Genomic DNA, 57,671 nt, shown 5'->3' with positions numbered 1-57,671 from the left:
GAGATCGTTGACGGCAAAGGTAATGCGCCTCCCCTCTTTGAGGAGCAGCATCCGGTAAGGGCCGGCTGCATCCATCACGCCTGGAATCGGGTCGGCCCCTTGCGCGACCAGATGAAAGCCGTAGCTTTTGCGCAAATTGCATGTCTGAAACTTTCGCTCCTCCGTCCATTTCCTCCGGAAGTAAGACACGTGAAAGGCGTTCATATCGCCATGATGATACTGATCGTATTCTCCCGTTCGCGGCTTGAACGAAGGGTCGAACAAATCCACGCCATCCCTGCCGCTTGCGCTAAAAAACATGATCGCGAGACCCGGCTCGCGCACCGGCCAAAAATCCCAGGACACGGCGGCCTCCGCCGGAAAATCCTCCGGGCACCACAGCACAAAATTGGCGCGCTGCCCCTCAGCCTCGTCCAGAACGCTTTCGAGCCGCATCCGGCCCAAAGGAAACGTGACGGCCGCTTCACCCTCCATTCGAAACCCGGCTGCATGCTCCGGCTTCGCGAGCGGATTGTTGTAAATGCTGGCCCACCCTACAGGAATAAGCGGGCTGCGGGTGTCCTGTGTGTTCCCGCCCCCGGTCGATGAATCTGTCTGCATCGAATATGCTTACCTCCTTCCCAGGGAGGCCGGAATGGCCTCCTCATCGAGCGTCATACCTGCGCTTTCTGTCCGGCCGATACCGCCTCCTCCGGCAGGGCGTCCGGGATCAGCGCCAGGCTGATGATCGTATTCAGCGACCACTGCGACGCCTCGTTCGTGTTCATCCATTCAAACTCGCGCAGCTCGTTAACGTAAGTGACGGCCGCGGCGTCTTTTTCAAGGTCCGTACAGGCAAACCGGTGCCCAAGCAGTGTCGACCAGGCAAAATCGGCCGTCCGTTGATCCTTCCGGTACCATGCCCCATACGCAACGAGCGCCAGCGTCAGCACCGGATGCTCAAACCGCTCCGTGCTGATAGTGCCGCCTGTGATCTGGTCCTTTTCTTCCTGTGAGAGGTTATAGAAAATGCCGAAATCGGCCATCATTTCATTCCACTCTTCATCCTTCAGCATGGCGGACAGCTCGAACCACACCTGCGGTGCTCCCATGCAGAGGGCCAAATGGCGGCCCCAGTTGTCGTCGCCCATCGGCGTCAGCACGCCGGTTTGCGGATCGTAGCCGTAGGTTGGGCCGGAAATCAGGCCATAATTCGCCTGCTTGATGCATGCAATGCCGGTCAGCAGCTTATCGCGGTAGAATGAATCCTCCTGCCGCTCCCAGCGGGTCATCCAGTTTGAACTGAAGGCGGCCCAGTCCGGGCCGACCCGGATATGCGTCTTGTGCTCGTCTTTCGGAAAATAGGCCCGCATCGGGTCGATGTGAACGGTCGTATAATCGGCGTCCCTCGCCTCGTCCATCATGTCTCCGATCCGTTCGTCCCCCGTCAAATAGTAGTAGTACCGGTGAAGGCCGGCCATACCGATCCGGGCTTCCTTGCAGCCGCATCCCCAATGGACGACGTTGTGCCGGGAGCCGAGCCCGGCGTATTCGCCGAAATGGTATACGTCGACCTCGCTCGTATGCCGCGTCATCGCTTCCGCCATCCGGAAAATATCTTCGCGTCCCGAGCGTAAAAACATCAGCCACAGCCACATGTTCGGAACCAGCTCCGTATTCTGCCACGCGCAGCCGCCCAGGTCGTAGTTCCAGACGTGGCGGGCCGGATCGTAGCTGTGCATGAAATCGCCGTAATCCCAGAACCCGTACCAGCGCCGCTGTTCCACTTCCCTTTGGTAGAAAGCGATGATGCCGTCCAGCCTCTCTTCAAGACGTGCTTTGACCGGTGTCCCCCGGTCCGGAAGGCTCCAGATGCCGAATGCGCCCTGGCTGTGCAGGTAGTCGGGGTCGCACGCAAGCTGTGGAGGTGATTCGTTATACGCTGCGTAAGCCTCCAGCTCCGCCGGCGAAGGAGTCGATTCGCGGCACCAGATCGTCAGCTCACTCGTGTTCGCGACGCCGTAAGGGGTCGCCCTCATCTCCTCCGCGCCTTCGTACGACGATTCGACATGCGTCTTCGTATCGTAATGGCGCATGTCCATGGCGGGAGCTTCCGGCGACCAGAACCAGGCAGTCAGCTGCGCCTCGTCTCCCGTCAGCCCGTGAGCTTCCAAGCCGGCGGGGTGCTTTTGCCAAAAATGGCGCATGGCCAGCGCCAGCCCCCCGCCTGGACCGCCGACGTAGGCGACGCCGCGCGCTCTGCGGCCTTCGGCGGCTTTGACCCAGCTGCAGCCGGGCTGCGTCCGCTTGGCCATCCGGTAATGATCGGCCGAGAGCTGTGCCAGCTTAAAGCCGTCCCAGCAAGCCGATTCGTCCAGCAGGTTCATAAAATAATCGTCGTTCATTTGTTCGCCGGTCAGCGAATGGCCACCCAGCTGACGCATGAACATCTCCATATATTTGCCTTTCGTCCGGCGCGTATACAGCGTCTTCGGCGATTCGCTCAAAAAGCCGGTATCACCGGCGAACCGGACGTGACGGTTATAGAGCTTCTCCCGCATCGGCAGCGCAAAACGGATCCCGAGTCCCTTCACGAAGTCTTCGTTCGGATTGCCGTCGTAAAAAAACGTGTGCACGATCCGGATGGACTCCAGCCCCGCGTAAGCGTATAGCCGCAACGAAAACGGCAGCCACTCCCCGGTCCCGTTCACAGCGCGGTGCCGGCCCGTCAGCTTGACGACCGCTCTCACCGGACCAGCCTGCTCCACCTTCGCTGAATAAATCCGGGATTGATACCGCTCCTCCCGGATCGTGCGAACGCCGGTCAGCTCGCTCACGCTTTCCTTGATGGCGACCAGTTCGCCGCCGGAGCAGACGAGAATTCCGCCCCGGTGTATGCTGCCTATAATCCGGCTGCCGCTCTTCGGAATATGAAAAGAAAAAACCCCCGTGTCCACATGGATGCCTTCATCCGTCTCGCTAACGGACAACGAAGGCGCTGATGCCGCTTGTCCGGCTTCCCCTTTCTCGACGGCATACCTAGAGGGTACTTCCGCAGGAAAAACCGCAGCATGCGCCGTCCATTTAACACTGCCGTCCGGCCAATACGCGGCCGGCCAGCTCTGCAGGGCGGGAGCTTCACCACCCTCTTGAGCCTGCAGCGCCAGCGGCTCATCTCTCTGCAGCTGTCCTTCCTTCCACGGCATCCCCCAGGTCACCCCGGCCGGAACCGTCGGGGCGTCCTTCAGCCAACGTACGTTTACTCCGGTTTCGTTCATGGACTCATCTCCTTTTGGCAATTCGTTTGCTTCCGCTTTTGTCATCACGCCTTCAGTGTAGAGAACGGCCGTTTTCCCGGCAATGACACTTTCTTGTCGAGGCCGATGCGGCAGCATTGCACGATTTCACCAGGCTTGCACATTCTTGCAGTTGGCGGTCATCCAAGGTATGCGTCCTGAAAAGTACGCTTGGCGGGGCACTTCGAAGTGGGATCAGCAGCATAAAAAGCCGGCAGCGGTTTCCTGTTGAACCGCTGCCGGCTTCTTCCGTAAATGTATCACTGACGCCTATTCCGCCCGGCTCAGCTCACGGTAGCGGGTTGGCGTCATCCCCTCAAGCTTTTTAAAGATCCGGTTAAAATAGCTGTGCTGGTAGCCGACCTGCTCGGCGACGGTGTTGATCTTCAGCTCCGATTCCCGCAGCAGCTCCTTCGCTTTTTCCAGGCGCAGCTCGGTCAGATAATCGATAAAGTTTTTGCCGGTAACCCGCTTAAACGACTTGCTCAGAAAAAAAGGATTCGTGCCGATATGGTCGGCGCAGTTATCGAGCGAAATATCGAGCATGTAGTTCTGCTGCATATAGATCATCGCTTGCTCCATCAGCTGTTTGACCTGGCAGTCCGACCGGTTCGTCAGCTCCTGCATGAACGGAGCGATGACCTTCGCCTCGAACCAGTCCCGGAAGGCGGCCGGCTCTTTCATCTGCGAGAGCTGCTCATACAAATTGGCGCCTTTGAACAGCCGGTTCGGCTGGATGCCGGATACAAGGATCGCGTGCTGTACGGATCCGAGCAGATGGAGCATTCCCTGCTGGACATCGATCGCCTTCGCTCCTTGTACGGACAGCGCCTCCTGAAAGTCGGCGAGCAGAGCCCGGGCATCCGCTTCTTGTCCGGTGCGCAGCGCCTGCAGGAACTCCCGCTCCAGCGTAAACGGATACGGGGGCTCGGCCCCGTCTTCGTAGTTTAGCTGTTCCATCTCGATGATCTGATTGTCATGCTCGAAGTTGCGGAAGCTTGCGGCATGCTTCACCCCTTCAAAGGCGAGCGGAATGTCGCTGATACGGTTCATAGTCCGGCTGACGGCGATGGTGACGCGCATGTTGAGCAGCCGGTTAACCGCTTGCGTCAGCTCCTCGCTGAAAACCTTGATCGGCTCTGTACACAGTTCGCCTTCCGGCAGGATCAGCAGCACGCCCGATCCGAGATCGTGGAAATTTATCGTACTGCTCTGCTCGAAATGGGCGGCTGCCAGCTCTTCAATCATGTTGACTGATGCAAAAGTGACCAGTCCCTCGTCACCGAACTTGAATTTCCCCTCCATGGCAGCAATGCCCGTCAAATGAACGTACAGCACGACGAACTGCTTGCCGTGCACCTGCCATCTGTATCGTTCCATGCGCGAGCGCAGATCCTCTTCCGAATAGGCGTACAAATATCCCTGCAGCAGCTGATGGAGAAAGCTCTCCTTCACATGGGGCAGCTGCTCCAGCAGCTTGGCGTTCAGCTCCCGGCTCTCCCGGCTTAAGTGCTGCCACTGCCGCTCGATGATGGCAAATTCGTCGACGCTGCCCATTCCCGCTAAGGAAGCGTGCGGCTGCAAATTCGCCATCAGCCGTTTGACCGGCGAATACATCCGCTTCGAGGCGAGCCACGCCAGCAGCACCGCCAACAGGAGGGCACTTGCGCTGACGGCCAGAATGACTTTGGATATCAGCACGACCGGGGCCGTAATGTTCGTAATCGGCGAAGCCGACACGTACAGCCAGTTGTCCATGATGCGTGCGAAATAACCGTACGTGACCGCATAGGTTTTGCCGTTCCATTCAAAGAGAAAGGACCCTCGGGCCTTCCCATCGGATTCCACATCACCGCGGACCGCCTTGACAAAAGGCGAATTCATCCGGTTGCCGTTAGCGGAAACGTAGAGGCCGCCGCCCGCTTCCATCAGAAAGTTCTCCCCGTCAGCATAAGGAGTCAACGTCCTCAGCACCTCCGCGACTTGATCGTTGTCCAGCCTGACGATCAAAGCCCCGAGCGGATTTGAGCTGCCCCCAGGGATGAGATGCACAAACGTCAATTCCGTCTTCCCCTGCTGATCAGGGTCAAGCGCCTGCTGTGTCCAATACGTCGTCTTCCCTGCGTCCATCAGACGTTCGTACCGGGAGATGAGCTGCCGGTCATTCAAGGCGGAGTATTCCGGATAAAACAATATCGGCTGGTCTCCGCGCAAATAAAGGCTGACGTTATGGATCATCGTATTGGAGCCCTGCATCACCATCAGCGTGTTCGTGATGTCGCGCGTTTTTTCAAAGTCGCGTACGAAGTCGTGGCCCCTCAGCGATTCATCAAAGCGCGAGTCGAACGCCCAGTGCGCCAGCATCATTTCCAGGTTGGACAGCTGCTTATCCATGTTCAGCGACCGCTGTTCGATCTGGTCATTATGGAGCTTCAGCAGTTCTTTCTCCAGCCTCCCGCCAGCCATGGAGTACACAAGAATCCCCGTGATGATTCCGGGGATGCCAGCCACAAACAAGAACATAATCAGGCTTTTTCTGTAAAAGCTGCCCGATCCGCCGCCAGATAAGCGGGCCATTAGCGACTTCCATCCATTCATCGTCAGCTCACCAACCATATCCAAAATTTGTCTTCCCCGCCTTTATGGTGGTTTTATGCCCTCCAAACATGTAAGCGCATACAATTAACCATAAATAAAAAACCACCCTTTAGAAAACTGTACCCTCCGCCCCCCGGATATGTCCAGCATGAAATCCGAGAAAATCGTTCAAATAACCGGGGATACGGAAATAACCCCACGACGTGGGGCTTTCTGCTTGTTGCTGTGAAATCAGGTGTTTTACGGTACCCCGAATATAAAAATGATGTTCGGAAAAAAGAGGCCGAAGCCTCTCCAATCCGTTCACGGCCCCCGGCTAAAGGGTCCAGCTCCAACCCTCCGCCGGCCACTGCTCGACCTATGTATCCCAGGCGGCCGTCTCTTGGGACAAACGCACTGGTCTCTTACGCTGGGGCCGGTCAGGACTTCGAGGCGGCGTACAGCTCGTTGATTTCTTTCACATAATCGTCGCCGCCCGATTTTTTCCACAGCTCGATCGCATCGCGCCAGCCCTTCTCGTCGATCTGGCCGACGATAAATTTGATTCGGGCATCGTTAATGATGTTGCCAAGCTGCTGCCCTTTTTGCGCGTACACTTCAGAAATGAACGGCTCCGCCGGATTGGCGACGATCGTGTCCCGGTTTTTCAATTGAACCTCCGTCTGCTTCAAGCGAAGCGGCGTTTGGGCCACCTGGAGCCCTTTACCTTCCGGAATGTACGGCACCATCTGATTCAGCCCTTCGACTTCCGACTCGAGCAGCACTGAGTCCGAGCTTCTCTCCAGCGTCTTGTCGTCGATCTTCTTGTAATGTTTGCCTTCAAGCCCGAAGCTGGTCAAAGTCTGCAGGTCCGGTTCGTTCAGCTGGTCGAGAAACTTCAGGATGCGGTCGACCTCTTCTTCGCCCTTTACGCTCGATTTCGGTATGGCCAGCAGGCCGGCAAAACCGGAAGTCGGCAGCGTATGAATTTGTCCGTCCGGACCGGTGACGGCCCCGAACACGTCCACGTACTGCTCCCTGGAATCTTCTTTGCCCGCGTCCTTAAATGCGGCATGAATTTTGTCGTCGGCGCGGGCCGCTCCGTCCACGACGTCGATAATGACACCGGCTTGGCCATTCACCAGCGGATCCGTCCACTTGGCCGAATCCATCACGGCGAAATCCTGATTGACGAGCTTCTCGTCGTACAGCTTCTTCATAAACTTGAGCGCTTCGAAATATTCGTCGTATTCGAATTCCGGCACTAGCTTGCCGTCCTTTTCGCCCCACACGTTTGGCGCGCCGAACCACAGCTTGATCTGGTCGAAACCGGCTCCCCAGCCTGCCGTCCATTTGACCATCACCAGACCGTACGTGTCGTCCTTGCCGTTGCCGTCCGGATCCTTCTCCTTAAACGCCTTCAGCATGTTATAGAAATCGTCGATCGTTTTCGGCTGCTGCAGGCCCACCTTCTCCAGCCAATCCTGGCGGTAATATACGCCGTTGCGGCCAAGCTCGCGCCCGCGGTAAATACCGTACGTTTTGCCGTTAATCGAGGAGTTGTTCAGAATGACTTCATTGGCCTGGCTGAGGTTCGGATAATTTTTCAGCTTGTCGGTCAGGTCCCAAAAAGCCCCTGATTTTACGGCGCTCACGAAGCTGGGACCCTTCGAATCCGGCACGTAAATGATTTTCGGTAGATTTCCGGAAGCTAGCGTAATGTTGAATTTATCGCCGTATGAAGCGTTCGGCACCCATTCGAAATGGATGTCCGTGTTCGTCAGCTTCTCGAGCTCGGCGGCGACGGGGCTGTCATCCTTCGGATAGTTCGTTTTAAAAATCGGGAGCATCATGTTCAGCTTAAGCGGCTTCTCCGCCTCCGCGGAAGCGTTTGCAGAAGGAGCTGCGGACGAGCCACCCGAGGCGCCCTCGCTGCTGCTGCCGCTGCCGGATGAGCAGCCTGCGAGCGCTGCGGCGCAAACCGTGCTTAAAATGAGAAATGTGGACACGCGTTTCGCTTGCTTTTTCTTTTTCTTCACGAAAATAGCCTCCCTTTAACGTTAGATCATATTGCAAAACCGCCAGGGCTCCAAGCGAAAAATCAGTGTTGATGTGTATAAATTCCGGAGCATTTCGGCGGGATCACACGGTGAATAGCCTGACTTTTACTTTTAACCTTTGACCGAGCCCAGCAGAACCCCTTTGGCGAAGTGCTTTTGCAGAAACGGATACACGCACAGAATCGGAATCGTGCCGACGACGATGACGGCCATTTTGATCGATTGGTCCGGCGGTTTCACAAAATTCGGATCCATCGAGTTCAAATCGCCTGCGGCCGCCTGTGACAGCAGGACGATCTGGCGCAGCATGACCTGCAGCGGCCATTTTTCAGGATCGTTAATATACAGCAAAGCTGCAAAGAAATCGTTCCAATGCCCCACGGCGTAAAACAGGGTGAAGGTAGCGAGAACGGGCATCGAGAGCGGCAGCACGATCCGCCATAACAGGCCCAGCTCGGAGCAGCCGTCGATGCGGCCCGCTTCCTCAATTTCCTTAGGAATCTCCTGAAAAAAGTTTTTGACGATAATCAGGTTAAACGCACTGATTGCACCCGGCAGCATGAGCGCCCACAGTGAATCGAGCAGGTGCAGCTCCTTGACGACCAGGTATGTCGGAATCATCCCTCCGCCGAACAGCATGGAGAAGATGACGAGATTCAGCACCAGATTGCGGCCGTAAAGTCCTCTCTTGGCCAAGGAATAGGCCATCGTGACCGTAAAAAACAGATTGACGAGCGTTCCGATGACGGTAACGTAAATGGATACGCCGATACTCTTGACGATTGTCCCCGTCGAAAAAATAAACTCATAAGCCGCTAAGGTAAAGGTTTTCGGGATAAAAAACACCGCCCTCTGCGTCAGCTCCGCGTCCGAGGCGAAGGAACCCGCGATCACATAAACGAAAGGAAGCACGGCGGCCAGCCCGAACAGCGTTAGGACGATATAGTTAGCCACGTCGAACGTGACGCCGGCCGCGGTCCTGTATTGCTTGGCCATGGATGGATTTCCCCTTTCTGAATGGGTTAGTACAGTCCGGATTCGCCGAATTTTTTTGCCAGCCAGTTCGTGCCGAGTACGAGCGTGACGCCGACGATCGATTTGAACAGCCCGACGGCCGTGCTGTAGCTGAATGCGCCCTGCGTAATGCCCATCGCGTACACGTAAGTGTCGAACACTTCGCCCACCGTCCGGTTGAGCGGATTCAGCATCAAATAGATTTGCTCAAAGCCGTTATCCAGCACGCTGCCCATCCGCAGGATCAGCAGGATCACGATCGTGCTGCGGATCGCCGGCAGCGTCACATGCCAAATTTGCCGCCAGCGGTTCGCTCCGTCGATCGTCGCGGCCTCATACTGCTCCACGTCGACGGCCGCCAGTGCCGCCAGGAAAATAATCGTTCCCCAGCCGCATTCCTTCCAGATCGTTTGCAGGATGATCATCGGCCTGAACCATGACGGATCGGACAGAAACTGGATTTTGTTGCCCGTATATTGGAAGAGCAGCTCATTGACGGTGCCGCCCTCCGTCGTCAGAAACACGTAAGTCAAGCTCGCCACGATAACCATCGAAATAAAATGCGGAACGTAGATCATCGTTTGAATGGTCCGCTTGAAGAACGCGAGCCTGACTTCGTTCAGCAGGAGCGCCAATATAATCGGAGCCGGGAAGAAGAAAACCAGATTGTAGAACGACAGCAGCAGCGTATTGCGCAGCAGCATAAAAAACTCGGGGTTTTCAAAGAACAGGCGGAAATGCTCGAAGCCCACCCATTCGCTTTTCCAGAACCCGGTGAATGGCTGATAGTTTTGAAAGGCCAGCAGCACGCCCCACATGGGCACATATTTGAAAATCAAAAAATAAAGCAAGCCGGGGAGCATTAACAGGTATAGCCATTTGTCCCTGCGCAGCCTGGCCGCGATGCTCGTGCGGTAGACCGCCGGCTTGGACGCTTGTGGAAGATTCCCTTGAACCGTCGCCTGCTCCATCGCTTTCCACCTCCATATGTGTTCACCGCCTCGCGAGCGTTGTGGCCTAATTATGAGTCGGCACTTTCTTTTCCGGCAATGAGACATTTTTGAAGACTCCTGTGATGCGGGTTTACGGCATGTTTTAAAAAAGTGCAAAGCCGGCAAAAGAGTGTTATATCGCCATATTCGCGCTGCAAAAATATCCGATTGCCTTCACCGCGGCCCCCTTCTATGTGGAGCTCCGTATATGCGCCAGCGGAGGCGAAAAGCGTCGGCACGCTCATCGGCGGTCCATCGCCGGGCTTGTCCTTCCTGACGGAAATGAAGCGGGGGCAAGGCAGAATTGTGCTGCTCGGCTCGCTGCCGGCAGGAGACGAGGGCAGCGAGATGCTGGAGCGGATGCTGATCCATTACGGGAAAGAAGCGAACGTAAAGCGGATGACGGAAGTGACGACCGGCACGATCGTGGCGCCGCGCGAATCGGAGACGGAGGAGTTATGGGTCATCGTCAACATGAACGGGGAAGGCGGGAGCGTAACGCTGCCTCGCGAAGGATTCGGCAAGCTGAGCGGCGAGCGTGTCGCCGCAGGCCGGATGGAGGTCGGCCGCTATGAATACCGCATGATCGCCTTCCCCTCCGGCTCCTCCAAGAAGTGACTTGAATGGCCCTATGCCTTGCAGCCTTCAAATAGAAAAAGCCGCATTCGCTTGGTTTAGCGGATGCGGCCGGTTCAGCATCATTATGAAGTGGTGGAAGTGTTATGTTCCCGCTCCGCTTCATATACATATTCAATGTCATCGTAAGCTGCCAAATAATTGACGACCAGATCGTATCCTTGCAGGTACCAGGTGTCCTGTTCCTCTATAAAAAAGGCGACGCCCTCAAGCTCTTCCTTCAGCACCGGATGCTCCGGGTTCTCCACGGAAATGCCGAGCGAAAATCCGGGATGCAGTCCGCCGCCCGAGCTGTAGCGGGGAAAAAAGCGAAGCGCCGCGCCCTCTGCCAAATTCAATTCTCGTTTGTACCAGCGTGCAGCGTCTGGGCTGATCCGCAGTTCCATCTGGTTTCACTCCCTCTCTCTAATTCTGTATGTTCATAAGTACATCATAACATTTTTTTATGGATTCCTGAAAATATAAATTGACAGCGCTCTTGACGCGATGATAAAATTTTCTGCATACGAGATCCGTTTTCAATTTATTCCCAAATGAACCCGGCAAGGTCGTGTCCTTGTTACGCAAGTGCTCCCTGTTCGGGCTCAAGACCAACATCAACAAGAAAGGGTGAGTTCTGTGTTCAATATGATAAATTTTCATCCACGCAACCATCATCAAGATCTTTATCAATTGAATACTGGAGCAGCCCTGCTGGTGAGGCCTTCTTAAGGAGCGCGATGAAGTCGTGCCTCTTGGAGCCATTGAATGTTAACCTTCCGCGGTACGGCTGCTCACACTCAACCGTACGCATGATAAATGTAGGATTGCAAGGCATATCGTCCGTATACGGATGGTATGCCTTTTTTAATTTTCCATGAACTCCGCAAGCAAGAACTGCCGGCATTTTAGACATGAGAGGAAGTGAAAGTTTTGTTTTCCGTACTTAAAAACCTGGGCTGGTTTTTCCGCCAGGAAAAGAAGCGTTACTTGATCGGTTTGATCATGCTGATCCTCTGCGGAATCGGCGAGCTGTTTCCACCGCGTTTTCTCGGAAACGCCATCGACGAAATCGTCCGCGGCTCGATTACCTGGACTTCGCTGACACGGTATATTGTGCTGATTCTCGGTACGCTCACCGTGATTTACATCATCACCTACATATGGATGCACAAGCTGTTCGGCGGCGCTAACCTCGTGGAGCGCATCCTGCGTTCCCGCTACATGAACCAGCTGCTGCGCATGGTCCCTCCGTTCTTCGAACGGAACCGGACGGGTGATTTGATGGCAAGAGCCACCAACGACCTGCGTTCCGTCGCTAACACGGCGGGCTTCGGCATGCTTGTGATGACAGACTCGACGGTGTACCTCAGCGTCGTGCTGCTGGCGATGGGCTTTCTCATCAGCTGGAAGCTGACGCTCGCCGCCATCCTGCCGCTGCCGTTTATCGCCTTGGCCATGAAAATTTACGGCAAGGTCATCCACGAGCGGTATACGGCCGCTCAGGACGCGTTCGGCGACATGAACGACCAGGTGCTGGAGTCGGTCGCCGGGGTGCGCGTCATCCGGGCGTACGTTCAGGAGCGTGAGGATCAGCGCCGGTTCAAGGAAATTACGGACGATGTGTACCGCAAAAACATGCGGGTCGCCAAGCTGGACGCCCTGTTCGAGCCGACCATCCGCTTATGCGTAGGCGCAAGTTACGTGATCGGCCTGGCTTTCGGCATTTATCTCGTTTTTAAAAATCAAATTACCCTGGGGGATCTCGTATCGTTCAATATGTACCTCGGGATGATGATCTGGCCGATGTTTGCGATCGGTGAGCTGATCAATGTCATGCAGCGGGGCAGCGCCTCCCTCGACCGGGTCAATGAGACGTTATCGGTCGTGCCGGATGTTCAGGATGCGCCCGATCCGGTTCGGGTGGAGCGTCCCGACACGATTGAGCTGCGGGATGTTACGTTCCGGTATCCGACCTCATCGGTCGACAATCTGAAGCACATTAACCTGACCTTGCATAAGGGCCAGACGCTCGGCGTCGTGGGACGCACCGGCAGCGGTAAGTCGACGCTCTTGAAGCAGCTGCTGCACGAGTATCCGACGGGAACAGGCGATATTCTGATCTCGGAAGTTCCGATCGAGCGCATTACCCAAAACCAGCTTCACAGCTGGATCGGCTATGTTCCGCAGGAACAAATCCTGTTCTCTAAATCGGTCCGGCAAAATATCCAGTTCGGCAAATTCCAGGCCGAAGACGACATCATTATGGAAGCAATCGCGACAGCTGCGTTTGACAACGACCTGCACACGCTCACAGCCGGACTTGACACCCTCGTCGGCGAGAAAGGCGTATCCCTTTCCGGCGGCCAGAAGCAGCGCGTATCGCTGGCCAGAGCGTTCATCTCCGATCCGGAGATCCTGATTCTCGATGACGCCCTCTCCGCGGTCGACGCCCGGACTGAGGCGCGGATCATCGAAAATATCCGCAAGCAGCGCTCCGGCAAAACGACGCTGATCTCCACACACCGCCTGTCCGCCATCGAACATGCGGACTGGATCGTGGTGCTTGATGAAGGAGCGATCGTCGAACAAGGAACCCACGCGCAGCTGCTCTCCAAAGGCGGCTGGTACCGCGAGCAGTTTGAGCGGCAGCAGGTCGAAAACAATTTGTCCACTTAAAAATGAGGTGTAAACCTATGAATTCTAAAGCTAGCGTAGGCAAGCGGCTGTTCCAGTACGCCCTATGCGCCAAAGGCATCTTTATCGCGGCCATCATCGCCCTTGCGATCGGCGTCGGCGCCGAGCTTGCCGGGCCCGTTCATCGCCAAGACGATGATCGACGATCATATGCTGGGTATTGAAAAGCCGTATTTTGAAACGACATCATCTGAAAACGCCGTATCCTACAACGGCCATTATTACAAGCGCGGCGACCGCTTCGGTGAAGGAGAAGCCAAAGGCCAGGAAGTCCGGCTGCTGCAAACCGGACGGGACTTTTATTTTGTCAACCAGCCCGTAGCCAATCCGGACGGAGAGCGCAAATTCGAGAACGGACAGCTGACGATCAGCCGCGGCGGCGCTGTGGAAACCTATCCGGCCGCCAAGCTGTCCGCGAGTGACCTGTATTCCTTCTACAAGCTGGAAATTCCGGGTATTTTGAAGCTCGTCGGACTGTACTGCATTTTCCTGGTGATCAGCATCTTTACGGAATTCGGCAAAACGTACTGGCTGCAGTCTTCCGCCAACAAAGTCATCCAGAAGCTCCGGACTGACATCTATGCGCATATGCAGCGGCTTCCGGTGTATTTCTTCGATACGCTGCCTGCCGGCAAGGTGGTCTCCCGCATCACCAATGACACCGAAGCGGTCAAGGACCTGTTCGTTGCGGTGCTGTCGAACTTCAGCTCGGGGATCATCTACATTACCGGGGTGTATACCGCCCTGTTCCTGCTGGACGTCCGGCTCGGCCTCGTCTGCTTGTTCGTCGTCCCGCTGCTGATCGTATGGATCGTGCTCTACCGGAAATTCGCGACCAAGTACAACACGATCATCCGGTCGCGCTTAAGCGAAATTAACGCCATCATCAATGAGTCCATTCAAGGGATGTCCATTATCCGTATATTCCGCCGGCAGAAGCAGACGTCCGAAGAGTTTGAAGCCTTGAACGACGACTATATGAAGCATCAGAACAAAATGCTCAATTTGAACGCATTAACGACGCACAATCTGGTCAACGTGCTGCGCAGCTTTTCCTTTGCCGTGATCCTCTGGTACTTCGGCTTTGGCACGCTGACCGGAGGCAGCGCCGTGTCGCTCGGCGTGCTGTACGCCTTCGTCGACGTGCTGGGGCGCCTGTTCCAGCCGATCACCGGGATGGTCAATCAGCTCGCCGCCCTGGACTCTTCCATGGTCTCGGCCGGCCGCGTATTTACGCTGATGGATGAGCCGGGCGAAGACGTGACGGACGGAAGTATGCCGCGGTACAAAGGCAACGTCGAGTTCAAAAACGTCTCCTTTGCCTACAAGGAAGACCATTACGTCTTGAAAAACATCAATTTTGAAGCGAAGCAGGGGCAGACGGTCGCTTTGGTCGGCCATACCGGTTCCGGCAAAAGCTCGATTATCAACCTGCTGTTTCGGTTCTATGACCCGCAAAAAGGGACGATCACCATCGACGGCCAGGATGTGACCGCACTGCCGAAGCAATGGTTGCGCCATCATATGGGCATCGTCCTCCAGGATCCGTACCTTTTCACAGGTACGATCGCCTCGAACGTCAGCCTGGGCGACGCCAAAATTTCGCGCGAGCAAATTGAAAAGGCGCTGCGCGATGTTGGCGCCGAGCGGATCCTGGCGCATCTGCCGCAGGGCTTCGATGAGCCTGTCGTCGAGAAGGGCAGCACACTCTCGGCGGGGCAGCGCCAGCTGATCTCGTTTGCGCGCGCGCTCGCCTTCGATCCGGCGATCCTCATTCTCGACGAGGCCACGGCCAACATCGATACCGAAACGGAGAGCCTGATCCAATCCGCGCTGGAGGTGCTGAAGAAGGGCCGTACGACGTTCATCATCGCCCACCGTCTCTCGACGATCCGCAGTGCCGATCAGATTCTGGTGCTGCACCGGGGCGAGATTGTCGAGAAGGGCAGCCATGACGAGCTGATGAAGCTCGGCGGCAGATACTATCAAATGTATCAGCTTCAGCAGGGCTCTAGTGCAGCGGCACCTGCCCCTGACAGCGGGATCAAGGCACAGCCGCCGGTTCAGGCGCCTTCACCGGTGTAATTCTCTGGGAAACGCCATGCAGAGTGCATTCTGCTACTCTCAACCTGTGGTCATCCTACCGCCATGTGACCAGCATGGGGTTGCCGTGAAAAGAACGTAAACGAAAAACACTAAAAGGGAGCGAATCCGTGATCGGATCGCTCCCTTTTTAATGCCATGAGCCTACACTAAGTAACCAGTCTATTACGACTTCCTGTTCGGCGGATTATGGACGCATATGATGTTGCAGCCCCACTCCCCCTGCTCGGTCGTTTCGGCGCTGCGCTTATCTGGCTCCGCCATCATCCCCGACGGCTTACGGCTGCTATGCAAGACTGTTACAGCTTCGGTTTCCTCAGCTGCATCTCCCGTTTTTCTTCTGCTCATCCGGTCCTCCCGATATGGGCGTGACCGTTCTGCCGTTGTTCGCCCCGGCTGCGCGGCTGCACCGGAATCCGGATCGTCACGCAGGTTCCGATCCCCGGCCGGCTGTACAGGGAGACGCCGTAATCGCTGCCGAAATACAGCTTGATCCGGTCGTTTACGTTCCGGATGCCATAACCCTTGCGCTGCTGCGGGTTTCCTGACCCGGCCGCACCCGCACCCGAGCCTGATCCTGAGCCGGACAGCTCCTCCACCCGCTCCCGCGTCATCCCGCTGCCGTCATCGATGATCTGGAAGACGATCGAGCCGGTCCCGGCGTCCATCCGCCCGACAACCCGGATATAAATCCGGTCCCCGCGCCAGGCATGCTGCAGCGCGTTCTCGATGAACGGCTGAAGAATCAGCTTTACCGTCATAAACTTGACGATCTGCGGGTCGATGTCAAAATGAACCTCCATCCGTTCACCGTACTTGACCTGCTGGATATCAATGTATGCCTGCGCCTGCTCGATTTCATGATAAATCGAAATGACGGTCTGCCCTTCATTCAGCGACAGCCGGTAAAACTTCGCCAGGTTCATCACCATCTGGTGCTGCTTATCCACTTGCCCGAACTTGGCCAGCCGGCTGATCGATGAGAGCGTATTGTACAGGAAGTGCGGGTTGATCTGGGCCTGCAGCGTCTCCAGCTCCGCTTCCTTTTTCTTCAGATTCGTGACGTACACTTCCTGGATCAAATGCTCCGTCTGCTCGCCCAGCTTGTTCAGCGAGCCGGCGATGATCGTAAATTCGTCGTTCCCCCGGTAATGGATCCGCTTGTGGAAATCCCCCTGTTGAAAACGCTGCAGCACCGATACGACCTTGGACACCCGCCTTGAAAAGAAGCGGGACACCCCGTAGGCGACGATCGAGATCAGGCCTACACTGAACAGACAAATGATCAGCGTAAGCAGGTTCACCTTGCGCGTGTCCTGCTCTACCACGCTGTTCGGCACGTAGGCAGCCAAGTTCCAGCCGAGCTCCGGCAGCGTTTCCTCCAGCATCGTATAGCGGCCCGGATCGATCTCCACCTTACTCCCGGGTTCGGAGGCCAGCAGCAGACCGCTTTCTCCGGAAGCGTACATTCGCCGGCCGCCCTCCCCGCTGACCGACAGCATGCTGCCGCTGCCGATTTTGCCCGCATCGACGCTTCGGAAAATTTCGGACAAATAAACGCTGATCCGGATAAACCCGATCGTCTCCAGCTTCATTGGATCGCGGGTATCGACCAGCCGCCGCAGCAGCGAGATCCGCCCAAACATGCCGTCGTCTTCCACCTGACGCCATACGACGGTTTTTCCGTATTCCTCTGGAGGAAAGTCAGCGTACCACGGTTTGTTCTGAATCCGGTTCAAATGGTACAAATCCCAATGATTACCCCTGGTCAATGGGTCCGTCCCCTGCGGGTCGGCGTTATAGATTTCGGGCAGCGTTTCGTTTTTTAAATAAATGCTCATCCAGATCCGCAGGTTGCTCGAATCCGTGACCTGGCGGAACTTTGGAATCAGGAGCTTTTTTGTCGTCTGGTAGCTGACCCAGCCCTCCTCGTATCGCATCAGCTCCAAGGGCATGCTTTCGTCAAAGTACAGCAAGTCCGACAGCCGCTGCGTGTCCTCCATTTTATAGGCGATGTTGTCGCGGATCTGCTTCAGCGTCCCGGTCAAATTCGTGTTCATTTGCTCGCGGTAGGAGTTGACGAGGATCGTATTGGCGATATAACCGAACATAAAAATCGGCACGATGATCAGCACCAAATAGGAGATAAACAGTTTGACGCCAAAGGGCAGGAACAGCTTCCCGCCTGGCGGCCTCATTGCCGCGCCCCTCATTATACGTTTCTCCTGAACTGGCCCGGCGTCATGCCGAACACTTCTTTAAATTGCCGGCTGAAATAGGGCATATACCGGTACCCGACCCGATCGGCCACTTCGTAGACCTTCACTCTGGGATCCCGGAGGAGTTCGCCCGCTTTCTCCATCCGCAGGTGAATGACGTATTCGCTGAAATTCGTGCCCATCACTTCCTTGAAGAGCGTTCCCAAATAGTTTGGGGAAAAGCACAGGTGGTCGGCGACCTCCTTCAGCGTCACATTTTCGTGCAGCTGCTCTTTCACGTACCGGATCATTTCGTCAACGAGCTTCGAGCTTTTCTTCTGCTTACGGCGCTGAATAACCTCTGCGGCGGCAAAGAGCCGTTTTCGCAGCCAGGAACGGATATCGTCGATCGTTTCGAGCTGCAGCATCACATCCGGACTGCCTCCCGTTTCCTCTTGGAGGGCGTTCGCAAGGCTCTCGTTGATCGCCCGGAGGTGATGCTCGAGCCCAAGCAGGATGTGCATGACGAAATATTGGATTTTCAGCTTCGACCTCATCCCTGCCGCAGCGGCAAACAGCCGATCGATTTCGTCGCTGACCGTGACGAGATCGAAGTTCACTACAGCGGTATACAGCGGCTCCGGCGGCAGAGCGGTTTGGGAAGGCTGCTCGAGGGCATCGTCCCACTTCAGTTCCCCATGGCGGATGACCCGGCCCTTGCCGGCGATCAGCTTGCACGACAGCGCCTCCAGGGCCTCACCGTAAGAACGGCGCAGCCCGGTCAGATTTACCGCTTCTTCTCCTACACCGACCGTGACGGAGAAGGGATGCAGCTCTTGAATCCGATCCGCCAGAGCCGACAGCGCTTGTAAGTCTACCCCGTCCTCGATCAGCACGAAAATCCGCCGTCGCGAAGTTTTGCACACATGCCGGATCCGGGCCTCGGTGAGCAGCGGAACCAGCGAATCGTAAAATCGGTTGAACCATTCCTGCTGGCGGTGTTCCGGCATCGGGTCGAGCTTCCAGCTGAGGTCGTCCAGCTCGACGGCGGCCGCACGCACCGGCCATCCTAAACGGTCAAACCCGTAGCTTTCCTGCAGCACCCCGGCAGCCTCTTCGGCTTCCGCGCCTTCGAGAAGCTTCAATAGATAGTCGTTTTTGGCGATTTCCCGGTAAGCCTGTTCGTTCTGCTGCCGCCGTTTCTCCTGATCAAGCTGCTGCACGACGGTGCGCAGCGCATCGGTCAGCTCCTTATCGTCCATTGGCTTCAGCACGTAGCTCAACGCATTCAGGGCAATCGCCTCTTTGACATAGTGAAAATCCTGGTAACCGCTCACGAAAATAACCCGAAGCCGGCCCGCGAACTCCCGTGCCTTTCTGGCCAGCTCCAAGCCTGTCATGCTAGGCATATGTACGTCTGTTACTAAAATATCGACCGGCTGGCGTTCCAGCAGTGCCAAGGCGTCAAACCCATTGTTCACCGCGCCTGTCACTTCCAGCCCCAGTTCTGCCCAAGGAATAAAAGAGCGCATACCCTCCAGATCAAGAATCTCGTCATCCACGATCAACACCTTGTACATGAGCTCATCTCCTGATCATTAAAATGAATTCGATGGACTAATCCCGGCTAACAACCGTTCATCCGTCCCACGCGATCATGCCATGCCATCTACCCTGAATACGCCCCGGACGCTGGAGAAGCGAGCAGCCGCCCCGGGTCGGGACGGCATCCTCGCGAATAGAAGAATTAGTATCATTATACTAGAACATACTAGATTTAGATTATTGACCGCCGATTTTTTTCAGGTTCTCCTGCCATTTCTGCGTCTTGTATTCGAGCAGTTTGTCGTATCCGACCGCCAATGCGTCCTTCTGTGCCTGGTCCAGAATCGCCAGCACCTCGTCGTCGCTCTTCGCATACAGCGCTTTGGCCCGGGATTCGGAGAAGATTTCGTCCACGCTCTGCTGAATGATACCTTCTTCGGTATCCGGCATCGGGCTCAGGTTGACGAAGGCGGTGGCGTTATACTGCGTTTTCCACGTAATTTCGGATTGGTAGCGGCTCTCCCAATTCTGTTTTTCCGGCGGGAGCGTCTTCTCGAATTTCATCTTCGACTTGTCGATATAGACGGTATTGCCGTTCCACTGGAGATTCACCGTCGCATCCATAATATCGCTGCGCTTTTGGATGTCGTTAGTATATGTGTCGGTAAAGACCGGATATCCTTCTTCATCCGTTCCCTGCCACAGCGTTCCTTCAGGTCCCCACATGATGACCCGGCTTCCTTCTTCTCCGGTCAGCCAGTCAAGGAACGCAAAGATCTTCTCAGGATCCTTGGCGGACTTCGTAATGACGGCCACGTTCCAGCCCAGCTGATTGTAGGTTCCCGTCCATATCTTGTTTTTGTCCAGCCCATCCTTATGCACAGGCCAGATCATTTCGTAGCCGGAGGTCGGGTCCTTTTTCTTGAGCTCCACGTCGCCTTTGCTGCCGTATTCCGTCGGGCTCGCTCCTGCTGCGATGGCAAAACGGCCGTTGTACGCTTTTTCAAGAATCTGGTCTTTCGTTTGGGTTAATGCGTCCTGGGCCATCAGCTTTTCGCGGAACAGCTTGGAGGCAAACTGCATGGACTCGCGGTAGACTGGATCCTGGAAAATAGACGTCAGCTTATTGTCGACCGGCACGGCTCTCTCTTTCAAATACACCGGCGGATGGTCTTCCCCGAACGCCCCGTACAAAATATCAAGCCCCTGCCCGTCCTTGGCCAAATCCGGCTCGAACGGCACCATGTTCGGATACTTGGCCTTCACGCTCTTCAGGTAGTTATACAGATCGTCAGTTGTCTCCAGCTTTGGCGAGCCAAGCTCTTTGTACACCTTGCTGTTCATCAGGTATCCGGCATTGCCCGCAGGCTGCGAGGTATACCAGTTCGGGAATTGGTACAGCTTGCCGTCACTTGAGCGGAGCATGTTGAGCGTCGAGTCACCGGCCCATTTTTTCAAATTCGGATATTTATCCAGATAGTCGTCATAAGGCACCAGCATGCCTGCCGCACGCAGCCGCTCCACATCGGCGCCGCGCTCCATCCAGATCACGTCAGGCAGCTCTTTGGACGCGATCATCGTGTTGAGCTTTTGGGCCGCATTGCCGCCGGAGTTGATAGCCGTGACATTGACCTTTTTATTATCCTGAATCCATTTGCTCGCAACGTCCCCGCCCCAGGTCGGCATCGTATACCAGTCATAGTGGCCGTAGAACGTAAAGTCGACTGGTGCGCTGCCGAGCTGGAAGGGCTCCGAGGCGCTGCCGCTTCCTTCTTTCGTTTCGGCTTTACTCTCTGGCTTCGGTGCGGCTCCGTCGGTCGTCTTCTCCCCGCCGCCTCCAGAACAGCCCGCCAGCGCCGTGGCTGTCGTGCACAGGAACACCAAGGCCACGAGCAGCGATCTTCTCCAACTTTTCATGCGTGATAACCCCTTTTCCCTATTGTCAAATTTATGTTCAAAGCAGCAATCGCTCCAAACCCTACTCCTTCAACGATCCCACCATGACGCCCTTCACGAAATACTTCTGCACAAACGGGTACACGGCGATAATCGGCAGCGTCGCCACCATCATCGTCGCCATTGAAAGCGACTTGGTCGTCACGCTTTTCATCGTTTCGAGCCTGCTCTGGGCAGCCGAGTCCAGCTTGGACATCTGCTCGGTCATAATATTCGTGCTCAGTATCTGCTGAAGCATAGATTGGATCGGCAGCAGCTTCTCGTTGGTGATGTAAATGCTGGGCAGAAACCACTCATTCCAATGAGCGACCGCGGTGAACAGCCCGAGCGTGGCGATGACCGGTCCCGACAGCGGCAGGATGATCCGGAAAAAAGTGGCCCAGTTGCCGCAGCCGTCGATTTTGGCCGATTCCTCCAGTCCTCCGGGAAGCCCCATGAAAAACGTCCGGAAGATGATCATGTTCCATACACTGATCAGACCCGGGATGATAAACACCCAGAACGAATTCATCAAGCCCAGACCGCGGACGACGAGAAACGTCGGAATGAGCCCGCCGCCGAAATACATCGTCACGACGCACGTCAGCATGTAAAACTTTCGGCCGATCAGCTCTTTCTTCGTCATGCCGTAGGCGAAGATGGCGGTGCACAGCACCGACAGAATGGTGCCGACGACCGTCCGGAGCACGCTGATCAAAAACGCGTTAGCAATCCGGTCATCCTGAAAGACGACCCGGTAATTTTCCAGCGACCATACCCGCGGCCAGAACGTGATCCCGCCGAGTGCCGTGTCCATGCCGTTGTTCAGCGAAATGACCAGTCCGTTCCAGAACGGGTAGAATGTGCTGAATCCCAGTAAAATTAGCAGCAAATAAATGAAGACCATCATGATCCGGTCACCGGTACTTGTATATTTCACTATACTGCAGCCTCCCTGTTTCCTGCGGTGTCTCCGCGCTTACCACAAGCTGTTTCCCGACCTGCGGGCAAAGTAGTTGGCAAAGGTCAGCAGGCCGACGCTGATCACAGCCTTGAACAAGCCAACCGCCGTGGCGTACGAGTAGCGCTGGTTGGTGATGCCCACCCGGTACACATAGGTATCGATGACGCTGGCCACATCTCGCAGCACCGGATTTGCCCCGAGCAGGAGAATGTCTTCAAAGCCGGCGCTCAGCAGATTGCCAATCGCCAGGATCATAAAGATAACGACCACCGGCATAATGGACGGGATTGTAATCATAAACACCTGCTTGACCCTACCCGCTCCGTCGATCGACGCCGCCTCATACAGGCTGGGGTTGATCCCTGCGATCGCCGCCAGATACACGATCGAATTGAATCCGATCTCCTTCCAAACGCTGGTCGAGACGATAATGCCCCAGAAATATTCCGCCCGTCCCAAAAAGCCGATCGGCTCCTTAATCAAATGCAGCTTCTGCAGCAGGATGTTCAGGCTGCCGTTATCTGTGGACAGGATCGACATGGCAAACCCGGCTACGATCACCCAGGACAGAAAGTGCGGCAGGTAGCTGATCGTCTGAACGACCCTTTTGAAGAACATTTGCCTGACTTCGTTCAGCATCAGGGCCAGAATGATCGGCGCGGGAAACCCGATACCAAACTTCAGCAGGCTGATGATGATCGTATTGCGCAGAATCGTCCAAAACTCGGGTGCATGAAAAAACATGCTGAAATGCTTGAATCCCACCCACGGACTGTTCCAAAACCCGTTAAAAATGTTATAGTCCTGAAAAGCCATCAGTACGCCGTACATCGGTATGTATGAAAAAATAAAAATCAAAATGAGCGCCGGTATGACCATCAGCTGAATATCCCACTGCCTGAGCATCCGGTAAGCCAATCCCCGCTTTTTCCTCCTCTCGGTGATGGGCACGCTGTTCGCAAGCTGCGACATCCTCTTCCCCCCTTGCCAACATTGTAAACGGGATGGGTGCCGCGATACTATTTGCCTCGTCAACGAAAAATGATACTTTTAACCGGAATATTCCTATTCTTGATCCAGCCGCAAAAAAATCCCCCTGTCTCCGGTATTCCGGAAAGCAGGGGGATCCAGTATCACCGCGATGTGCGGACGATACGATTCATTGTTTATTGGGTAACGGAAGGCATCTCTTCGAGTGATCCCTTCAGAGAAATGCCCGTACCGAGGCCGCCGCCGGTTTGCTTGACGCTGACCTGAATTTTGCTGTCCATGTAAAAGGAAGCCTTCGCCGTGGAAATGACCTGCGGATACATCATGCCGGGGGCGGGTTTCGTGACGGTATAAAAGGCGACCGCCTTCCCTTCCGAGACGAATTCGATCCGGTCGATCTTGAGGCCGTATCCCGGATTCGGCATGTCCTCTTTGGTAAGGACGATCCGGTTCACCTGGTCGTTCACCTTCTCTACACTGACAGCGACCTGGTCATCGTTCTCCGGCTGATTTACCGGCTGATGCGAAGCAACGAAATTCATGGCGTGATAGACCATCTCCGCCGCCTCCATCCGGGTGATGTTGTCCCTTGGATGGAATTTCTGCTGCGCATCTAGTTCGGCTATGTGGGTAAGGAGCAGAAACTGGACGGCTTCCCGCGATCCGGAAGCCATGTCGTTCTCATCCTGAACCGTGACGTACATTTTGATCAGCGGGTAGTCGCCGGTAGCGGTGACGGCTTTGTAGAGCATCTGCGCAAACTCTTCCTTCGTGACTTTGTCGTTCCAGCTGCCGATGGTCGATGCCACAAGCCCGTGATCCAGCGCCGTTTCGGCTGCTTGAGCATACCAGGCTGTGGATGGAACCGCCAGCGTCCCGGCGTTCGCTGCACCTGCATCCGGCTGAAGCTTCATGGCTTTCACCAGCATCTGCACGCTTTGGGCTGCCGTCAACGGCTCGGCCGGACCGAACCGGTCGGCGGAAATACCGTGAATGACCCCTTGCGTTTGCAGCGCTTCGGCGATACCCTCCTGCTGCTTATTCGGCAGATCCGAGAACGCATACGCGGAAGACGCCGACACCAGACAGCCTGCCGCCACCATGAACGCAGCCCATTTCTTTGTGATTTTCATCCAAATCACCTCCTCAGCCTCTCTGACGGGGAACCTCCCGCAAATGTTTCAATATGCCCGTAGGCCGGAATGCCTATTTTATGACGAGTCAGTGCGGATTGGAAACTCCCGGCTGATCATTCTCCAGCCCCAGCTTGACGTATAATTCATTCGTATACCCCTGCAGCTTCTGCTCGAGCTCCTGGGCTTGATCCCGAAAAGCGGTCAGCTCGCGGATCATCCGTGCGCGACCGTCCGGCGTGAACGTCTCCTTGATCCGTTCCTTGAAATAATCGTGAACGATATAATTCCGCTGCTTCCATACCTCTTTTAATAGAAGTGTCTCTTCTTCCGTAAAAGGAAAGTGATGCCGGATTTCGTTGACGAGCTGGCCCAGGGAACTGCTGAGCTTGCGGCGGTACAGCTCGGTCAGCTCCTCTTCGGAGGGAACCTCCCCCTTCGACAGCTTCATCAGCATCAGCAGATTGGTCAGCTGCTGCTCCAATGCCTGCGAATAGTATACGGCCAAGCCGAAATACGCGAACAGTTCCTTCGATTGCTGCTCGATACCTTGTAGACCGACTGATTTCATGCTTTTCCTCCTGACTCCTGCTGCCGAGGTTCAACCTCTTATGTAAAAATTCCTGATCGGACAGACCTATCTCCATGTTACCGTGCTTACGGTCCAATCACAACCCGAAATCAGCAGTGCGTTAAGGCCGGAGGATGATCTCCGCCGGCGTGTTCCGCCGGCCGCTTCCTTGCTCCTGTACAGCCAACCAACTCTCCTCCCCGTTCAACAAATGGCGTCACATCCGCTGCGGCGTTTTTAATCCGAGCAGATGCATCGTTCTCGCTAATGAAGCGCCCGTCAACTCCGTCAGCTTCAGTCTCGCTTCCCTCAGGCTGCTGTCCTCGGTGACAATCCGTTCCTTGTTGTAAAAATGGTTGAACGCTTGAGCCACATCCAGCGCATACCGCGCCATCACCGACGGCTCGTTGTTCTGGATTCCGCGCTTCAGCTGGTCCGGGAAGCGGGTCAGCAGCTTCAGCAGCTCCCATCCGGAATCTCCGAGCTGGCCGTTTACCGCTTGGTCAGGCCCGGCCGTTCCACTCTCCGGTCCCCCGGCCGCGCGTCCTTTGGACAGCACGCTTTGGGTACGCGCATACGTGTACTGAAGATACGGCCCTGTCTCCCCGTCGAAATTCAGCGCTTCCTCCAGTGAAAAATCCACTTCGTTCTGGCGGTTGTTTTTCAAGTCCCCGAAAATAATCGCCCCGATGCCGACCGCCTCCGCGACCGCCTCCTTATGTTCGAGGCTGCTGTTTTTCTCTTCGATGATTTGCAATGCCCGGGCAACCGCCTCATCCAGCACTTCCTCAAGATAGACGATCTTGCCGCGGCGGGTGGACATTTTCTTTCCTTCAAAGCGCATCAAGCCGAACGGCACATGCTCGCATTGATCCACCCAGTCTGCTCCCATGCGGCGCAGCACGGCAAATACCTGCTGAAAGTGCAGCCTCTGCTCGCCGCCCACGACGTACAGCAGCTTGTCGCCTTTCAAGACATCGTGCCGGTAAAGAGCGGTTGCCAGGTCACGCGTCGGGTAGATGGTCGTTCCGTCCGTTTTGATGATCAGGCAAGGCGGCATCCCCTCCTCATCCAGGCGCACGACCAGCGCGCCCTCGCTCTCTTCGAGCAGATGCTGGTCGCGCAGCTGATCCACGACGGCCTCCATCTTGTCGTTGTAAAAGCTTTCCCCGAGCGTATAGTCGAAGCTGACGCCCAAGCGGTCGTACATCCGCTGAAACTCCTTCAAGCTGACGTCCACGAAATATTTCCAGAGCCGGTAAGCTTCCTCATCCCCGGATTCCAGCTTCCGGAACCAGTCCCTTGCCTCCGGCTCCAGCGTCTCATCATGGGGTGCTTCCTCATGAAACTGAACGTAGAGCTTCAGCGATTCTTTGATCGGATTGGCCGCAATGGCTTCATCGTTCCCCCAGCGTTTGTATGCGGCGATTTGCTTGCCGAACTGCGTGCCCCAGTCTCCCAGATGGTTGATGCTGGCCACGTCGTACCCCGACAGTTTGTACATGTTGTACAGGGCGGCACCGATCATGGTGGAGCGCAGATGCCCGATGCCCATCGGCTTCGCGATGTTCGGCGAGGACATGTCGATGAGCACTTTTTCTCCTTTTCCCAGGTTCGGCCTATGATCCGTCGCCGTCAACTCGTCCATGATTTGCTGCTCGTAGCGCTTCCGGTCCAGTCTGAAGTTGACATAAGGGCCGGCGGCCTCCGCCTGTATTCCGTTTCGCCCGTCAAATTGGGCAGCCAGCTCTTTGGCGATGTCCGAAGGCGATTTTTTAAACGTTTTGGCCAGCGTAAAGCATGGGAAAGCGACATCCCCCATCTGCGGCTGCGGCGGGATTTCCAGCAGGTCCACCATTTGCTGCTTCGTCCACGGCACGTGCGGCTCGAGCGCCGACGCGATCCATTCCTGTAACATTACAATCATCCTTTCCATATCATAACGACTATCAAAAATTAAAAAAGCCCCCGTCTCCATAATAGAGACGAGAGCTGAATTCCCGCGGTACCACTCTAAGTAAACGGCCCATGCGCCAGCATGGCATCCGTTTCCCTTGAAGCCTGTAACGGCGGCTAACCGGACCTCTCTACTCCGCACCCATCTTGCGGTTTTATTTCAAAAGGCCGTCTCCCGGGTGCGCTTCATGAAGGCGCGGCATGCCGGCTCCCACCATCCCCGGCTCGCTTGATGCCCTTACGCTTCACTACTCTCCCGTTCCATGACGTTCAATTTTCCAATAGTATACACGGGGGACAGCAAAGAATGCAACACCCCAATTTCCTGCTGCAGGATTGCCTTTTATGTTACCTCTTATGCATCCTGTGCCCGTTGGCAGGAATCACCGTGACGGCATACCGCCAAATCGTTCATTTCCAGCAGCTCGATAAACTTGGCCAGCCTTGGCAGCAGCGGTTCCGCCTGCTCGCCGAACCGGGCATGGAGCTTGCCTGCGATATCCGCCACTGAGTGGGAACCGTCGCAGCAGGCGGCCACTTCACTGCCCAGCGCATCCAGCCGGATTTGGACGACCGCCGGCTGTTTCAGCCATTTGACCGACTGGCGGGCCAGCCATCCCTCCCGCGGCACGGACAACGTCACGATCCCTTCGGTCTTCTCCCACTTCACCTTCGAATGCAGCACCGGAACCAAGTCCAGCAAGTTGATCGGTATTTCCGCGGCGTCCTTCCGCTTTTTCCGGTAGATCAGCATGTTGCTACACCTCCCGCTTCGTCACGACGGACTCTTTCTTTTGCCGGAGAGAGATCCAGGCCAGCATCACGACGACAAGCAGGAAAACGATCAGCGGAAGCACATTGCTGGAGACCAGAACGTCTCCCGGAATTGGAACGCCGAGCCAGATCAGGATCGCAATGATCACCCCGATCAGCGATTCGCCGGCGATCAGGCCCGAAGCCAGCAGCGTCCCCGTTTCCACCCTGGCTTTGAGCAATCCGGCGTCCTTCCGTGATCGCCATTCCACAAACCAGCGAACGATACCGCCGACCATGATCGGGGTGCTGACATGAATCGGCAGGTAGATGCCGACCGCTACGGTCAGCGAGTTGAGACCCAAGAACTCGAACACAACCGCCGAAGCCGCGCCGATAAAAATCAGCTCCCACGGCAAATTGTTCGACATGATCCCCTCCACGATCAGCCGCATCAATACGGCCTTCGGCGCAGGGAGCTGCTCGGATCCGAGTCCGTAGCTTTCGTTCAGTACCGACAGGATGAAGCCGATCACCAGACCGGATACGAGTACCCCGATCATCATGGCCACCTGCTGCTTCCAAGGCGTCCCGCCCACCAGGTAACCTGTTTTCAAATCCTGGGAAATGTCCCCGGCCACAGCCAACGCGACGCAGACGATCGCTCCAACCGTCAGTGCGGCGATCATTCCGCCCATACCTGATAACCCGGTCATTTTAAAAATAAACGTTACGATGAGCAGCGTCGCAATCGTCATGCCGGACACGGGTGAAGAGGAGCTCCCCACCAGGCCAACAATCCGGGAAGCGACCGTTACGAACAAAAAGCCGAAAATGGCGATGGCGATCGCGCCAATGATCCCCACGTCGGTCAGCGGGGCAAACGCGATGATAATGACAAGAAGCGCAATCATGATCGTCACCCAAAAGCCGGGAATATCAAACTGGGTCCGGTCCAGCGTCACCTTCTGCTCGTCTCGTTTGCTCAAGCCGGACAAAGTCGCCGCCAGCGAACTGAACAGCATGGGCAGGGTTTTGACCAGCGTGATCAATCCACCTGCCGCCACTGCGCCCGCGCCAATGTAGCGGATGTAGCCTTCCCAGATGCCCCAGGCGTCCAGCTGCGGGATCGGCGCTTCGGCCGGTGACAGCACAGCCTGTGCGCCTCCGCCGAAAAAGCCGATCATCGGAATCATCACGAGCCAGGCCATGATCCCGCCGGCAAGCATCTGCCCCGAAATCGCCGGGCCAATAATGTAGCCTACGCCGAGCAGCGCAGGGTATGTATCCATGCCGATGACCGCGTTTTTAAACCGGTAAATGCCGGTTTCGATCTCGGTCTTGAACCACTTGAAGCCATCACCCAGCGCTTTCACCAGCCCGCCGGCGATAAATCCGTACAGCACCATTTTTGCGCTCTTGCCGCCGGTTTCTCCCGATATGAGTACTTCCGCGCAGGCGGTGCCTTCCGGGTAAGGCAGCGTCTGATGCTCGTTGACAATCAGCAGACGGCGCAGCGGAATCATCATCGCGACGCCCAAAAATCCCCCGACGAGCACGATGAAGCTGACGGTTCCGATGCCCGGGACTTGATTCCACATATACAGGGCGGGCAGGGTAAAGATCGCCCCGGCTGCCACCGCCTCGCCCGCTGTCGTCATCGTTTGCACGATATTGTTTTCCAGAATCGATTTTCGTTTAAACAATCCTCGCAGGACACCGAGCGATATGACGGCGGCTGGAATGGATGCGCTGACCGTCAGCCCGATTTTAAGTCCCAGGTAGGCGTTGGCAGCTGCAAATACAACCGCCAGGATGATGCCCAGAATGACGGCCAGCAACGTAAGTTCCGGCAGTGTTCTGGATGCAGGTATGTAGGGGATGAAACTTGAAGATTCCTTGGGCTTTTGCTTGTCCATGTTGTTCTCCCTTCTGCCGATTCAGGTTGTAGTAACCATCCATATGTTACCCGGATCCATGGAAAAACAATCGCATAGACGGATGTGTAACCCTGAAACGAAAAAAGCCTGACCGCCGGGTCATCCCTCGGCAATCAGGCAGTCGTTCAATGCTGTATAATGATCGGTCAGGCCGCGACGAGCATTTGCCGGCAGGCCTCGGCGCAGCGGCGGCAGGCCTCGGCGCATGCTTGGCAGTGATCGTGCTCGTGCTTGCTGCATTCTTCGGCGCACGCTTCGCAGGCCGTGATGCACAGCTCGCAGATCTGCGTCACAAACGGGCTGTGGCGAAGCATCGACTGCGCCGCCAAATCGCAAATATCCGCGCATTCCCGGTCAAGACGGATGCATTCTCGCAGCATGGCGAGCTCATATTCCTTCAGACTGGACACATAACACACATTACAAGCATTCATGCACTGCAAACAGGCTTCGATACAATCCTTGTACTGTTGTTCCTGGTTCATCATGATCGATCTACCTCCCGTGATTGATTGCTCTGCACATCTATTAACCGTTTGGGAGGCGTTATAACCAGGAAAATTCAGTCTGTCTCCCGCAGCCCGCCTTGTTCCAGGCTGAGCAGAGCCTGTTCGAGATCACTCCGCGAAAAGTGCTCGCCGATGAAAACCGCAACATCCGGAACATTTCCCTGCGGGGTGATTTTCATAAAATCGGACTCCCGGAAGGCATATTGGAATAGGAAGCGGCTGGCCGTATCGCTGAAGGTCAGCACACCTTTGGCCCGGTACACGTCCCGCGGAAGATTGGCGATCAACCGTTCAAAGGCCATGCTCTCAACGGGACCTTTAAAATGATGGGTGTAAACCATAACATGATCATGCGATTCATGGGCATGTGATTCATGGTTGTGCGATTTATGGGCTTGATGCGGGTGATGCAAAGGTTGCGATTCCCCGCCTTGATCCGAAGCCGATTCAGCGTGCGGTTCGGCGTTCTGCTCCCGGCCATTTTGCGGTACAAGCTCTCCCAAAGCCTGCTTGCTCTCATTGTCCGCCGCGCGAGTCCAATCTGCCTTGACTCCTCCCAGAGCATCAAGCAGCGCCGGGATGTCCACCCGGCACCGGACCGCCTTCCACACCCCAGCGTATCCGTTCCACCGTTCAACAATGCTTTGCAGCAGGTCTTCCTCCTCTTCTTTGACCCTGTCCATTTTGTTCAGGATCAATGCCGATGCACAGCGGATCTGTTCCTGCATGAGCCGGTAGGTTTTGCCCTTCTGAACGTTGTAAAGCTCCAGCAAGTGAGCGGAGTCCACGACCGTCATGATGCCCCTCAGGTCGATCGGCAAATAGAGAGCTGCCTCGGACACCCCCTCCAAAATTTCCATCGGATTGGCGATGCCCGTCGCTTCGACCACGATGACATCCGGTGTCTCGCGCTGGATCAGACCGGCGATTTCCCCGCTCAAGTCCCCGCGGATCGAGCAGCAGATGCAGCCGCTCAGCATTTCCGTCATCGGGACCTGCTCCTGCACCTGCAGCCCGTCGAGGTTCACGTCACCGACCTCGTTCATGATGACGGCAGGCAGCAATCCCTCTCCTTGCCAATGGTCTATCAGCTGCTGCAGTAATGTCGTTTTTCCGCTACCGAGAAATCCGGACAGTATGTAAATTGGCGTCGTTTGGCTCATATGATATCTCCTCCGTTATCCTTCCTTGCATGACTAGCACAGTGTACTACAGCACCCAGCACTGCCGCAAGGCACTCCGTTTCCCCTCACCTGCCTCCCTCTGCAGCTTTCCACTGCTCAGTCACTGCCGTTGTCACCTTCAGCTTGCAAGGCATTCTGGAAAAGACTATCCTAGTGAAATAGCCAGAAAAGATCGTAGGAGTTGATAACGTATGAACATGAAGTCAGTGGACGAGCATCGAAGCCAGGCACCCGAGACCGTGTCCTGCATGGTCGTGACCGTCTCGGATACCCGGACCAAAGAAACCGATACCGGCGGACAGCTGATGATCTCCCTGCTGGAGAAAGCGGGCTACCGGATTGCCGATTATACCATCGTGGCGGACGATTACGAGGGGATCCGCGAGCTAGTGCACGCAGCGTCAGCGCGGCCGGATGTCGAGGCTCTGCTGCTTACTGGGGGAACCGGCATTTCGCCGAGAGACACGACGTACGAGGCGGTCTCTTCCCTGCTGGACAAGGAAATGCCCGGCTTTGGAGAAATATTCCGCTTCCTGAGCTATACGGAGGATATCGGGGCGGCAGCGATTCTGAGCCGGGCCATCGCCGGAACAGTCGGCAAGACCGCGGTTTTTTCCATGCCGGGGTCCAGAGGGGCCGTCAAGCTGGCGTTGGAAAAGATCATCGTGCCGGAGCTCCGGCATGTCATGCGGGAAATTTACAAGAAGGAATAGACTGCGGGTAAACGAAACGCAAACAAAAAAATACCGGACTCATCGCGGATGAGCCGGCATTTCGTTATTCCCCGAATTATTTCATCCGGTCGATCAGGGAATTAAACACCTTTTTCACTTCGCGGGTCGTATTTGCCTTTCTCTTTGCCGGAAGACGTGTAAATCAGCGAAGCGGTAGAATAGTTATAGATGACCGTCCGGGACCGCGGCGTATCGATCAATTTTTGGTCACCGTACCAGTTATGAATCCGCTCGACCCGCTCTGCTTCGTTTGAAAAGACATGCAGCGTAATATACTGCAGCGGATTGCCGGCGATCATGTACATATAACTGATATTGCCTCTTCCGTCCTCCGCGTACATCTCATGGGTCAGAGGGACCCCTTCATGCCCGAACTGAATCTGCATCTCCTTCAGAAACTTGCCGTTCAGCCCTTTTCCTTGGGATTGCGCCCGAAGGTTTCCCTCCGAATAAGACTGCATATTATATAGTTTCGTTTCTTTTTTGACGACTTCATGCGAATCGCATCCGGCCATGGCGGCTGTAACCAGCACACCGGCCAGAACTCCCGCTACCCGTTTCTTCATGATGGTTCATCCCTTCCAGATTCCTGTTGCCGATTGTAGCGGCACTAAGCTGATATAGGGTTAGAATGCCATCAAAGCATACGGTTTATGCAGCGCGGTTCACTCGGACAAAGATTCCAAGCGGAGCAGCGTTCGCCCCACAGCTTTTCCGCGCAGAATAGCCTCCAGGACGTCCGGAAGGTCGCGCAATCCGCATTCGGTTAATCCCTGGGATAAAGCAGTCTCTGGCTTCCACGCCGATCCGAGCAGCTTCCAGACCCGGCTCCGGGTTTCCATCGGACAGAACACGGAATCGATCCCGAACAGGTTGATGCCGCGCAGGATAAAAGGATGAACCGTACTGTCGAACGCCGTTCCTCCGGTCAATCCGGAAAGGGCGATGCCGCCGCCGTATTTAACGCTTTTCAGCAGCGTCCCCAGCTGTGGACCTCCGACAGGGTCGACCACGCCGGCCCAGCGGCTCTTGGACAGCACGCCTTGAACCGGGGCGGAAATCTCTTCCCTCCCGACTACGGCGCTCGCCCCGAGCCCTGTGAGCCAATCCTTCTGGGCTTCCAGCTTGCCTGTGCTGGCAGTCACTTGATATCCGAGCCGGGACAATATGCTGACGGCAAAGCTGCCGACACCGCCCGTCGCTCCGGTCACCAGCACCTCCCCGCTGTCCGGCGTGAGGCCGCTCCGGATCAACGCGTCCACTGACAAGGCGGCGGTAAACCCGGCTGTCCCGATTCCCATAACCTCTCGCAAACTGAGTCCCTCCGGAAGGTGTACCAGCCAATCACCTTTAAGGCGGGCGTATTCGCTGAATCCTCCAAAGTGGTCGGTCCCTACACCGTACCCCGTGCACAGCACCTGGTCACCGGGCTTAAACGCCGGGTGCTCCGAATGTGTGACTACGCCAGCCAGGTCAATGCCCGGCACCATCGGATACCTGGAGACGACCTTCCCATCGGGCAGGCTTGCCAATCCGTCCTTGTAATTCACTCCCGAATAGTGAACGCGGATCGTTACATCACCCGGCGGCAGCTGACCCTCGGTCAGCGTTTCGATCCCGCTCCGGAAGCCGCCATTCTCGTCTTTTCGGACCATAAATGCCTGAAACTTTTCCATATGCGTCGTCCCTCCTTAAGATTGTCCATATTATACCTCTCAGCAGAGTCCCTTTCAAAATACAAGGACACAACCCGATGGCCTGTCCTCCCAGTGCCAAATAGTTTATGGCATGAAATGTTGGGAGCTTGGCATGGTCAAGCCAGTCTTCAACCTATCGTGCGATCGACAACTGTCGAATGATCGGGAAGCGCATCGGAGTATGCCTGATCCTGCGCTTTCCCGAGAAATAATGCCCTGCTTCCCACCCTAAATATCCGCACGAGAAGAACCCGTCTCGATATTGTTAATGGTTAAGCGGCAAGACTGACGGTCTCCAGAGACTAATACAGTCTCATATATAAAAAAAGGGGCGACCCTTGGTCCCCCCTCATCGGCTCGCTTCTGCAGCTACTCATCCTGCTGCATATATTCGGCCACCATCTTTTGCTTCAAGTCCCATACTTTCTCGCTGATATTGATGCGGTAAATTTCCGGGTTCAGCTTGCGTAAGTATTCCGGCCAAAATAAATCCATCTGCTCCCGGTGGTATTCCCGGATTTCATCCAGCGACGGCAGTTTGTACACCAGCAGGCCGTTCTCGAACACTGGTGTGAGCATTTCAATGGCATCGTAGTTTTTTACATATTTCTGCAAATACGGGTGCTGCGGATTAAACAGCTTTAGACGGAGGCCGTCATGCGGCTTCTCCTCGCCAGGGAAGGCGATGTAATCCGCCGTTGCTTTCCCGCTAACCCGGTCCACGATCCGGTAGACGTTCTTTTTGCCCGGCGTCGATACTTTTTCGGGATTGCCCGATATTTTGATCGTCGGAACCATCTCGCCCTTAATTTCGCGTTCCACCAGCTTATAAACACCGCCCAGCGCCGGCTGGTCGGCAGCCGTAATCAGCTGGGTGCCTACGCCCCAGGTATCAATCCGTGCCCCCTGCGCTTTCAGGTTAAAAATGGTGTTCTCGTCGAGGTCATTCGAGGCCACGATCTTCACATAGTTCAATCCAGCCTGATCGAGCATCTCGCGCGCTTTGATCGACAAGTAAGCCAGGTCACCGCTGTCCAGGCGGATGGCGTTCATCTTCTTGCCCATCGCCTCCAGCTTCTTGGCTGTTTCGATCGCATGCGGCACACCGCTCTTGAGCGTGTCGTACGTGTCCACGAGGAGCGTCACTTGATCCGGCATGACCTTGGCATAAACGTCGAACGCCGCCTGTTCGCTTTCGAAGGTCTGCACCCATGAATGGGCATGCGTTCCTTTTGTCGGGATGCCGAATTTCTCTCCAGCGAGCATGTTGGAGGTTGCGTGAAAACCGGCCACATAAGCGGCCCGTGCCCCCCATACCGCCGCATCGGCTTCCTGCGCCCGGCGCGTGCCGAATTCGAGCAAAATATCATCGCCGGCGACCTGCTTGATCCGTGACGCCTTCGTGGCAATCAGCGTCTGGAAGTTCATGAAATTGAGCAGCGCCGTTTCCACCAGCTGGGCCTCCATAATGGTGCCTTCCACGCGGACCAACGGTTCGTTCGGAAAGACGAGCGCGCCTTCCTTCATCGAATGCAGCGTGCCGCAAAACCGGAACTGCTTTAATTCCTCCAAAAACGCCGAATCGTAATTCTCTTCCTGCTCGGATAGATACTTAATATCCTCATCGGTAAACCGGAGATTGGCTATGTAATGCACGATACGCTCCAAGCCGGCGAAAACCGCATACCCGTTTCCGAAGGGAAGCTTGCGGAAGTAAGCCTCGAACACCGCTTTCTGCCGGTGCGAGCCGTTCACCCAATGCGCGTACATCATGTTGATTTGGTATTTATCCGTGTGTAAGGCCAGACCCATCGTCTGCATCCCGAGTTCCTCCTTGCTGGTACGCCTGTCATATCAGGCAGGCCCGGTGTCCCGGGCCATCGTCTTTACTGCTCTGCTCCTTGGATAACCTGCGCACCCAAACTGTTTTTAAAATGCTGCAATGCCCACGTATGCCCATCCGGGTTGAAGCTGGCTACAGCGTCTTCGTACACCGTAATGCCGAAGCCCTTATTGTACGCCTCTACAGCGGTGTGCAGCACGCAAATATCGGTGCATACCCCGATCAGATGCACTTCGGTGATGCCGCGCTCCCTCAATTTGAGTTCGAGATCCGTTCCGCAAAAAGCGCTGTACCGCGTTTTGTCCATCCAGTAAATCGCATCGCGATGGTCGTTGTATACCTTCTCCAGCGGGCCGTACAGTTCTCTTCCCCGCGTGCCGCGAAGGTTGTGGGGAGGAAACAGCTTCGTCTCCGGATGATGAGCATCGTCCTTCTCATGCAGATCCACAGCCATGACGACCCAGTCGCCGCGATCGATGAAGTCTTTAGTGATGGCGGCTACCGCCGGCGCGATATCCACCGCAGGCTGGCCTACAGGCAGGCTTCCGTCGACAAAATCATTCGTAAAATCGATAACGATCAGTGCTTTCATCTACCTTCACTCCCTTAGGTATAAATGGACAGCAGCGGTACGTAATCGGTGAACCGGTACAGTTGTGCCGGTCGCTGGGAATACTGGTTGGAGCTTAGCGGCTTTCCGTTCTCGTCGCGTACTTCTTCGAGGATCCCCTGCCGGCTGCGCGTAGACGTAATTTTACGGATAAAATTCGGCTCGCTGAATTCCGGAACGACGGTCTGGATGACCTGGTACAGCTCGCTTAACGTAAACTGCTCGGGCAAAAATTGGCGCGCAATCGTGGAATGCAGCATCTGCTGCTGAATCCGGTGGTACGCATCCTGGATGATTTCCCGGTGGTCAAAGGCCAGCTCCAGCTCGTTCAGCACCTCATCAATGCCGAACAGGCCAACCTCGCCGGCATCGTCCGCCGCCTGTCTGCTCTCCAGCATCCATTCTTCCACCAGGGCGAAGAAGGCGTTGCTGATTATCCAGCCGCGCGGGTCTCTTCCCGGCTTGCTGTATACGCCTAAATACTCGAGGTGTCCACCGTCGACGCCGGTTTCTTCCTTGAGCTCACGCTTCGCCGCGTCGTAAATCGATTCGCTTTCCTGGCAGAATCCTCCGGGCAGCGCCCACATCCCCGCGAACGGCCACGACTTCCGGCGGATTAACATGACCTTGAGCTCCCGGATCGGCAGCGTTTTGGTCACGGTCTTGCGCTCGCGCTTGGTCAGCGTAAACATCACGATGTCCGCGGGTACACCGTCAGGCGTGCGGTACTTCTTCGGGGAGTACCCCATCTCCTCGGCGGTCTTCTCTTTCGGTCTGCCGCTTGCTTTCTCATTTTCTGTCATCTTATCACCACATAACATCTTTTTGATACTTTCATTATGAACTATTGATAAAAAAAGTCAAGTCATTCTGTTTATGTTGTGTAAGCCGCGTTCTGTTTGTTTGGTCCTGCACAAGAAAGCAAGGATCCCCCTTAAATCGCTACTTGCGGTTTACTACCCGAAACGTAGCCGTCGCCATACAAGCCAAAGTGCCTTCACTGTCGTTAATTTTTGCTTCGGTGACGAGAGACCGGCCCGCTTCGTGCAGCACCTTGGCCGTCACCGTTAATCTCCCCGGAACCATCGCATTCATAAAGTGCACGTTAATGTCGGTGGTAACGCAGCTGTCGATATTTTTAGCCGCCGTAGCCACCATACCCATCGCCTGGTCCATCAAGGATGTCAGCACGCCCCCATGGATGATACCCATGGAATTGGTGTGGTGCTGCTTGGCATCGAGCGCAATGACCACTTCTTCCTTACTTGCGGATACCAGCTCGCAGCCGAGATACGCCCAGAACGAATCCTGTCCCCGGGCCACCATTAGTTCCAATGCGTTCATTGTCGTCTCCCCCATGCTGTCATTTTTTGCGTACTGCCCCCAGCATCCTTTGCCGGAGGAGCGCCTTCGTTTCTCTATGTTGTCAGCGATAACTGTTTACGTTCATGTTTAACCAAATTCGTCTGCTCTATCCCATAAGTCGGCTGAATAGCCTACCGCCTGGCTTGATTCCCCTCGTTTCCCGATGACGAAAAATAACCCCACAGCGGCGTGGGGCCTTCGCTCCGATGTTATTCTGGTACTCAGCGAAACCACGAAAGCCATGCGATCTGCATTTGAAAAAAAGGCGCGGACGTCTCGTCCGCAGCCTTGTAAAGGTTAGCCGCAGCTGGAAGGAGGCGCTTCCGTTCCCGCTTCCACGTTGACCTTTTCCGATACCGTATCATGGATGACGGAAATGACCAGCTGCAGCAAATAGTTAATATCGCTTTGGCTTTGCTGAAATTCGTTCACGAGAGGAATCGCATCGATCTCATCCTGCAGCGCTTCGATTTCTTTCTCGATTTTGGCAACCATTTCCTGATTTTGGAAGGATTCGAAGGCCACGATCTCTTTCTGCTTCTTCTTGATGGTGGCAATGAGGCTTTGTACGCGCTCATGATTGCGGATTTTCTCCTCCGCCTTCTGGAATTGCTGTACTTCTTCGCTTCCGGAAATCAGTTCGGCCAGTTCCTTGGCCTTGGACATAATATCGTCGCGGATCACAAGATCCTTCGTATCATAAGACATCATGCCGTATTTATTGATATGACCCTTCTCCATCTCGGTTCGATACCCCTATTCTGTTATGGAATTTACTGAGTTATTGCTACCTCGGCCTGCGGTACATCCACGACTTCGCCTTTGATGTACCACGTCATCGCATCCGTAATTTTGACGTTTACGAAGCTGCCGATCAATTCCTTGCCGCCTTCAAAATGGACGAGCTTGCTGGTGCGCGTTCTTCCCGCCAGGATGGAGGCGTTGTTTTTGCTCTCGCCTTCCACCAGCACCTCGACAATCTGCCCGCGAAGATTTTCGTGGCTCTTGCGGCTATACTCCTCAATCGTCCGGTTCAGGCGCTGCAGGCGCTCGCTCTTCGCTTCCATGGACACATTGTCTTCCATGACAGCCGCCGGCGTACCTTCCCGAGGAGAATAAATAAAGGTGTACGCCGAGTCAAAACCGACTTCGCGCACCAGGCTCAGCGTATCCTCGAACTGCTCTTCGGTTTCGCCCGGGAAGCCGACGATGATGTCGGTCGTCAGCACCAATCCTGGCACGGTTGCCTTCAGCTTCCGAACCAGCTCCAGGTAAATTTCGCGGGTGTACTTCCGGCCCATGATTTTGAGAATTTCGTTGTTTCCCGACTGCACCGGCAAATGGATATGCTCAACGAGGTTGCCCCCTTTGCCGAGGACCTCCACCAGATGATCGTCGAAGTCGCGCGGATGTGACGTTGTAAACCGGACGCGCGGGATATCGATTTTGCGGATATCATCCATCAGGTCGGCAAACGTGTACCGGATATCGTCAAAATCCTTTCCGTAAGCGTTCACGTTCTGGCCGAGAAGGGTAACCTCCTTGAAGCCCTGGCGCGCCAAATCGCGAACCTCGGCGATCACGTCTTCCGGCCGGCGGGAGCGCTCTTTCCCCCGGGTAAACGGAACGATACAGTATGTACAGAATTTGTCGCAGCCGTACATAATGTTGACCCACGCCCGCAGTCCTTCACGCTTCTTCGGCAGGTTCTCAATGATGTCGCCTTCCTTGGACCACACTTCCACAACCATCTCTTTGCTGAACAGCGCTTCCTTGATGAGCATCGGCAGCCGGTGAATATTGTGCGTACCGAAGATCATGTCCACGAAGCCGTGCTTCTGCATAATCCGGTTGACGACGCCTTCTTCCTGAGACATACAGCCGCAAACGCCAAGCAGCATATCGGGCTTCTCCGTCTTCAGGTGTTTGAGATGGCCGAGCTCGCCGAACACTTTGTCTTCTGCATTCTCACGGATGGCGCATGTGTTCAGCAGAATGATGTCCGCTTCCTTGCGGTCTTCGGTAGCGGTGTAGCCCATCATCTCCAGCATGCCCTTGATCGTCTCGGAGTCATGCTCGTTCATCTGGCAGCCGAACGTGTATACGATATAATGCTTCCCTGCCCCAATCCCTTGAAGCTCTTCCGGCACCGCGTTCTCATACAGCACTTGAACGTCTTCCTTGCGCCGTTTCTTGCTTTGTCTATGGTTAGGCTCCGAAATAATATGAATCTCACGGCCCTTGATCCGGATCTTCTTTCCGAATTCGTCCTCTGACAGAACTTTGGCATCGGAGAAATCAAAATATTTGGAGTAATCCTTCGTTTCCTTCGCCATGCTGTTGACCACTCCTTTAATCCAGGGAACCCCTGTTAAACGACATTCTAATAAATTATAGCATGAACCTAATGGCATATCTACTGATTGCCCGGACTTCCATCTATGTATAAGCATAGCCGAATCGTTGAATCAAAAGACATCTTTCGTGCATCACGCCACTGGTTAAACAACAAAAAAACGGAGGATAGCTCCCCCGTTCTATAGGCCTGCCGGCCAGGTATGTCGTTGTTAGTCAATGATTTCAGCCGTATCTCCGGTTTTGGCGCCAGCTGCGTTGGCCTCGTCCGTGTCGATATGCATGTCGAGCGCAAACGAATCGGATACGCGCGCGATGACATTTTCAAACACCAGTCCGCGCTCGCCGCCGATGCGCACTTTCAGATGCTGCTTGTCGGCAATGCCCCAGCCTTCCGCGTCGCTCGTGTGAAAATGGATATGACGAGCAGCAACAATCGCGCCCTTCTCCAGTTCGATCTCGCCTTGCGGGCCTTTTACCTTGATGCCTGGGGTTCCTTCAATATTTCCGGACTCGCGGACCGGAGCTTTCACGCCGATGGCGAAAGAATCCGTACGGGAAATTTCCAGCTGGCTTGCCGAACGGGCAGGCCCTAAAATTCTAACCTTATCAAATTGACCCTTCGGACCGATAACGGCCACCGTTTCATTGGCGGCGAATTGTCCGGGTTGGGATAGCGGTTTAAATTCGGTCAGCTGATAGCCTTGACCAAACAAAGCTTCAATATGTTCTTGGGTAAGATGGATATGTCGTGCGGACACGCCTACAGGTACAGTTTTACTCACGTGGATCACTCCTTAAATTTTCTCTATGTTCTGTACAGGCCAGACTCATTATACATCCTTTTACCCAAAAAAGAAAAAGACGTCACCGCTTTCATTCCAACTTTCATGCATTTCCTGCCATTCTGCTACAAGATTGTCAAAATGTCTGCTCCGTATTGCCAAAACATGGTTTAATTCCACTCGAATCAAACCGGTTTAGCCGGAAGATGCCTGCTCAGAAAAGAGAGCGCATTGCCCGATACCCATCCTTTGACCAGATCCTCCGGATAGCGGGCAAGCAGCAGATCGATAAACGCCGGATAGCGTCCGGGATGCTCCAGATCCTGAATCCATGTTTCGATCCCGTCAAAATCGGAGCCGAACATGAGCATGTTACCCGCCCCCTGCTCGCACATCCGCTCAATATGGGGAAGAACATCTGCAGGAACGACCGGCCCTGGACCTTCTTTCACAAAATACGGCACAAACGTAATTCCGATGCGCCCGTCCATCGCTGCGATCGCCCGAATCTGCTCATCGTTCAAATTGCGGGGATGCGGGCACACCGTCTTTGCGTTGGAGTGGGAAGCGATAAACGGCCGTTTCGATCGTTCGGCAAGCTCCCAAAACCCGGCTTCCGATAAATGGGATACGTCCAGCAGCAAACCGGTTTCGTTGCACAGCTCAATCAGCTGTTTCCCTTTTTCGGTAAAGCCTCCCTTGCGCTTCTCCATAACGCCGTCGGCAGCCCAGTTCGCATGGTTCCACGTAATCCCAAGGAACCTCACGCCCAGGTCATAGCAGACTTTGACATAAAACAAGCTTCCCTCGAATCCGTCGGCGCCCTCCACGGACAGAAGCCCCCACGGCTGAAGGGCGTGGCTTTGAGGCGGGTGCTGCTCCGCCGCCTTCACGGCATGCTCCAGCGAGGCTGCGTCTTCTCTCCATTTCATCCACCGGACGCCTTCCTGCACGGGAACTACTCGAGAGGTAAACACGTCGATCTGATCCAATATATGCTCAAAGCGGGGAATCCCCCGTTCCTCGGACAAAAAGATAGCGAAGGTTTGCAGCGCCACCCCTCCTTCCTGCAGACGCTTGTAGGTCACATCCAGCATCGGATCGTCCGCAAAGGAGATGCTTTTATCCTTCACCATTTTACTTAATACGTCACAATGATAATCCACCACTGGAATTGTCATGCTTATGCCTCTCCTTTCCGCGGTACGCAAGCAAAAAAACCTGTCTATCCCATATAAACTGAATCAAAGTCCGGGTACTCGCCGAGCACCTCTAATCCGGCTTCATTCAGCTTATATCAATAAACAGGTTTCATCAAATGATGGCATATCCTGCCATTTCCCTTATCTGGGCTCTACGATCAGCTTGATTGCCGTTCGGTCTTCCCCGTCAATAACGATATCCGTAAAGGCTGGAATACAAATCAAGTCTACTCCGCTGGGTGCTACAAATCCCCGGGCAATGGCTACCGCTTTAATCGCTTGATTGAGTGCGCCTGCTCCGATGGCTTGCAGTTCAGCCGCCCCGCGTTCACGAAGCACACCTGCCAGAGCACCGGCAACAGAATTTGGATTGGACTTTGCTGAAACTTTTAATACTTCCATGGTAAGTACCTCCCCTGGGAATGATGATAAGCTTCCACATACTAGATGTTATTCGGGAGTCCGGAAATAATTCCTTCTTTCTGACAATTTTTCAGCCATAAATCCGCCAATAGTCTCAGAGGAAAACTCGGTCAATCCATGATCCAATCGTCTTCGAGAATCCGAATTTTTTCCATTTTCAGCGCCTTGCCGGTTGCATCGTCCAGCTGGACAAATACGCCGTGGAAGTGCCATTTTCCGTTGTCGACCTGGAACCGGACCGGCAGCTGTGTTTTGAATTTGCGGAGAACCGCATCGCGTTCCATGCCTAAAATACCTTCTCTAGGACCGACCATGCCAGCATCCGTGAGATAGGCCGTTCCATTCGGTAAAATAGTATCATCATTGCTCTGCACGTGGGTATGTGTTCCTACGACGATCGAAGCACGGCCGTCCAGATGCCACCCCATGGCAATTTTCTCGGATGTGGCTTCGGCATGAAAATCAACAAGAATATGCTTGTGCTTCTTGCGGAGCTGGTCGACAATCTCGTCGCTGGCCCGAAACGGACAGTCAATGGCCGGCAGAAACGTACGTCCCTGCAAATTGACGATGGCCAGTTCTTTGCCGTTCGCTTTAATGATCGTATGCCCCAATCCCGGCGTCCCCGGCGGAAAATTGGCCGGTCTCACCATGCGCGGCTCGTCGTCGATAAAGTCAAAAATCTCCTTGTTATCCCACGTATGGTTGCCCAGCGTAATCCCATGGACACCCCAATCGAAAAAGTCTTTGGCAATCGACTGCGTGATCCCTCTGCCGGAAGCGGCATTTTCGCCGTTCGCAATGATGATGTGAGGGTTATACTTCGTTTTTAACGACGGCAGCGTCGCTTTAAGCGCCTTTCTGCCTACACTGCCCACGATATCTCCAATAAATAATACGTTAATGTTGGTCTCCCCCTTAGGATGAACAAATATGAAAAGTGGCCCCCAAAGCGGCCACTTTTCATCATTTACATTATTTCGCGTATTCAACCGCGCGAGTCTCGCGGATGACCGTCACTTTGATATGCCCCGGATAATCCAGTTCATTCTCAATCGTCTTCGTAATATCCCGAGCCAGCCGGAATGCTTCGGCATCATCGATCTTCTCAGGCTGTACCATAACGCGGACCTCGCGTCCTGCCTGAATCGCGAACGATTTCTCGACGCCTTCGAACGATTCGGAGATTTCCTCCAGCTTCTCCAAACGCTTGATATACGTTTCGAGCGTTTCGCGGCGCGCTCCCGGTCTAGCAGCTGACAAGGCGTCGGCTGCGCCAACCAGCATCGCGATGACCGAAGTTGCCTCTACATCGCCATGGTGGGATGCGATACTGTTGATAACCACCGGATGTTCCTTGTATTTCTTGGCCAGCTCCACGCCGATTTCAACATGTGAGCCTTCCACTTCATGATCCAGCGCTTTACCGATGTCGTGCAGCAAGCCTGCACGCTTGGCCAATACGATATCCTCGCCGAGCTCTCCGGCCATCAGACCGGACAGATAAGCCACTTCCATGGAATGCTTCAGCACGTTCTGACCATAACTGGTGCGGAATTTGAGCCGTCCCAAAATTTTGATCAAATCCGGATGCAAACCATGTACACCCACTTCGAATGTCGCTTGTTCGCCATACTCGCGAATCCGCTCATCAACCTCTTTACGGGATTTCTCCACCATCTCTTCAATCCGAGCGGGATGAATGCGTCCGTCTGCTACCAATTTCTCCAAAGCGGTCCGGGCAATTTCCCGGCGGATCGGATCAAATCCCGACAAAATTACAGCTTCAGGCGTATCATCAATAATGAGGTCAATACCGGTCAGAGTTTCCAGTGCACGGATGTTCCGGCCTTCACGCCCGATAATCCGTCCCTTCATCTCTTCATTCGGCAGCGTCACCACAGATACGGTGGTCTCCGCCACATGATCTGCAGCGCAGCGCTGGATGGCGAGCGTTACGATTTCACGGGATTTCTTGTCAGCTTCTTCTTTCGCCTGCTGCTCAATATCTTTAATCATTTGAGCGGTTTCATGGCGAACTTCCTGCTCTACATTGCTCAAAATAATGCTTCGTGCGTCTTCCATGGTCAAACTGGAAATACGTTCCAGCTCCGTGACCTGGCTCTTGTAAATCAAATCGATCTGCTGTTGAGTCTCTTCGATGCGTTTCTCCTTGTTGGCCACTTGCTCTTCTTTACGTTCAAGCGATTCAATTTTTTTATCCAGCGACTCTTCTTTTTGCAACAATCGTCTTTCCTGCCGTTGAATTTCATTTCGACGCTCACGAGTGTCTTTTTCAGCTTCGGTCCGGATTCTGTGTACTTCGTCTTTAGCCTCCAGTACCGTTTCCTTCTTCAGTGCTTCTGCTTCCTTACGCGCGTTTTCCACGATTTGTACAGCAGCTTCTTCAGCACTAGAAATTTTAGCCTCTGCAAGAGATTTGCGAATAAAATATCCAATCACGAACCCCAAGAACAATGCGGCAACAACGAGAACGACCCATAGCCATATAGGCATTCAGTTCACCTCCTCGTTGGTTCCTCCAAGGTATTCCTTGGGATCTTCTACAGTTGTCCATTCATTTCAATTCATCATACGTACTTCAATCATTTTCCATCTGCACAACTTCCCCATGGGAAGGTTGTACAAAACCCGTGCTACCCTAGAGGCGGGATAAGGCGGGGGTAGTTCATATGAATTGGAGAGAAATTAGAATCTTTCATTAAAAAACCTTTTTTTGGAAGGAAAAAAGATCTTTTTACAGGAATAGATTCCTCTTCATTTTAGTATTTGTGAAAAGATATTGTCAAGAGAGGGCATTTCATATTGTGTCAACTTCTTCCTCAGTCGAATGAAAAATATTCCTCTTCATCCTCGGGATACGCGTCCTCCTTGAGCAGCTGATTGATGACCTTCCGGACCTGCTCTCCGGAGTATCCCCGCCTCATCAAATAAGCCCCCGTTTTGCGCTTGCGATCGGCGGCTTCGCCCTTCGTCTGGTTCCATTTCTTTCGCCCGGCTGCCAGGGCTGCCTCAAATTCCTGATCGGAACTGACTTCGGCCAGCGCCTCGGATATAATCGACTTATCGACGCCTTTCTGCTGAAGCTCCTGCCTGATCCAGGCTTTGCCTTTGCGGTGGTTCCTGATTCGCTGCTGCGCCCACTGCCTGGCATAGCTTTCGTCGTCTACCAGCCTTTCTTCCACCAGCCGGTTCAGTGCATACTCAATCGATCCCGTTTCGATCCCTTTCTGCCGCAGTTTCATTTCAATTTCCTTGCGTGTCCGCGGCTTCCGCTCCAACGCCTTTAAGCCTTCGACATAAGCCTGCTGCCGCTCATCCGCTACGACGATTTCCTCCAGCTCCTGCTTCGTAAAAGCGTTCCCCTTGACCATCCGGTACTTCACGAGGACGTCTTCGTGGACGGACAGGGTGTAGGGTCCGAACGATATCAAATAGCGCCCTCTCGACTTGGCCAGACGCTCTACCTCCGTGATCCAAAGGGTCTCATTGTCCGGGAACCCGGCCAGTCCTTCATGAATTCCCTGTTCTTCATGGATTCCCTGCTCTCCATGAATCCCTCGCCCTTCCTGATGTTCATGGCTATTTCCTTTTCGCATCTCTCTCACACCCCATCACGTGTTCAATGTAAGTCGTATAACTGAACCGCATTCTTAACGTACTCTCTATATGAGAAAAGACGCCCAGTGACAGGTTATCACCGAGCGTCCTCATTATAGTCTCAATTCATTCACAGAATACGATTTCAAACGATAACCCTATTCCAGCTCTAACAATTCCTGCTCTTCGCGTTCCTCGGCCGCCGCTTCCTCTGCGGTCGGCGCGCTCACCGTCGTCGTCAAATTGCTTGCCTCACGGATCTTGTTCTCGATCGCTTCCGAAATAGGCTGATTTTCTTTCAGGAACTGCTTCGCATTCTCGCGGCCCTGACCTAGGCGCTCGCCTTCATAGGAGTACCAGGCACCGCTCTTATTGACGATATCCAATTCCGTACCGATATCGATAATACTGCCTTCCTTGGAAATGCCTTCGCCGTACATGATGTCGATCTCCGCCTGCTTGAACGGAGGAGCCACCTTGTTCTTGACGACCTTGATCCGCGTCCGGTTACCCACTACATCATTGCCCATCTTGATGCTCTCAATACGGCGTACATCCAGACGAACGGAAGAATAGAACTTCAGCGCACGGCCACCGGGGGTCGTCTCCGGGTTACCGAACATGACGCCGACTTTCTCACGAAGCTGGTTGATAAAGATCGCAATCGTCTTCGACTTCGCAATCGCACCGGACAGCTTACGCAGTGCCTGGGACATCAGACGAGCCTGCAGACCTACGTGGGAATCACCCATTTCACCTTCGATTTCCGCTTTCGGTACGAGCGCGGCAACCGAGTCCACGACGATAATATCAACGGCGCCGCTGCGTACGAGGGCTTCCGCAATTTCCAACGCCTGCTCACCGGTGTCCGGTTGAGACAGCAGCAGCTCGTCAATGTTGACGCCAAGCTTGTTGGCATACGACGGATCAAGCGCATGCTCCGCATCGATGAAAGCAGCTTGTCCACCGACTTTCTGTACTTCAGCGATGGCATGGAGGGCCACCGTCGTCTTACCGGAAGATTCCGGTCCATATACTTCAACAACGCGGCCTCTTGGAAGTCCGCCAATACCAAGTGCTATATCTAGAGCCAGGGAGCCGCTGGGAACAACTTCCACCTGCATATGTGTCGACTCACCGAGTTTCATGATCGAACCTTTACCGAATTGTTTCTCTATTTGACGAAGCGCCATTTCAAGCGCAGCACGACGATCTGACAATAAACTCACATCCTTCACCGTTTATACTATTATGATACCTTGTTTTGGAACGTTTGCCAAGCATTTTTTCGAACATACATTCGTTTTTTTTGCCGGGCATTCTCCTCTCATCATCATGCCGCCGTACCTTAAACCAACCGCCGCAAGGAAAGTCCGCAAAATATGGGGGACCACGGTGGGCGTTTGTTCTTCTATGATGATCGGATGCAAGAGTCCGAACTGGAACAGGCTTCCACCCCTACTCCAACCATAAGAAAAAGAACCGCGGCAAACTTATTTTTGCACGGTTCTTCCGTATGGTTATATTATACCGCCTGGCGGGCGGCTGCACAACTTCAAACCTGATCCTTGGACTCCCCGGTGGCCGGATCGGTAGATACCAGTCTTTGCCACAACCGGTACAGCAGCGTTTTGACCGAGCGGACCCGGATCGTTTCGCGGTTGCCGTTCAGCTTCAGCTCAAACACTTCGGTCTTCTGTCCGCGCTGGGCGATCCCGACGTACACGAGGCCGACCGGTTTGCGTTCGGAATACCCCGGACCCGCTACACCCGTGACGGATAAGCCGAAGTCGCTGTCCGTGATCATCCGGACGTTCTCGGCAAGCACCTCTGCCACTTCGGCGCTCACTGCTCCCGGTGCATCGTCTCCCTCCAGCAGCGCATGCGGGACATGCAGCAGCTTCTCCTTCATCTCGTTGGAATAGCAGACGATCCCTCCCACGAACATGGTGGCGCTGCCCGGAATGGACGTGATGCTCTCCATCAGCATGCCTCCTGTGCAGCTCTCAGCGGCGCTCAGCGTAATCCCGCGGTCCGCCATCATGTCAACGATGATCCGTTCGATCGGCACGTCCATGCTGGCGTACATATGGTCTGCGAGCCGGCTTTGAATTTGCCCCTGCATCGCATTCAGTTTCTCCATGGCTTCCTGCTCTGTAGGCGCTTTGGTGGAGATGCGTACGGTCACTTCACCCTCCTTCGCATAAGGAGCGATCGTTGGATCGGTCTGCCCGTCGATCAGGTCCAGAAGCCGATCCTCCAGCAGCGATTCGCCGATGCCGGCAAACTTGAGCATTTTGGAGTAAATCGGCATTTCGTCGGTCAGGGCGTGTTGAAGGAGCCACGGCTTCGCCTGCTGGTCGAACATCGGCTTCATCTCTTTTGGAGGACCAGGCAGAACGATGTAGAAGTTATCCTCTTGGGCAAGCGCGAGTCCGACGGCCAATCCCGTTTCATTCGGAAGCGGCGTGCTGCCGTCGATGACGAGCGCCTGACGGCGGTTGTTCTCCGTCATGTTGATCCCCCGCCCTGCGAAGAATCTTTCGATTTGATCCATCGCCAGCCGGTCAATGTGCAGGGAGCGGCCGACATGCGCCGCCAGGGCATCCTTGGTAAGGTCGTCCTGGGTCGGGCCGATGCCTCCGGTCAGGATCAGGATATCCGCGCGCTGCGAAGCAAGCTCAATGGCACCCTGAAGCCGCGAGGCGTTATCGCCGACGACCGTCTGGTAGTAGACGTCTATTCCCATTGCCGCAAGCTCCTGCGACAAGTACTGCGCGTTGGTATTCACGATTTGTCCAAGCAGCAGCTCCGTACCGACTGCAATGATTTCTGCTTTCATCCTTGATTGGCCTCCCTGTTATCGTAAAGTAGAATGGATATACCTATATTGAACACTTTACACGTTTTTAGCCTATCCGTACCACAGCGTTTGGTGGAAAGAAAAAGCAATAGGATATCCCTATTGCCTTACACATTGGAAAGCTGAAGCAGTTTTTTGTTTTTGACAAAATAATCGATCCCCGAGTATATCGTGATCAAAGCCGCTGCCCAGATGGCAATATCGTCGAACGGCAGGCCGATCATCTCGAACGGGAAGTTGTTGATCAGAATCGCCACGATGGCGATAATCTGAATGACTGTCTTCACTTTGCCCCATTTGCTGGCCGCCACGACAGCCCCGTCAAGCAGCGCAATCTGGCGCAGGCCGGTAACGGCAAATTCGCGGCTGATAATAACCACAGCGATCCAGGAGTCGCATTTCCCCATTTCGACAAGCGAAACCAGCACCGCCGTAATAAGCAGCTTGTCGGCCAGCGGGTCCAGCAGTTTTCCGAGATTTGTAACCAAGTTGTTTTTGCGCGCCAAATAACCGTCTATACCGTCTGTGCTTGCTGCCAGAATAAAAATAATTACAGCGATCAGCTGATTGTACGGCAGCTCGAATGAATTCCAGGTAATCGGTTCCGGATAGAACTTGAAGTCGACCAGAAGAAACACCATCATGACCGGAATCAAACAGATTCTTGAAATGGTAATACGGTTGGGCAGATTCACTGTAAACCCTCCCCGGATAAATCAAACTAAGAAACGACATTCACATGCACGGCAGGCCGAAAATGAATAATAATGCACCCAGACCATCCATTATGTATGAATCCTCTACTTGGGGGCAGCAGGCATAGCTTGCGGCAGGCCGGCAACCCTGCCAAGACAGCGGGACAAGTTACAGTATAATATATCAATTTATACACTGTCAAAAGAGGAGTAAGCTCCTCTTCCCGCCCGTTTGCCGTGCGGTATACGCCCGCATTACTTCAGATTCGTAAACTGCAGGTCCAGCGGCAGATCCGCCTTGCGGAGCAGCTGCATGACCGCCTGCAGATCGTTTTTGCTCTTCCCCGTCACCCGGATCTGATCGCCTTGGATTTGACTTTTGACCTTCAGCTTGGAGTCCCGGATCAGCACGTTGATTTTCTTGGCGTTGTCCTGATCGATACCCTGCTTCAGGGTGATCCGCTGGCGGACGGTTCCCATCGAAGCTGGCTCGACCTTGCCGTAATCCACGTTTTTGAGCGACAAACCGCGCTTGATCATTTTGGACTGCAAAATGTCAATCACCGCATTGAGCTTATACTCGTCATCGGAGGTAATGACCAGCGTCTCCTTCTCCAGCTTCAGGCTGCTCTTGCTCCCTTTTAAAATCAAAACGGGTTTCGATTTCCCGCTCCGTTTGGTTGATCGCGTTGATCATTTCCTGGAAGTCCAATTTGGAAACAATATCAAACGAATTTTCCGAACTCATCATTACACGCCCTTTCAGTTCCTTTTCATGTCATATTATATGAAATTAACCGGGACAAGTCTAATCCTAAACAGCGTTCCTTCCGTTCACGCATATTATCTCACGGTGTTCGGCACTGCTTAGGCACGGCTTAGGCAGAAGACAGGACGCGATTAGCAGAAGCCTACAAGCAATGAACGCGGACTTCAAAAAAAAAAGACATTCGCCGGCTCGTGGTTCCGGGAATGTCTCGTTCTTATTTTACGATCGGCTGCGGTCACGGGTTGGCTGGCGGAACATATCCAAAATGCCCAATACGATCCATGCCAGTCCAAATCCAAGAATGCCGTACCCCCAAGCGCTGGGAGTGAGGTAATAACCGAGCAGGCTGACGATAATCCCCACAATCGTGGTAATCCAGCTGACTGTCATAACCATACACCTCATTTCTATCCGGAATAAGAAGGACTTAAAGCTAGATCTATTGTCCCCTGGAGTGTATGGCATTATTCAGCGGAGCCTGTCCCGCCGTTTAGCCGTTGCTGCTATCCGAATCATCAGAGGAATCCCCTGTCGACGAATCATTACCGGTCGAAGTACCGCCCGTACCGGAGTCGTCCAGCTTCAGCAGAATGCGCGAAGTCGATTTACCGTCTTCGACCGTCTGCCCTGCTACCGTAATCGTCGTTGCGGGAGAATACCCCGATTTAATGTATATACCGGAAGAATCCAGCGTAAAGGTCAGTGTATCCCCCTCCTTCGTATTACCGAAGGAAAGCTTCTCGCCGGAAGTATTTTCGCCTTTGTACACTTCAAGCCAGCTCTTGCCAGTCGCTTTGATTTCCACCTGAACCGGAGTACCCTGGGCTGCTGCAACCTTAAAGATCGTGGTTTTGCCCTTCTTGCCGTCTTGGGCGACGGTTACGCCTTGATTGCCTTGGTTCGTCGTATCCGTCGAGTCCGTACCGGTTCCCGTTGTATCTGTTCCAGTGCCTGAAGGATCTGTGCCATTTTGATCCGGCGGTGTGGTTGTGTCTTGGCCCCCGGTATTTCCGCTATCGGTATTCGTGTTATCCGTCGTTGTGGTATCCGAATTACCGGAATTGTCCTTTTTGCCGTCATCCCCCGAATTGGTGGCATTGTCCGGCGGTGTAGTTGTTGTTGCGGGCGGATCCTGATTCTGCGCCGTTGCCGGATCCTGCTGCTCCGTTACCTTGGCCGGATCGATGCTGTTGTCTTTCTTTGTCGAACTTGCATTGTTCGCATACAAATAAATAACGACAATGATCAGAATCGGGAACGTCCACATCAGCACGGTCGACAGCCACTTCACGTTTCGTTCAGGCGACGAGGAGCGGCTGCTGGACCGCTTCTGAATGACGGGCTCCATCGTCGCTTCCGGCTCCGGAGGAGCTTCCTTCTTGTGGCCTTCGAGCAGAACGTCCGGATCGAGTCCCACGGTTTCGGCATATGTTTTAATAAAAGCCCTCACATAAAAACTGCCGGGGAGCACCTTGTAATCCCCTGCTTCGATGGCTTCCAAGTATCTTTTGCGGATTTTTGTCATTTCCTGCACGTCGTCCAGGCTCATGCCCTTCTGCAGTCTGGCTTCTCTTAACTGTTGACCCAGTTCAGACAACACCATCACCTCCTCATCAAATTACTTACAGATCGTCGTTGTATGTGCTTGTGAAAGTGTCATAAATAATTTCTTCATTCGGATTGTTGCGCAGCTCGATAATAATATCGAAATGATCGTACGTATACTCGGACTCCTGCACGAACACATCGGGATGCTCGATCACTTTCGTGCTCGGCATGTTCATGATATCCTGCAGCAGGTTGTAGTGGCGTTCGTTGGAACGGATCGTGCTGACGATTCCGTCGATAATAAACACGTTGTTCCGGTTCATTTCGTCTTCAGAGAGCTGACTTCGGACCGTCTGCCGCAGCAGTGTCGAGGATACGAACGTCCAGCGCTTCATGGCGCACACGCTGCCCGCGATGATGGACTCGGTTTTGCCTACGCGGGGCATCCCCCGAAGGCCGATCACCTGATTTCCTTCCTTCTTAAATATTTCACCCAAAAAGTCAACCAGTAACCCAAGTTCGTCACGCGTAAAACGGAATGTTTTCCGGTCATCGGAATCGCGGTCGATGTACCGGCCGTGGCGCACAGCCAAAATATCGACAAGCTTCGGCGTCCGCAGCGCGGAGACCGTTATGCTGTCGACCTTTTTCAGCATGGCACCCATCAATTGGATCTTCTCGTCATCATTGGTTTCCAGCAGCATTCCCCGCGTTTTGCCTTCAACCCCGTTAATTGTCAATATGTTAACCTCCAGCATACCGAGCAAGGATGCAATATCCCCGAGCAGACCCGGACGGTTCTTATGTATCTTATACTCCATGTACCATTGTTTCGCTTCCACTTCGACACCCCATCTGACCTTTTCCCATGTTTTCCAATAAAATAAACCTGCAGCCCTTTCGGGTGAGGCTTCCAAAAAATCGCCTTTATTTCATGGGTCACGTTAATGATATATAAAATACATATGAAAAACAAGGTCAACTCTGTAAACATTAGAGAAAAGCCCCCAAATGGGGGCTTTTTCCTAAAGTTAAGCGTTTTTCTTGGCTAATTTAACCATCAGCCGGGCAATCGTCTGGCGCTCTTCACGGTTGCCCACTTCCCACAGCTCCTTCAGCGCACGGTTGGAAGCGTTGGCCGGATCGACTTTCTCATCGAGAAAATCACCGATCTCGTAAGCCAGCTTGGCGATGGTGTCTTCGCTCATCCCCATTTTTTCGGCTTGTGCGACGCGTTCCCCAAGAAACTTTTTCCAGGCATCAAAGTTCTTTACTACTGTTGACATATTGATAAGTCCTCCCTTTGCTGTGGCGCATGAGATTTGAAATCAACAGTTGTAATATAACCTGTTTGGGGAGCGCCTATGCAGGGAAGAGCGTCCTGGCGGCTCAGGTAATCCATCCACCGTTGGGGCTTATTACCTGACCGTTGATGTAGCCGGATTCAGGCAGCGCGAGAAAATAAACGAGGGACGAAATTTCGTCGGGTCTGGCCAGCCGTCCGGCCGGAATTTCATCCTCGAGCATCCGTTTTTCCTCGTCGTCCAAATGGTTCAGCATTTCGGTATCCACCGCGCCCGGAGCTACCGCGTTCACCGTGACGCCAGAAGGGCCAAGCTCTTTGGCAAGCGCTTTGGTAAAAGCGTTAATACCGCCTTTGGTGGTCGAATACAGCACTTCGCAGGAAGCGCCCGAAATCCCCCAGACGGAGGATATGTTGATAATGCGGCCGCTTCGCTGGGAAATCATATAGGGCATAAAAGCTTGTGTACACAGAAACATGCCTTTTAAATTAACGGACATCACTTCGTCCCATTCTTCTTCGGTCACGTCCGAAAGAAGGCCGTAGTGAGAGACGCCCGCATTGTTCACCAAAATGTCCGGCAGCAAACCGTGGGTGTCCAGCTTGTCGCGCATGCGCAGAATCTGGTCTTTATCCCGCAGATCGGCGGAGACCGTCATGACCCTGGCTCCGGACTGCATGCAGCGCCGGGCCACGTCATTGGCGGCTTCGTGCGATGATCCGTAGTGGATCACCACGTTCATCCCTACCGCTGCAAAACGCTCGGCGATGGCGGCACCGATGCCGCGGCTCGCCCCGGTGACGAGCACCGTCGTCTCTCCGATCGGCTTGTGCAGGCTCTCCTCTCCCCTATGCTGCATTAAGGATTCACCACGACCGATACCGCCAGCTGATCCCAGTCCACATGCTCTTTCAGGCGGTTGTTCACATCGCTGAGCGTAATGGACTCATACAGCTGAATCACGCTGAAGAAGTCGCCGCCGCGGAACTGGTAGCGGGTGAATTCATGCGCGATATTTTCCGGAGAATTCAGCATGCGCAGGTATCCGCCGATTTTTTTCTTGCGGGCGCGCTCGAAATCTTCTTCCTTGAAGCCGGATGCCAGAATGCCGTCAACCTCTTCGCGGATCCGGGCAAGAAGCTGGTCGGGATCACGGGTGTCTCCGCCCGCGGCCGAAAAGGCATACTGCGGAGAACTGCTGTATTCATGCGAGAAGCTGTCGGAGATCAGGTCCTCGTCGTACAGCTTTTGGTACAGCTCCGTACTTGACCCGAACAGCAAATCAAGCATGAGCTTTGTTGTCAGGTCGCGCTTCAGCAGCTCCTTGCCGGTCAGCCCCACTTCTTTTTCCTTAAAACCGAACAAGCATTTCGGCATGGACACCTGCAGCTTGTTAACCCGGCGTTTTTCCGCGACACCGACCGTCTCCGGCTCAAAAATACGCTCGATTTTGCCTTGAGGCGGATAATCTTTCTTCGCCTGGTTGGCGCGGACGAGGTCGAACACTTCTTCCGGCTTTACTCCGCCGACGACGAACAGCAGCATGTTGCTCGGATGATAAAAGGCGTTATAGCAGGTGTACAGCGTCTCCTTCGTAATCGTGCTGATGGATTCCACCGTACCGGCAATATCGATATGCACCGGATGGATTTTATACATCGCTTCGATTAGGCCAAAATAGACGCGCCAGTCGGCGTTATCCTGGTACATGTTGATTTCCTGCCCGATAATCCCCTTTTCTTTGTCGACGTTCTGGTCGGTGAAATAAGGATTTTGCACAAAGTTTACGAGCGTCTCCAGATTCTCGGGAATGTGCTCGGTTGCTGAAAACAGGTACACGGTTTGGTCGAAGCTTGTAAATGCGTTGGCGGATGCGCCATGGGAGGCAAATGTGGCGAAAATGTCGCCTTCCGGCTCCTCGAACATTTTATGCTCCAGGAAATGGGCGATCCCGTCCGGAACCGATATTTCGTCCTGTCCCTCCACCCGGAAGTGGTTGTCGACAGAACCGTATTTAGTGGCAAACGTCGCATAGGTTTTCTGGAAACCCGGCTTCGGAAGCACGTAGACATGAAGGCCGTTATCCATCACTTCATAATAGAGAGTCTCCTGCAAATTGTCGTACTGAAGTTTTTCCACCGGCTATTCCTCCTTCTGACCCTTCAGAAAATAAATCGTATCCAAATCAAAAGTCGACGCGGCCGCCTGAACATCCGCGACTTGAATATCTTCCACCTGCTGCAGCAGCTCTTCTCTTGACCGGTCTTTGCCGGAGAATTGACGGTTGAAGTCGTAAGCGATCATTTCAAAAGCCGAATCTTCAATTTCAAGAAGCAGATTCCGGATCATCGCCTTCGTCTGCGACATTTCCAGATCGGTAATGCGGCCGGAGCGCATTTCCTCGAGCTGGCGCTTGATAATGTCGAGCGCTTTTTCATAGTTCTGCACTTCAATGCCGGACTGGATCGTTCCGATCCCCTTGTGCCCGTCATAACGGGAAGAGCAATAATAGGCGAGGCTAGCCTTTTCCCTTACGTTCATGAACAGCTTGGAATGCGGATATCCGCCCAAAATGCCGTTGTACATCAATGCTGCCGCATAATGATCATCCCCATAAGTGATGGAAGTGCGCAGCCCCAGATTCAGCTTGCCCTGACTCACTTCCATTTTCTCCACTACGGTACGAGGCTCGCCCGACTGGCGCACCGGCGTCTCGGTCTTGTACGTAATACCCGGTTCAGAACCGAGATCAAAGTGCGCGTTGACGAGCTTCTCCACTTCCTCGAGCGTCGTGTCCCCGACCACATACAGGTCCATGCTGGCTTCGCTCAGCCATTTGCGGTACCCGTCGTGCAGGCTCTCCGGCGTAATTTTCTCCAGGTCCTGACGCTGTCCGAGCGCGTGAAGACGGTAAGGCTCGTTGCGGCACATCTCCTCGATGCAGCGCTCGGAGGCGTAGCGGATCTTATCATTGACGATGGATTCCAGCTTCTTGCGGACGTTCTCCTTCTCCGCCTGAACGTAAGAACTGCGGAAACGGCCGCCCTCCAAAACGGGACGCGTCACCACTTCGCCGAGAAAAGCGAATGAGGATGCGAGCAGGCTATCCTGGCTTTTTACGAACGAATCATTAATTGTGTCCATCCGGAAGTGCACCATCTGGTAGTTGCCTCTTTTATACACATCAAAACCGAAGCCGGCCCCGTACATTTGCTCCAGCTGCTCGCGGAACTGGCGGGTCTCCGGATATGTAACGGTACCCCGGCGGAGTACAAAAGGAGTCAAGGCCGTAGGGGTTACGGTGTCCTCTGCAAGCGGGATGCCTGCGTAGAGCGATATTGCAAACGTCTTAAAGCGTTTCGTCGGCAGAACGTGAATCCGGATCCGCTTGGCGTTTCCATGTTGAAAAGCAGTTGTATTCAAGGTCCAAAACTCCTTTAGCCATGAATTTATAAAGCGTCACGCTTTTGATTAAGTTCCATTCTATACCATTGGAAAGTGAAGAAGCAACCGAAGACAAACCCTCCGGTTGCTGTTTTCCCTCATGCGCAATCTGCTTCAAGGATCGAACGAAGTTACGGTGCCAAACTCACGTTCAATCCTTTTACATGCAGAAAATATGCTGCCCGATCGTCAAGACTTGAGGCCGGGACCAGATCCACTTCGAAGTGGCTGTTTTCGGGTTAAAGTAGTACAGGCATCCGCCGGTCGGATCCCAGCCGTTTAACGCCTGCTGCACCGCTTTGCGGGCCGTTTCGTTCGGCGTGAGATAAATTTGTCCGTCGGCTACCGCGGTAAATGCGCCCGGCTGAAATATAACGCCATGGGGCGTATTCGGGAAGCTTGGCGATTTGACACGGTTCAGAATGACCGCCGCCACGGCAACCTGTCCTTCAAACGGTTCACCGCGGGATTCGCCGTACACCGCATTAGCCATAATTTTCAGATCGTTTTCGGACAGGCCCATCGTGTTGGCCGAGGCCATCGGCTCGCTTGTGTTTTTCTGATTGCCGCTTGTGCTCGGTTGTTTGTTGGCGGCGTTTCCGGACTCAGCTGCGGATGGCTGCCAATTCTTGGTGGCATTGTACAGCTTCAGCTTGGTTTTGGCTCCGACCGTTCCGTCCACCTTCATCCCGAATTCGGACTGGAACCATTTGACGGATTTCAACGTGCTCCATCCGTATTGTCCGTCAATCTTTCCGTTATAAAAGCCCAAAAATTTCAGGCGCCCCTGCAGTTCATACACATCCTGGCCTGAGGATCCATACTTCAAAACCGTTGATCCGAATGTAGGTATGGTTTGTTCCGCAGGCTCCACCGCCGCTTTGGACGAAGCTTTGGAATCCGTATGGGGTCTTACACCTGCATAGACCGCCGCAGACAATAGAAACACCAAACCGATGATGATCCATAATTTTGCGTTTTTCATGGGTTAGCTCTACCTTTCTCTTGTGGGTTTGACAGGATGGCTACGGTTATTATGACAACAGGCCCCATTTCCTATACACCCTGCCCAAGAGAAAGAATGTGTTCCGCCGATAGAAGCTTTCAAGCGTATTTCCATGCAAATCACCGCCAAAAAGGCCCCTCATGAACGATCATGAGAGGCCTCCAAGGAAGATAAAGCACATCCGGCAATAATTACCGGACTATGAGCTGATGCGGTTCTGCTGCTGATACTGCTCCAGGGAGACGAGCACCTCACGCGGTTTGCTTCCCTCGTAAGGTCCGATAATCCCCCGCGCTTCCATCGAATCGATCAAGCGGGCTGCACGGGTATACCCCACCCGCATCCGGCGCTGCAGCAGCGACACGGATGCCTGTTTGGATTCCAGCACGATCTGAA

Annotated in this window: 49 protein-coding genes, 2 pseudogenes and 1 other annotated feature (2 of these 52 only partly in view); of the genes and pseudogenes, 4 read left to right on the top strand and 47 right to left on the bottom strand. The window is 54.3% G+C overall.

Annotation, left to right across the window (positions count from 1 at the left end; all coding sequences use genetic code 11):
• From ABIE48_RS09445 to ABIE48_RS09420, 6 genes are all read right to left on the bottom strand, one after another.
• Positions 1-600, bottom strand: the 5' portion of a protein-coding gene (locus tag ABIE48_RS09445; RefSeq protein ID WP_145021759.1) for a DUF1961 family protein. The gene continues 135 nt to the left of window position 1, outside the view; the window shows 600 of its 735 coding nt (coding positions 1-600); its start codon is at positions 598-600; its stop codon lies beyond the left edge, outside the window.
• A 53-nt stretch (positions 601-653) separates the two neighbouring features.
• Entirely contained in the window at positions 654-3,257 is a 2,604-nt protein-coding gene (locus tag ABIE48_RS09440) for an exo-rhamnogalacturonan lyase family protein (RefSeq protein WP_192714709.1), read from the bottom strand.
• 288 nt (positions 3,258-3,545) lie between these two features.
• Positions 3,546-5,891: a helix-turn-helix domain-containing protein gene (locus tag ABIE48_RS09435; protein ID WP_260869315.1), complete on the bottom strand. Its 2,346-nt coding sequence runs from the start codon at positions 5,889-5,891 to the stop codon at positions 3,546-3,548.
• 401 nt (positions 5,892-6,292) lie between these two features.
• On the bottom strand, positions 6,293-7,891 hold the full coding sequence (locus ABIE48_RS09430; RefSeq protein WP_192714710.1) for an extracellular solute-binding protein: 1,599 nt from the start codon (positions 7,889-7,891) through the stop codon (positions 6,293-6,295).
• Between the two features lie 132 nt (positions 7,892-8,023).
• Positions 8,024-8,908 (bottom strand): carbohydrate ABC transporter permease, encoded by an 885-nt coding sequence (locus ABIE48_RS09425; RefSeq protein WP_076167901.1) that lies wholly within the window; start codon positions 8,906-8,908, stop codon positions 8,024-8,026.
• Between the two features lie 26 nt (positions 8,909-8,934).
• Positions 8,935-9,897 (bottom strand): ABC transporter permease, encoded by a 963-nt coding sequence (locus ABIE48_RS09420; protein ID WP_192714711.1) that lies wholly within the window; start codon positions 9,895-9,897, stop codon positions 8,935-8,937.
• A 213-nt stretch (positions 9,898-10,110) separates the two neighbouring features.
• On the opposite strand from ABIE48_RS09420, the gene ABIE48_RS09415 reads away from it, so the two are divergent.
• Positions 10,111-10,536: a Beta-galactosidase C-terminal domain gene (locus ABIE48_RS09415; protein ID WP_192714712.1), complete on the top strand. Its 426-nt coding sequence runs from the start codon at positions 10,111-10,113 to the stop codon at positions 10,534-10,536.
• A gap of 83 nt (positions 10,537-10,619) precedes the next feature.
• Here ABIE48_RS09415 and ABIE48_RS09410 read toward each other — a convergent pair whose 3' ends face one another.
• Entirely contained in the window at positions 10,620-10,940 is a 321-nt protein-coding gene (locus ABIE48_RS09410) for a HesB/YadR/YfhF family protein (protein WP_145021774.1), read from the bottom strand.
• A 526-nt stretch (positions 10,941-11,466) separates the two neighbouring features.
• Here ABIE48_RS09410 and ABIE48_RS09405 point away from each other — a divergent pair.
• Positions 11,467-13,212: an ABC transporter ATP-binding protein gene (locus ABIE48_RS09405; protein WP_192715331.1), complete on the top strand. Its 1,746-nt coding sequence runs from the start codon at positions 11,467-11,469 to the stop codon at positions 13,210-13,212.
• 17 nt (positions 13,213-13,229) lie between these two features.
• Positions 13,230-15,315, top strand: a pseudogene (locus tag ABIE48_RS09400) (ABC transporter ATP-binding protein).
• A gap of 183 nt (positions 15,316-15,498) precedes the next feature.
• Here ABIE48_RS09400 and ABIE48_RS09395 read toward each other — a convergent pair.
• The 13 genes from ABIE48_RS09395 to ABIE48_RS09335 form a co-directional block, all read right to left on the bottom strand.
• Positions 15,499-15,681, bottom strand: a complete 183-nt coding sequence (locus ABIE48_RS09395; RefSeq protein ID WP_145021780.1) for a hypothetical protein — start codon at positions 15,679-15,681, stop codon at positions 15,499-15,501.
• Entirely contained in the window at positions 15,678-17,546 is a 1,869-nt protein-coding gene (locus tag ABIE48_RS09390) for a sensor histidine kinase (protein WP_354518740.1), read from the bottom strand. Before ABIE48_RS09390 ends, ABIE48_RS09395 begins: the two co-directional genes overlap by 4 nt.
• Entirely contained in the window at positions 17,546-19,111 is a 1,566-nt protein-coding gene (locus ABIE48_RS09385) for a response regulator (RefSeq protein ID WP_192714714.1), read from the bottom strand. Before ABIE48_RS09385 ends, ABIE48_RS09390 begins: the two co-directional genes overlap by 1 nt.
• A 202-nt stretch (positions 19,112-19,313) precedes the next feature.
• Entirely contained in the window at positions 19,314-20,993 is a 1,680-nt protein-coding gene (locus ABIE48_RS09380; protein WP_192714715.1) for an extracellular solute-binding protein, read from the bottom strand.
• Positions 20,994-21,054: 61 nt separating this feature from the next.
• Complete coding sequence (locus ABIE48_RS09375; protein WP_192715332.1) at positions 21,055-21,921, bottom strand: carbohydrate ABC transporter permease; 867 nt, start codon at positions 21,919-21,921, stop codon at positions 21,055-21,057.
• A gap of 69 nt (positions 21,922-21,990) precedes the next feature.
• Positions 21,991-22,881: an ABC transporter permease gene (locus ABIE48_RS09370; protein WP_244169236.1), complete on the bottom strand. Its 891-nt coding sequence runs from the start codon at positions 22,879-22,881 to the stop codon at positions 21,991-21,993.
• Positions 22,882-23,141: 260 nt separating this feature from the next.
• Positions 23,142-24,098, bottom strand: coding sequence for a protease complex subunit PrcB family protein (locus ABIE48_RS09365; protein WP_192714716.1), 957 nt, complete (start codon positions 24,096-24,098; stop codon positions 23,142-23,144).
• An 88-nt stretch (positions 24,099-24,186) separates the two neighbouring features.
• Positions 24,187-24,669 (bottom strand): hypothetical protein, encoded by a 483-nt coding sequence (locus ABIE48_RS09360; RefSeq protein WP_105443582.1) that lies wholly within the window; start codon positions 24,667-24,669, stop codon positions 24,187-24,189.
• A 217-nt stretch (positions 24,670-24,886) separates the two neighbouring features.
• Positions 24,887-26,587, bottom strand: coding sequence for an arginine--tRNA ligase (gene argS, locus ABIE48_RS09355; RefSeq protein WP_192714717.1), 1,701 nt, complete (start codon positions 26,585-26,587; stop codon positions 24,887-24,889).
• 60 nt (positions 26,588-26,647) lie between these two features.
• Positions 26,648-26,898 (bottom strand) — a binding site (T-box leader).
• A gap of 82 nt (positions 26,899-26,980) precedes the next feature.
• Positions 26,981-27,379: a PqqD family protein gene (locus ABIE48_RS09350; protein ID WP_192714718.1), complete on the bottom strand. Its 399-nt coding sequence runs from the start codon at positions 27,377-27,379 to the stop codon at positions 26,981-26,983.
• Between the two features lie 4 nt (positions 27,380-27,383).
• On the bottom strand, positions 27,384-29,297 hold the full coding sequence (locus ABIE48_RS09345; protein ID WP_192714719.1) for an OPT family oligopeptide transporter: 1,914 nt from the start codon (positions 29,295-29,297) through the stop codon (positions 27,384-27,386).
• A 167-nt stretch (positions 29,298-29,464) separates the two neighbouring features.
• Positions 29,465-29,803, bottom strand: a complete 339-nt coding sequence (locus ABIE48_RS09340) for a four-helix bundle copper-binding protein (protein WP_076169531.1) — start codon at positions 29,801-29,803, stop codon at positions 29,465-29,467.
• Positions 29,804-29,880: 77 nt separating this feature from the next.
• The gene (locus tag ABIE48_RS09335; RefSeq protein WP_192714720.1) at positions 29,881-30,990 is read right to left on the bottom strand and encodes a CobW family GTP-binding protein; all 1,110 of its coding nucleotides are present in this window, start codon (positions 30,988-30,990) and stop codon (positions 29,881-29,883) included.
• A gap of 212 nt (positions 30,991-31,202) precedes the next feature.
• On the opposite strand from ABIE48_RS09335, the gene ABIE48_RS09330 reads away from it, so the two are divergent.
• Positions 31,203-31,724 carry a MogA/MoaB family molybdenum cofactor biosynthesis protein gene (locus tag ABIE48_RS09330; RefSeq protein WP_192714721.1) on the top strand — a complete coding sequence of 174 codons (522 nt, stop codon included), beginning with the start codon at positions 31,203-31,205 and terminating at the stop codon, positions 31,722-31,724.
• Between the two features lie 101 nt (positions 31,725-31,825).
• Here ABIE48_RS09330 and ABIE48_RS09325 read toward each other — a convergent pair whose 3' ends face one another.
• The 27 genes and pseudogenes from ABIE48_RS09325 to ABIE48_RS09195 all read right to left on the bottom strand — a co-directional run.
• Complete coding sequence (locus ABIE48_RS09325) at positions 31,826-32,311, bottom strand: hypothetical protein (protein ID WP_354518735.1); 486 nt, start codon at positions 32,309-32,311, stop codon at positions 31,826-31,828.
• Positions 32,312-32,410: 99 nt separating this feature from the next.
• Positions 32,411-33,421 carry an acrylyl-CoA reductase family protein gene (locus ABIE48_RS09320; RefSeq protein WP_145021809.1) on the bottom strand — a complete coding sequence of 337 codons (1,011 nt, stop codon included), beginning with the start codon at positions 33,419-33,421 and terminating at the stop codon, positions 32,411-32,413.
• Between the two features lie 390 nt (positions 33,422-33,811).
• The gene (locus ABIE48_RS09315) at positions 33,812-35,263 is read right to left on the bottom strand and encodes a nicotinate phosphoribosyltransferase (protein WP_116231204.1); all 1,452 of its coding nucleotides are present in this window, start codon (positions 35,261-35,263) and stop codon (positions 33,812-33,814) included.
• Between the two features lie 65 nt (positions 35,264-35,328).
• On the bottom strand, positions 35,329-35,877 hold the full coding sequence (locus tag ABIE48_RS09310) for a cysteine hydrolase family protein (protein ID WP_192714722.1): 549 nt from the start codon (positions 35,875-35,877) through the stop codon (positions 35,329-35,331).
• A gap of 14 nt (positions 35,878-35,891) precedes the next feature.
• The gene (locus ABIE48_RS09305) at positions 35,892-36,644 is read right to left on the bottom strand and encodes an NUDIX hydrolase (protein ID WP_076169533.1); all 753 of its coding nucleotides are present in this window, start codon (positions 36,642-36,644) and stop codon (positions 35,892-35,894) included.
• A gap of 193 nt (positions 36,645-36,837) precedes the next feature.
• Positions 36,838-37,239: a PaaI family thioesterase gene (locus ABIE48_RS09300; RefSeq protein ID WP_192715333.1), complete on the bottom strand. Its 402-nt coding sequence runs from the start codon at positions 37,237-37,239 to the stop codon at positions 36,838-36,840.
• 318 nt (positions 37,240-37,557) lie between these two features.
• Positions 37,558-38,001 carry a YlbF/YmcA family competence regulator gene (locus ABIE48_RS09295; protein WP_076167971.1) on the bottom strand — a complete coding sequence of 148 codons (444 nt, stop codon included), beginning with the start codon at positions 37,999-38,001 and terminating at the stop codon, positions 37,558-37,560.
• Between the two features lie 32 nt (positions 38,002-38,033).
• Positions 38,034-39,596, bottom strand: a complete 1,563-nt coding sequence (miaB, locus tag ABIE48_RS09290; RefSeq protein ID WP_192714723.1) for a tRNA (N6-isopentenyl adenosine(37)-C2)-methylthiotransferase MiaB — start codon at positions 39,594-39,596, stop codon at positions 38,034-38,036.
• A gap of 231 nt (positions 39,597-39,827) precedes the next feature.
• Positions 39,828-40,400, bottom strand: a complete 573-nt coding sequence (gene pduL / locus ABIE48_RS09285) for a phosphate propanoyltransferase (RefSeq protein ID WP_192714724.1) — start codon at positions 40,398-40,400, stop codon at positions 39,828-39,830.
• A gap of 185 nt (positions 40,401-40,585) precedes the next feature.
• Positions 40,586-41,581, bottom strand: a complete 996-nt coding sequence (locus tag ABIE48_RS09280; protein WP_192714725.1) for a dipeptidase — start codon at positions 41,579-41,581, stop codon at positions 40,586-40,588.
• A 162-nt stretch (positions 41,582-41,743) separates the two neighbouring features.
• Positions 41,744-42,004: a stage V sporulation protein S gene (locus tag ABIE48_RS09275; protein WP_006286829.1), complete on the bottom strand. Its 261-nt coding sequence runs from the start codon at positions 42,002-42,004 to the stop codon at positions 41,744-41,746.
• Between the two features lie 131 nt (positions 42,005-42,135).
• Positions 42,136-42,930 (bottom strand): TIGR00282 family metallophosphoesterase, encoded by a 795-nt coding sequence (locus tag ABIE48_RS09270; RefSeq protein ID WP_145023162.1) that lies wholly within the window; start codon positions 42,928-42,930, stop codon positions 42,136-42,138.
• 70 nt (positions 42,931-43,000) lie between these two features.
• A complete protein-coding gene (rny, locus tag ABIE48_RS09265) occupies positions 43,001-44,542 on the bottom strand; it encodes a ribonuclease Y (RefSeq protein WP_076167981.1) in 1,542 nt (513 codons plus the stop codon).
• Between the two features lie 326 nt (positions 44,543-44,868).
• A complete protein-coding gene (locus ABIE48_RS09260; protein WP_192714726.1) occupies positions 44,869-45,645 on the bottom strand; it encodes a regulatory protein RecX in 777 nt (258 codons plus the stop codon).
• A 159-nt stretch (positions 45,646-45,804) separates the two neighbouring features.
• Positions 45,805-46,866: a recombinase RecA gene (gene recA / locus ABIE48_RS09255; protein ID WP_145021827.1), complete on the bottom strand. Its 1,062-nt coding sequence runs from the start codon at positions 46,864-46,866 to the stop codon at positions 45,805-45,807.
• A 335-nt stretch (positions 46,867-47,201) separates the two neighbouring features.
• Complete coding sequence (locus ABIE48_RS09250; RefSeq protein WP_192714727.1) at positions 47,202-48,488, bottom strand: competence/damage-inducible protein A; 1,287 nt, start codon at positions 48,486-48,488, stop codon at positions 47,202-47,204.
• A gap of 128 nt (positions 48,489-48,616) precedes the next feature.
• A complete protein-coding gene (pgsA, locus tag ABIE48_RS09245) occupies positions 48,617-49,204 on the bottom strand; it encodes a CDP-diacylglycerol--glycerol-3-phosphate 3-phosphatidyltransferase (protein ID WP_145021832.1) in 588 nt (195 codons plus the stop codon).
• A gap of 255 nt (positions 49,205-49,459) precedes the next feature.
• A pseudogene (locus ABIE48_RS09240) lies at positions 49,460-49,952 on the bottom strand (YajQ family cyclic di-GMP-binding protein).
• Positions 49,953-50,192: 240 nt separating this feature from the next.
• A complete protein-coding gene (locus tag ABIE48_RS09235) occupies positions 50,193-50,363 on the bottom strand; it encodes a hypothetical protein (protein ID WP_163872676.1) in 171 nt (56 codons plus the stop codon).
• Positions 50,364-50,463: 100 nt separating this feature from the next.
• Positions 50,464-51,570 carry a helix-turn-helix domain-containing protein gene (locus tag ABIE48_RS09230; protein ID WP_192714728.1) on the bottom strand — a complete coding sequence of 369 codons (1,107 nt, stop codon included), beginning with the start codon at positions 51,568-51,570 and terminating at the stop codon, positions 50,464-50,466.
• A gap of 25 nt (positions 51,571-51,595) precedes the next feature.
• Positions 51,596-52,363, bottom strand: a complete 768-nt coding sequence (locus ABIE48_RS09225; RefSeq protein ID WP_076169541.1) for a DUF3388 domain-containing protein — start codon at positions 52,361-52,363, stop codon at positions 51,596-51,598.
• Positions 52,364-52,552: 189 nt separating this feature from the next.
• Positions 52,553-52,807 carry a DUF3243 domain-containing protein gene (locus tag ABIE48_RS09220; protein WP_076167995.1) on the bottom strand — a complete coding sequence of 85 codons (255 nt, stop codon included), beginning with the start codon at positions 52,805-52,807 and terminating at the stop codon, positions 52,553-52,555.
• 103 nt (positions 52,808-52,910) lie between these two features.
• On the bottom strand, positions 52,911-53,684 hold the full coding sequence (gene ymfI, locus ABIE48_RS09215) for an elongation factor P 5-aminopentanone reductase (RefSeq protein ID WP_076167998.1): 774 nt from the start codon (positions 53,682-53,684) through the stop codon (positions 52,911-52,913).
• Entirely contained in the window at positions 53,684-54,964 is a 1,281-nt protein-coding gene (gene yfmH / locus ABIE48_RS09210; RefSeq protein WP_089546572.1) for an EF-P 5-aminopentanol modification-associated protein YfmH, read from the bottom strand. Before yfmH ends, ymfI begins: the two co-directional genes overlap by 1 nt.
• A gap of 3 nt (positions 54,965-54,967) precedes the next feature.
• Positions 54,968-56,248 (bottom strand): EF-P 5-aminopentanol modification-associated protein YfmF, encoded by a 1,281-nt coding sequence (gene yfmF / locus ABIE48_RS09205; RefSeq protein ID WP_192714729.1) that lies wholly within the window; start codon positions 56,246-56,248, stop codon positions 54,968-54,970.
• Positions 56,249-56,429: 181 nt separating this feature from the next.
• The gene (gene sleB / locus ABIE48_RS09200) at positions 56,430-57,254 is read right to left on the bottom strand and encodes a spore cortex-lytic enzyme (RefSeq protein ID WP_145134875.1); all 825 of its coding nucleotides are present in this window, start codon (positions 57,252-57,254) and stop codon (positions 56,430-56,432) included.
• Positions 57,255-57,474: 220 nt separating this feature from the next.
• Positions 57,475-57,671: the final stretch of a DNA translocase FtsK gene (locus tag ABIE48_RS09195; RefSeq protein WP_483312650.1), read on the bottom strand. It continues 2,482 nt past the right edge of the window; only the last 197 of its 2,679 coding nucleotides appear in the window; its start codon lies beyond the right edge, outside the window — the gene reads right to left on this strand; it ends in the stop codon at positions 57,475-57,477.

Source organism: Paenibacillus sp. OAE614, assembly GCF_040546645.1.
In the GTDB taxonomy this organism is placed as follows: Bacteria; Bacillota; Bacilli; order Paenibacillales; family Paenibacillaceae; genus Paenibacillus_AQ; species Paenibacillus_AQ favisporus.
The sequence above is the reverse complement of the archived record's forward strand: the minus strand, read 5'-3'. Positions and strand labels throughout refer to the sequence as shown.

Excerpts from the sequence above, each read along its gene's own strand:
- ABIE48_RS09275 (WP_006286829.1), bottom strand. The coding sequence starts at position 42,004 with ATGGAAGTATTAAAAGTTTCAGCAAAGTCCAATCCAAATTCTGTTGCC.
- ABIE48_RS09380 (WP_192714715.1), bottom strand. The coding sequence starts at position 20,993 with ATGAAAAGTTGGAGAAGATCGCTGCTCGTGGCCTTGGTGTTCCTGTGC.
- argS (WP_192714717.1), bottom strand. The coding sequence starts at position 26,587 with ATGTTACAGGAATGGATCGCGTCGGCGCTCGAGCCGCACGTGCCGTGG.
- ABIE48_RS09315 (WP_116231204.1), bottom strand. The coding sequence starts at position 35,263 with ATGCAGACGATGGGTCTGGCCTTACACACGGATAAATACCAAATCAAC.
- ABIE48_RS09410 (WP_145021774.1), bottom strand. The coding sequence starts at position 10,940 with ATGGAACTGCGGATCAGCCCAGACGCTGCACGCTGGTACAAACGAGAA.
- ymfI (WP_076167998.1), bottom strand. The coding sequence starts at position 53,684 with ATGCAGCATAGGGGAGAGGAGAGCCTGCACAAGCCGATCGGAGAGACG.
- ABIE48_RS09390 (WP_354518740.1), bottom strand. The coding sequence starts at position 17,546 with ATGAGGGGCGCGGCAATGAGGCCGCCAGGCGGGAAGCTGTTCCTGCCC.
- ABIE48_RS09435 (WP_260869315.1), bottom strand. The coding sequence starts at position 5,891 with ATGGTTGGTGAGCTGACGATGAATGGATGGAAGTCGCTAATGGCCCGC.
- ABIE48_RS09280 (WP_192714725.1), bottom strand. The coding sequence starts at position 41,581 with ATGACAATTCCAGTGGTGGATTATCATTGTGACGTATTAAGTAAAATG.
- sleB (WP_145134875.1), bottom strand. The coding sequence starts at position 57,254 with ATGAAAAACGCAAAATTATGGATCATCATCGGTTTGGTGTTTCTATTG.
- ABIE48_RS09220 (WP_076167995.1), bottom strand. The coding sequence starts at position 52,807 with ATGTCAACAGTAGTAAAGAACTTTGATGCCTGGAAAAAGTTTCTTGGG.
- ABIE48_RS09300 (WP_192715333.1), bottom strand. The coding sequence starts at position 37,239 with ATGAACGCATTGGAACTAATGGTGGCCCGGGGACAGGATTCGTTCTGG.
- ABIE48_RS09415 (WP_192714712.1), top strand. The coding sequence starts at position 10,111 with ATGTGGAGCTCCGTATATGCGCCAGCGGAGGCGAAAAGCGTCGGCACG.
- ABIE48_RS09260 (WP_192714726.1), bottom strand. The coding sequence starts at position 45,645 with ATGCGAAAAGGAAATAGCCATGAACATCAGGAAGGGCGAGGGATTCAT.
- ABIE48_RS09370 (WP_244169236.1), bottom strand. The coding sequence starts at position 22,881 with ATGCTCAGGCAGTGGGATATTCAGCTGATGGTCATACCGGCGCTCATT.
- ABIE48_RS09325 (WP_354518735.1), bottom strand. The coding sequence starts at position 32,311 with ATGAAGAAACGGGTAGCGGGAGTTCTGGCCGGTGTGCTGGTTACAGCC.
- ABIE48_RS09320 (WP_145021809.1), bottom strand. The coding sequence starts at position 33,421 with ATGGAAAAGTTTCAGGCATTTATGGTCCGAAAAGACGAGAATGGCGGC.
- ABIE48_RS09440 (WP_192714709.1), bottom strand. The coding sequence starts at position 3,257 with ATGAACGAAACCGGAGTAAACGTACGTTGGCTGAAGGACGCCCCGACG.
- ABIE48_RS09365 (WP_192714716.1), bottom strand. The coding sequence starts at position 24,098 with ATGAAAATCACAAAGAAATGGGCTGCGTTCATGGTGGCGGCAGGCTGT.
- rny (WP_076167981.1), bottom strand. The coding sequence starts at position 44,542 with ATGCCTATATGGCTATGGGTCGTTCTCGTTGTTGCCGCATTGTTCTTG.
- ABIE48_RS09395 (WP_145021780.1), bottom strand. The coding sequence starts at position 15,681 with ATGAGCAGAAGAAAAACGGGAGATGCAGCTGAGGAAACCGAAGCTGTA.
- ABIE48_RS09340 (WP_076169531.1), bottom strand. The coding sequence starts at position 29,803 with ATGAACCAGGAACAACAGTACAAGGATTGTATCGAAGCCTGTTTGCAG.
- ABIE48_RS09330 (WP_192714721.1), top strand. The coding sequence starts at position 31,203 with ATGAACATGAAGTCAGTGGACGAGCATCGAAGCCAGGCACCCGAGACC.
- ABIE48_RS09295 (WP_076167971.1), bottom strand. The coding sequence starts at position 38,001 with ATGGAGAAGGGTCATATCAATAAATACGGCATGATGTCTTATGATACG.
- ABIE48_RS09235 (WP_163872676.1), bottom strand. The coding sequence starts at position 50,363 with ATGACAGTCAGCTGGATTACCACGATTGTGGGGATTATCGTCAGCCTG.
- ABIE48_RS09360 (WP_105443582.1), bottom strand. The coding sequence starts at position 24,669 with ATGAAATCAGTCGGTCTACAAGGTATCGAGCAGCAATCGAAGGAACTG.
- ABIE48_RS09385 (WP_192714714.1), bottom strand. The coding sequence starts at position 19,111 with ATGTACAAGGTGTTGATCGTGGATGACGAGATTCTTGATCTGGAGGGT.
- ABIE48_RS09335 (WP_192714720.1), bottom strand. The coding sequence starts at position 30,990 with ATGAGCCAAACGACGCCAATTTACATACTGTCCGGATTTCTCGGTAGC.
- ABIE48_RS09345 (WP_192714719.1), bottom strand. The coding sequence starts at position 29,297 with ATGGACAAGCAAAAGCCCAAGGAATCTTCAAGTTTCATCCCCTACATA.
- ABIE48_RS09425 (WP_076167901.1), bottom strand. The coding sequence starts at position 8,908 with ATGGCCAAGCAATACAGGACCGCGGCCGGCGTCACGTTCGACGTGGCT.
- ABIE48_RS09250 (WP_192714727.1), bottom strand. The coding sequence starts at position 48,488 with ATGAAAGCAGAAATCATTGCAGTCGGTACGGAGCTGCTGCTTGGACAA.
- ABIE48_RS09310 (WP_192714722.1), bottom strand. The coding sequence starts at position 35,877 with ATGAAAGCACTGATCGTTATCGATTTTACGAATGATTTTGTCGACGGA.
- ABIE48_RS09305 (WP_076169533.1), bottom strand. The coding sequence starts at position 36,644 with ATGGGGTACTCCCCGAAGAAGTACCGCACGCCTGACGGTGTACCCGCG.
- ABIE48_RS09350 (WP_192714718.1), bottom strand. The coding sequence starts at position 27,379 with ATGCTGATCTACCGGAAAAAGCGGAAGGACGCCGCGGAAATACCGATC.
- miaB (WP_192714723.1), bottom strand. The coding sequence starts at position 39,596 with ATGGCGAAGGAAACGAAGGATTACTCCAAATATTTTGATTTCTCCGAT.
- ABIE48_RS09420 (WP_192714711.1), bottom strand. The coding sequence starts at position 9,897 with ATGGAGCAGGCGACGGTTCAAGGGAATCTTCCACAAGCGTCCAAGCCG.
- ABIE48_RS09375 (WP_192715332.1), bottom strand. The coding sequence starts at position 21,921 with ATGATGGTCTTCATTTATTTGCTGCTAATTTTACTGGGATTCAGCACA.